Below are 57,671 nucleotides of genomic sequence, written 5' to 3'. Positions count from 1 at the left end.
TGCCGTTTCAACTGGATTACTTCATGAAATGGATGACGATGCAGTTGAGGGTGTTATTGCACATGAAGTAGCTCACGTTGCAAATGGAGACATGGTTACAATGACACTGTTGCAAGGGGTTGTTAATACCTTTGTCGTATTCCTGGCACGAATTGCCGCATTTGCTGTAACGCGTTTTGTTAAGGAAGAACTGGCACCAATTGTCCACTTCCTTGCCATTATCTTCTTCCAAATTATCTTTTCCATACTGGGTAGCCTTGTTGTTTACGCGTACTCACGACACCGGGAATACCATGCCGATCGCGGGGGCGCTGACCTTGCAGGTAAAGATAAAATGAAACATGCGCTGGAATCATTGAAAACATATGCTGACCGTGTACGCGGTGATGACACCTCTGTCTCGACATTAAAAATTAATGGAAAACGTAAAATGAGCATTTTCTCTACACATCCAGATCTTAATGAACGAATTCGCCGTCTAAGTTAATTTCAAATCAGCTAAAGCCTTCTCTTTCCAAGAGGAGGCTTTTTCTAGTTTGCATTATTTGCTCAAAACCAGCCTTGTTCCCTAAACTTGGAGATTGCTTCTATCCGGTTACTTACGCCTAATTTATCTAGGATCACGGATACATAGTTTCGTACGGTACCATTCGTAAGGTATAACTCCTTGGCTATTTCTTTCGTTGTTTTCCCATCAGCAATAAGCTTAATTACCTGTTCCTCTCTATCCGTTAAAGGGCTTTCATCACGATACACCATATCAATTAATTCTGGTGCATAAATCCTCCTGCCGTCCATGATGGTACGTACAGCATCTACCAACTCCTCACTAGGGCTATCTTTTAATAAGTAACCTCTTACATTTGCAGAACGCGCACGCTGAAAATATCCACTACGAGCAAAAGTGGTAAGGATGATTACATGACAAGGCTCGCCCTTCAACTGTTCCGCTGCATCAAGTCCGCTTTTTACAGGCATCTCAATATCCATTATGCAAATATCTGGCTGTAGACTTTTCACCATTTTGATTGCTTCTTCCCCATTCTTGGCTTTCCCGATTACTTCCATATCCTCTTCCAAGTTTAGCAGGGAACCAAGTGCACTGAGCAGCATGCCTTGATCCTCTGCAATAACAATTCGTATCATTCAAGCCCTTCCTTTCCCTTTTGCTGGATCGCCTTAGGAATCCGTATGGTGAGGGTTGTGCCACCCAGTGTATCAACGGCTAAGTATCCATTTACGAAATCCAACCTTTCTTTTATGCCTTGGAGGCCATTTCCCTTTCGCAGTTCACCCGTTCCTACAGCCCCAACCCCATTATCACGAACAATGAGCACCTGTTCATTTTGGGTATTGCTAATGTCAACATGGCACATCGTCGCCTTACTATGTTTAACTACATTCGTAACTGCTTCTTTTAAACACATACCAAGCACATTTTCCACTAAAAGCGGTAGATCATTGCTTGTATTTTCTTCATTAAAATGAAATGTAATTTCTGCAGCTTCAAGAATGTGCTTTGCATGAATGATCTCATCTTTGAGTTTTGCATGCTTCATATCTGAAACCATTTCTCGCACTTCTTTTAAAGCCATACGCGCAGTGTGGTTGATATCATCCACTTCTTTTTTTGCTGTTTCAGGATCACGTTCTATAATTTTTTTTGCCAAGTCACTCTTCAACCCAATAAGGGAGAGCTTCTGGCCGAGTGTATCATGAAGATCCCTCGCGATCCGTTGTCGCTCTTCGATTACCATTAGTCTGGATATCTTCTGGTTGGCATCTTCCAGTTTCCTCTCTAACTTTTCCCGTTTGTTCCGGCTATTTAGCGTAAGAGGAAGAAGAATTACACCAACGATACTAACTACGATAAAAGGGGTTTGAGCAATAAACTGTGGACTATCCATTATAAAGCCAACACTGACTGCTGAGACTGTGGTGACCAGATTAACAATGTATAGAACGATAAAACCTGCTTTACTCTCTATATTCCCTATATAAAACGCAAGGAATAACGAGAAATAGACATATGCAAAATAGAGAATCATCCCAATACTGATCACTATTTCAATAGAAATCGAAACATATACGGTCCAACCTTTCTTTATAAAGGAAAGACGGTAGGTTGTGAAAAAGAGCACGATCAGCACAACTCCGAGCAATGTTTCCACGAGTGAGGTAGAGCGAAAGATAAAATAAAAAGGAAGCAGACAAAAAACAAGCCATGCGAACGCACTTAGCCCTGTACTCTTCGGAAAAATATGATACCAATTTTGCATATATGCCACCTCCGTACCTTCTTTCTATAAGCCGTTTATGTTTAAGCGCTTCTCACCTATTAGCAAAAATGTATGTTTCATAAAATTTTATACCTTTTTCCCATACAAAGCAAAACCCTTCAAGATATCTTGAAGGGCTTTGCTTGTTTACTCTTCCTGAAAGCTTGTCTTACCTGTGTTTATATTTAAATTGGTTTTTGGATTTTTAAGTAGAGCCTTTACTTCTTTGAAACTAACGAATGTCCTGGTCGCCTCATCATACAGACGAAAGCGGATGGACTGCAAGCTAGTTTTCAGCGTAATAGTCGTTGCCTTTTGAAGCGGTGGTGTGGATTCATGCGCTTGCTCAAGACGGTAATTTGGTACTCTCGGGCTTAGATGATGAACATGGTGATAACCAATGTTGCCTGTTAGCCACTGCATAACTTTTGGTAATTTGTAATAAGAACTACCATCAACTGCAGCTTTCACATAATCCCACTCTTCTTCATTTTCAAAATAGGAATCCTCAAACTGATGCTGTACATAAAACAGCCAAATACCGAGAGAACCAGAAATGAAAAGGATAGGAAGCTGAATGATTAGGAATGCCTGCCAGCCAATCGCCCAAATTAACAACCCATATATCAACACGATTGAAGTATTTATTAAATACGTATTCATTTTTTCCTTTTTCCTCGCACCTTTTCGGTTAAAGCGATTGGAAATAAGAAATAGGTAAATAGGTCCTAAACCAAACAGTACAAACGGATTACGGTATAAGCGGTATGCGAGTCTTCCCCAAACGGAAGCCGCTTTGTACTCTTCTACAGTCATGACCCATACATCACCTGTGCCACGTTTATCCAGATTACTACTTGTAGCATGATGTATCGCATGGTCTCTTTTCCACTTCTCAAAAGCAAACAGGGTGATAATGCCAGTAATGGTTCCCACTATCCGATTAGCTTTACTTCCATCAAAGAACGAACCGTGTGTACAGTCGTGAAAAATAATAAAGATCCGTATGACAAATCCTGATGCGATAACAGCAAGTGCTAGCGTAAGCCATATGGAAACAGCTAGGCTTTGATAAGCAAGAAACCACAACAATAAGAAAGGAAGAACGGTGTTCAACAGCTGTATAATACTTGCCTTACGATCCGAGCCTGTAAAAGGTTTTACACTGTTTCTTAATTGTGCTTGTTTTTGTTTACTCATATATACCCTCCAACGTTTTTATGACGAATTTTATCTATTACTATTATAAGAATTTCTTACAGTTAATATAAGTCATAAACGTCAAGAGGCATACATGACAAGTGTCATGTATATTTAGGATGCATTTCGCTTTTTCTCTATTTCTACATCATCCATAAAGGTAAAGTAAGGTAACATAATTCCAAGTATTGCTACCATACAAATGACACCACCAATTAATACATATAACGGCCTCACTCCCCATAATGTACTGCCAATACCTCCTAAAAATACACCAAGAGGCATCGCCCCTCTAATAATGAGCAAACGGACTGAAAACACTTTTCCCATTAGGTTGTTTGGCACTAATTTTTGACACAATGTTGTATTATGTACATTGAAAATAGCCATGGAAATTCCACCGATGACTTCGGTCGTGAACGCCATAAGAAAAGATGTGGTAAAACCTAAAACAACAAACGTCATTCCTCCTATAATTAAGGATCCCAGCATTACCTTTCTTCTACTTCCTTTTTTAATCCTACCGACGAGTATGGAACCGAGAACATAACCTAAAGGGAAACCTGCCATAAAGTAACCATATTCCGCAACAGTCCCATTTAACTCAGTGGTTATGTAAGGTAAATTGATCACCATTGTCACACCAACCCCAAACTGTACAAACGCTAAAAAAACACCGAGCCAGACAATAATCCTCTGCCGGAAAAAGTAGTGTATTCCTTCTGAAAATTGTTGCAGCCAGGTGCTCCGTGTCGTTTGCGGCACCCTCTTTTCATGAATTGGTAACAGTAATGCACCACTGATTCCTAATAAAGACCAGACTAAAAATAAGGTTGACTGTACACCAATATATTCTATGACCATCCCTGCCGTAAGAGGTGCCATAAACATCATGAGGCGGTTCGTTCCATCAACATATCCATTGGCTTTCATTAATTGTTCCTTCGGGATAATGGATGGTAAAATAGCCTGATTTGCAGGCACATAAAGTGGTGTAAGAAGACCTACTGCCAATTGAACACCATATATGTGCCAAACCTGAAGTATATCCGTTACAAAAAAGAGAAGAAGCAAGGCAAACAAAAAACTTCTGCTCCATAATGCAATGATCATAATCCACTTTCTACTCCACCGATCAATATAAGGACCAATAAATAACTGCAATAATAGGGATGGTAAAAAATAAAGCAGCCACATACTACCTAAAGCCATTGTAGAATAAGTCAGCGTGTAGATGAGCAGGCTATTGCAAAACGTTCCAAAAGCTCCCCCAAGCTCAGAGACCGCATTACCTAGCCATATTCGTGTAAAAGATGTGTTTTTAAATATATTCATCTAGTTATCAACCCTTCATATAAAGTGAAACTGCAATCAATGAGAGCTTTCTTTCCCCCACTGATTGTTAGTTGAACGAATCGGGGTGTTAGCGTCCGTTCCCCCCCCTCTTAAGCATCGCTGTTTCACTTCATGTTTTGAAGTGGGTGTATTATGGACGGTTTCGCCGGGATAAACCTATATGCCTAATCTTGATGAATGTATAAATCCAGTTCGTTTGCGAGAGATAAAAGTGCCTGCTTTTTCAGCACATACCTCGAATCCTTGACCTCTACTAACTGAGCTGAGCGAAGTAGCTTGAGATGATGGTGAATGGTCGATTTCCCTAAATCCAGTAGTTCAGTTAATTCATTTAAGCTACGACTCCCTTCAGAGAGGAGCTTGATCATACGCAATCTCATTTCATCACCTAATGCCTTATGCCGCAGTACAAGAAAGTTGTTTGGCATATACTTATCTTCAGGAGCGATACTTTCATTCGAGACTGGGTAGTAGAACACCTTTGTATCCTCCAAATCAGCAACAATGCTCCATGGTCGATAAACCATATGTGGGATCAAAAGCACATGATGAACATCCGGTTCAGGGACATAATGAACACCCGAAGTCGCCCATTCTACTAACGCTTCAGGCTTCATTTTCTCTTTTGCTGACAGCTTGGCCAGCATATCTGTATGAAGGATTGTTTTAACTCTTTCTTCATCTGACAAAATGACCGCTAGATACCAGCCCGTCATGACGTCAATTAGATGGCTTTTGAGAACATCTACTTCTTCTTTACAAACATACTCGATATACTGAGGAAAAAATGGATTGTCCTTCGTCTTCTCTTTTAATTTTTCCAATGCTTTCTCGTCCCCGTTTGCTGTATGTCTCCTCTCTTCCTGCACCTCGCTCCCCACGAAAGGAATACAAATGTATCGAAATTCCTCTTTATTTAGATCATGTATAAAAGCCGTAAATTCCTCTAGAGACGAAAAGTCCTGCTGGTGTAACAATTGAAGTAATGCCTTCCAGGTGTTATGCTTTTCCACCCAATTTAACTGCTGTTTCATGTTATCGGAAAGAGATGACCTCGTCTTTTTCCAATACTGTTCGGGTTGTTCCAAGGAATCCAGCAACGGTGTGTTGGTGATGGCCGCAATTCCCAGTGCACTTTCCCATAATAACGAGTATTTTATGTTCACTTGATAGGTTTGCCTCTTCCTGCTTGTTGCATTAATCAAATCCATATTCGCCGACCTCCTTTTCATTAATTCTACATTTATAGAACATATTATTCAATACATTTAGAATAGATAAATAAAAAAACCCGCTACATGTTACAGCAGGTTTTTCAGGATTTAGTAGGCTCAACTTTTATTATTAGTCAGATACTTTGAAGCTTCCAAGAGATTATTAAAAACCATGTCTGCTTCTATCTTGTGCTTATCACGCGTACCAACAAGGATGGTTTTCGTTCCTGCTTGTCTTCCAGCAACAATATCCGGCTCGCGGTCCCCAATCATGTAACTCTTCTCCAAATCAATGTCCCACTCCTCAGCCAAATCATGGATCATTTTAGGCATGGGCTTTCTGCAAGGGCAATTTTCATGTGGTTTGTGGGGACAGTAGGCAATTGCATCAACTTGTGCATCGTAGACTTCTAGCTGCTCTTGCATATGATCATGCACATTATGTAGCATACTTTCCTTCATAAACCCGAGTCCAATTCCACCTTGATTGGTAACGACGAAAACTTTATAGCCTGCCTCTTTTAGCAATTTTATTCCTTCCCCTACACCTTCTAGCAAATAAAAGTCTTCTGGCTTATTCACAAATTTCACTCTATCTGTTAGTACTTCATTAATTACACCATCACGATCCAAAAATACAGCTTGATTCATTTCTATAGACGCACTCCTTTTTTGTTAGTTTGATCTGAAGCAGGGTTTACATACGTGGAAAAGTGTTTGGATGGAGTGGTGGATGTTTCACTTTTGGGGTCAGTCTTGTCACTTTGGCCGCTTGTCTTGTCACTCTCTGGCTCTGTCTTGTCAACTTGGGTCCTTGTCTTGTCTATCTCCATCTCTGTCTTGTCAGTTTGAGTGCTTGTCTTGTCACTCACTTCTATCATCTATTCTTATTGCCCAATACAAAAGCCACGCAATGAAGCGTGGCTTAATAAAATCATGTTATCTTAACAGGCATTACCTTTTGTATCGCAGCAAAGTATTTCTGTTTATCTTCTTCTGTCATCCAAATATGAATCTTCCCGTGATCGGTGCTTGTCCGAATAAGTCGTCCAATTCCTTGGCGTAAACGAAGCAGCATATACGGCACGTCCACATCAGCTTCAGGACTCTCCACATGCTTACGTTTAGCTTGGAAAACAGGGTCCTTCGGTGGAAATGGCAAGGAGGCAATAATAACTTGAGTTAGTGCCTCTCCTGGTACGTCAAGTCCTTCCCACAGATGGTAGGCACAGAGCACAGCAGATTCATCAACTTGGAATCCCTTGACTGTCTCGCTAATCTCCCTATCCCCTTCATACAACACAGGGAAGTCCCATGCCTGACTGTCTGCCCATTTACGGAAAGCCTTCATTTCTTGAGCTGTAGCAAAAAGAACCAAGGATTTCCCGTTATTTTCGATAATATCTTTATAGATGGATTCATATTTCTCTTGCACATCCACCTCAACATGGCTAACTAATTGCATTTGTTCTTCATAATCAAATGGCGAGTTTACAGAGAAGGAATCATAAGACCTAATTCCAAGGCTATCAGCGAGATAGCTGAAATCTTCTCCTTGTGACAAGGTTGCGGAAGAGAAGACGAAAGGAATATCTTGTGAAAACACTTCTTTCCTTAACACTTCTTCCACCAGTCGTGGCATGATAACTAAACTCGTTTCACTGTCCGTTTTTTCCAGCCAATAGATTCCTTCATCGTCCCTTAACAGAATTGATAATCCATAGGAGAAAAACTCCAGATACTCTTCGATGATTTTAATGTGGTAATCATCAATGGTAAAGAGTTCAGCATCAAAAACAAGCTGCTCCAGCAACTCTTGTACATTAGTATGCAGCTTTTCAGCAAGTTCTTTCAACTTAGGAGTGAAGGTTATCTCATGACGTTCAGAACCTTCTACAGCAACTGCACTCTCTTCAAGCAAATCAAACCAATCATCATTTAAGGCTAGTATATCCTCAATTAAAAGCAGGGACTCTTCCCTCACATCTTGGCCCATATAACCTGTCAACACCCTGCTTAATGCGTGAAAATTGAAGCGATAGGTAAGACCCTTTTGAGCAGAAAACTCTAGCAGATGCCCTTCATCAAACACAACACAGCTTGATTCTGGAAGAAGAGGCATTTGGCCTTCTCTTTTACGGGAGTCCTTCGTCCAAATATGCTCCATATAAAAATCATGTGAACAAATAATTAAATCTGTAGCATGACGATAATAATCCCTATTCAGTGTTTGACCACTCCGATGGCGCCATTCACAGGTCGAGCATTGTTGTAACTGATCCCAACCGATCTCTTCCCACTTCTCATTAGGTACCCAAGGATATTCCTTGCGATCCCCATATCTTTCAAAGGACTGCATGGATGCCCCTGTATCAAATACGAAATCAGGGATCTCATCATGTACTCGGAGAATGTCCTCGTCATCCGTTTTATTTGCGATAGGATCAAGCTTTTTCATACATACGTAATTCTCTCTTGCTTTGGCAAGACGGACATCAACGTTAAGGCCTAATGCTTCTTCTAACTTTTCAATGTCGCCGCCCTTTTTAACGAGCTGTTCAATTAATGTCTCATCAGCGCAGGAAATGATTGCTGGCTTTCTTTTGTATCTCGCATAGCATATAGCGTATAGCAAGTACACAAAGGTTTTTCCGGTCCCAACACCCGCTTCAGCGAATATAGAATTTTTATTTTTAAAAGCCTGTTCAAGCTGAAAGGCCATATATATTTGTTCATCTCGTAGCTCATAGCCTTGTTCCGGCAAGATATCATAAAACACATCTCCAACATAATCTCCAAGCCGGTCAAAGAAATTTTCTGTCTTTGCAACAGTGAACGGAAGTGCATTTGGTTTCGTCATGGAAAACTCCTCTTTTAACATGGTTTAAAAGAGTAATTATACGTGATTTAGACGCTTCTGTCACTTGCTATACCTTTTTCCGCCACGCGGGAAAGCTCCATGCGAATTTGCAGGATTGACTCTCTTGAAAGCCAGTCCGTGTTAAATTGAAATTCTTCTCCATCGTCCAGTTTTAATATAATGAGCGTACTGACTGGAATATAACGTTTTATATCCTGTAGCATAATTTTTCTTCTTGGCATTAGAAATCCTTGATATACGGATATAAAGCCGTCCTCTATAATGATATAGTCTCTCATGGGCATCCTACTATAATGGATATACTGGATTAATCCAATAATTGCCGGCAAAAAGCTTATGAGTATAAGTCCAAAACCTGGGCTATAATGTTGTTGGGAACTAAAATACACCTGTATACATACTACGACTACTCCTGCGAACGCTGCACCAAGACCATTCCTACTCTTTTTCCTCCATATGGAACTATCCTCATAAGGAAAACGCACCTAAACATCCTTTCTATATATATATCGTTAATCATCAGACTTCATAAAGGTTTTAGGCATGACTGCTGCAATTACTTCTCCTTTTGCACAACATGTATCCTCCGCATACAATCCAACAGTAACACGCCATTTTTTCGGATGAATCTCCTCAATGGTACCTATTACAGTAAGGGGGACGTTCTGTGGAGTCGGCTTCAGGTAGTCAATGTGGAGCGATGCTGTAACAAACCGTGGAGGTTCTGGGCCTTCCCCTGGTTCAAATCCGTTCTTCCGATGTAAGGCCATTGCCGCAGAGGCAGTGCCATGGCAATCAATAATGGAAGCAATCAACCCACCATAAACAAAGCCAGGAATTGCCATATGCTCGTTACGAGGGAGGTAGCTCGTTACCGTCTTATCTCCATCCCACCTCGTCTTGATTTGCAATCCTTGTTCATTCAATCTGCCACAACCATAACACCAAGAATATCTTTCATCATATGTATCCTGAATTGCTATGCCCATTTGTTCTTCCATCATAACCCCTCCTTTTTTCAGTAGTATAGCACAAAGCACTTGTCGTTTTGTGTAGAATTCAGTCTTATGGTGACAGACGCTTTCATATTCGCTAAAATAGAAATATACATAATTATTCTTTAACAATGATGGGGGTTTGTTATGAAGCGATTGGTCGTATTAGGCGGGGGATATGGCGGACTGAAAGTAGTTCTTGGATTATTGGAGCATCAGTTGCCAGAATCAGTTGAAATTACATTGGTAGATCGAAATCCATACCATTCTATTAAAACAGAATTCTATACAATAGCTGCAGGTACATCTGCAGAAAAGGACGTGCGATTAAGTTTTCCAGAGGATGACCGTGTTCAATATGTTTATGGGGAAATTTTAAAAATTGATACGGAAAACGAGCAAATTTTATTCAAGGATTCTAGTAAAATTCTATCCTATGATTATTTAGTTATTGGATTAGGTTGTGAAGATAACTATCATGGCATCGAAGGGGCAGAAAAATTCACACAAAGTGTTCAGACCTTTGAAAAGGCTAGAAGAGCAGGTCTTGCGGTCTGTAATCTAAAAGCCTACGGAAAAGTTTCTGTAGTAGGGGCTGGACTTAGTGGTATTGAAGTCGCCTCAGAAATAAGGGAGAGCAGGCCAGATCTAAACATCCGTTTGCTTGATCGCGGAGCCTCTGTTTTGAAAGCATTCGACACTAAAATTCAAGAATACGTGGCAGATTGGTTTGTAAAAAATGATGTAGATGTTTTGCATCATGCCAGTGTAGAATATGTGGAAAAAGACGGTGTTTGTAATAACGGTGTTTGCTATGTAAACGATGTGACCATTTGGACAGCCGGAGTACAACCTAACTATCTAGTAAGGGAGCTACCATTTGCGAAGGATTCCCAAGATAAAATTATCCTGAATGACTATTACCAGGTTCCTGATCAGCCAAATGTGTATGTAGTTGGTGATTGTGCAGCTTCTGAATACTCACCAAGTGCTCAGCTGGCTGGACAGCAAGGTGAACATATTGCAGAGGTTTTGCTTGCAATATTACGGGATAAAGAACCGAGTAAACCGAAGGAAATTAAATTAAAAGGAACACTGGGATCACTAGGGAAGTCTGATGGTTTCGGCAATATGATGCAGAAACCAATGACAGGTCTCCTGCCAAGGCTAGCTAAATCCGGTGTATTATGGCTTAACAAACGCCACTAATTTAGAAGCTTGCTCGGCATAATACAGTGCTTCGTTCCTCTTGTCTTCATACATAAAACCCAAGCCGATTAGTGGCTTGGGTTTTCATTATAATAGTAAAAATATGAGAGCAGGTGCAATTACAGATACCACGACCGCACTAATTACCATGGCCACTGTACTAACTGATCCTGCCAATTGGCTATCCTCCATTAAGGTTGCTGTACCGATGGCATGAGAAGCACTTCCCATACCTACACCCCTTCCAAGATAGTGATCCAATCGAAACAGACGAAAGACAAGATTATGAATTAAGACACCACCTATACCCGCAAACATGACAAACACAGCAGCTAACGGGATAATCCCCCCTAAGTTTTCTGTCACTGCCATGGCGACAGGAGTCGTAACAGACTTTGGTGTTAATGCATAAATAATCGATTCCTCAAACCCTGCCCATTTGGCCATTAAAACGCCAGAGGAAATGCCTACCACCGCTCCTAGTGAAGTCCCAACCAGCAAGGGAATCAATAATTCCCTTAGTGTATGGCGTTGCATGTACAAAGGATATGCTAACGCAACAACAGCTGGGCCAAGTAGATGGTCAATCCATTGTCCTCCAAGCATATATGTTTCATAAGGTATTTGGAAAATGAGAAGTACACAAATAATGAGAACGGTAGAGATAATGACTGGAGCTGTAATGGTAACATTCCATCTTTTATGGACATAAAGTGAAAAAACATACGTGATACAAGTACCGAGAATAGCGGTTAAACCAATTAAAAAATCAATCATGTTCTTCAGCCCTCCGTTTAATCAGTAACTGACTTGTAGCTCCTGATATTCCCATCACAAGCATTGTACTAATGAGGGCAATTAAAATTAGAAGGGAGCCTATTCCTGCAAATACTTCATAATAATCTAATACTCCTACAGTGACTGGAATAAAAAAGAGTGCTAGATTGTCTACAATAAAGCGGGCTCCATTTTCTATCCATGTGATCTTTACCACCTTTAGAGATAAGAAGATAAAAAGCAATATCATCCCAATTACACTTCCAGGCACGAACAGGTTAAACGTGTTCTGGATTAACATGCCAACCTGATAAAATACAATCAACACAATGGTGTGAAGAATTATCTTTCCGATATTTAACATGATGACTGACACTCCATTTTTAAGAAATACATTCATTATAGCATTATAAAAGGTGAGCAGTGTGTATAACTGCTCACCTTTCCATTCTGTTAACCCAATAATTATTTCTTAAGGGTGTACACAACTTTTTTCAGTATTTCCATTAGTATTACGGCTGCTAGCGATAATCCTGCTGCAATTGCCCAATCCTGCAAGCCGAACGTTGCAGGGATAGAAAAGACGTCTCGCGCAAATGGTAGGACAGTAATTCCATAAAGCACCAAACAAAGGGCTACAGCACCAATTACATACTTATTACGGAAGAAACCAGCTTCAAAGGCAGTTTGGGTATTGGATCTAGCTGCAAACGTTTGGAGTGACCTTGCAAGAATTAGTGTCGTAAAGGCCATCGCTACACCCATTTCATCGGAATGCTGTAGTCCGATATAGTGCGAAATGATGACGGCGATTCCAATCAAAATACCTCGTGTCAGCACAGCACGCGTTGTTCCACCAGAAAAAATGCCTTCATCAATATTTCGTGGTTTCCGTTTCATTACCTCTGGCTCAGACTTCTCCATTCCAAGGGCAATGGCCGGCAAGGAGTCATTAACCAGGTTAATAAATAACAGTTGCAATGCTGTGAACGGGTTTGCCCAATTAAAAATCACAGCAAACAAAATAGCTATAATAGCACCGAGGTTTCCGGCAAACAAATAGCCAATTGCTTTCTTAATATTATCAAATACTGTTCTTCCAACCCCAACAGCATTAACAATCGAAACAAAATTATCATCTGTCAAAATCATAGCAGAAGAGTCTTTCGCAACATCCGTTCCGCTCCCCATTGCAATTCCAATATCTGCTTGTTTTAATGCAGGAGCATCATTTACCCCGTCTCCAGTCATTGCTGTAATGCTGTTTCGCTTTTGCCAAGCTCGAACGATACGAATTTTATTTTCTGGCGAAACCCTTGCATATACGGATATGCTCTCCAGCTTTTCCTCTAGCTCTTCCTCTGACATGGCATCAAGTTCCTGCCCTGTTACGGCAATATCATCTTGATCCATTAAACCAACATCGCGACCTATAGCTTGTGCTGTTGTTTTATGGTCACCTGTAATCATCACAGTACGAATGCCAGCCTTTTTGGATTCCTCAATCGAGCCATATACCGCCTCACGTGGTGGGTCCATCATGGCTGTCAAACCAATGAGAACAAAATCCTTCTCGTCTTCTTGCCCAATAGGTGCGTGGCCTTCTTGCAGACGTTTGTAACCATAGGCCAAAACGCGGAGTGCCTGTTTCGAGAAATCTTCATTTGCCTCATGAAAACTCTTTAGTAGTTCGTCTGTTATTGGCTTTTCCTCACCATCAAGAAGCACATAGGCTGCCCGCTCAAACATTACATCAGGTCCGCCCTTTACTAGCATCCGCTTTGTTCCATCAATGGTATAGACAGTAGACATGAGTTTACGATCTGAATCGAAAGGAAGCTCTTCTTCCCGGTCATACGTTTTACGTAATGCTTCATAATCCCCATATACTTTATTGCCAAAATGGATGAGCGCTACTTCTGTAGGGTCGCCTATTTCCTGACCTTCTTCATTAATATAGGAATCATTACATAGTACAGCAGTGTAAACGAGCAATTTCTGCGGTTCATCCCACTCCTTAGGGGAAGTGGGCAGCTCGGTTTTTTCCTTTCCAGGTAAGTAATGGTCCATCACCGTCATCTTGTTTTGTGTCAACGTTCCGGTCTTATCTGTACAGATGACACTTGTGGAACCAAGGGTTTCGACAGCAGGGAGTTTACGAATAATAGCATGCTGTCTTGCCATTTTGTTTGTCCCAACAGAAAGAACGATCGTTACAATGGAAGATAGTGCTTCAGGTATTGCTGCTACCGCGATGGCTACAGAGAACATTAGTGCATTTAAAATTGCTGTTGTCGTGTCTGCATCACTATCTCCGAACCATATTCGTCCAACCTGTACCGCAAAAATAATAATACAAAGAAGCAAAATACCTATACCGAGCTTTTTACTAAAGCTATCTAATTTACGCTGGAGTGGTGTCTGCTTTTCTTCCGCTGTCTCAATCATCCCAGCGATTTTCCCAATCTCTGTTTCCTTTCCTGTTCCCGTAACGACTAATGTACCACGGCCATATACAATCAGGGAGCTACTGAAGACCATGTTCTTCCGATCACCTAAAGCTACTTCTTCATCAATAACCTTTGTCTCTTTTTCGACAGCTTCCGATTCTCCTGTTAGCATCCCTTCATCGACTTTCAATGAGCCGCTTTCTAATACCCTTCCATCAGCAGGAACATAGTCCCCTGCCTCTAAAAACACAACATCTCCTGGTACTAGCTCCCGGGCAGCAATGGTCTGCTTCGTACCATCTCGAATTACTTGAGCAACAGGGGCAGACATACTCCGTAAAGCTTCCAAGGAACCTTCTGCTTTTCGTGTCTGTATCACACTAATAACCGAATTGATTAAAAGTACAAGGAAAATAATGAGGGATTCAATTACTTCGCCTAACAAGAGTTGTATACCAGCTGCGATTAATAGAACAATAACCATGGAGTCCTTAAATGTTTCAAGGAATAACTTCCAAATAGGTTCTCTCTCTTTTTCTTCTATCTCGTTATATCCCGTTTTTTCTAACCTATGTTTTACATCTGTACTAGTTAATCCATTTTCAGATGTGTTTAAATGATCCAGTACATCTTCAGATTTTTGCTGATAAAATTTCATATTCTCTTCCTTCCTACCACTAGTATTTACGTGTTACGAAAAAAAATGACTGTTAATTTTGTATCGCTAAGTTGTAGCTTCCTCTGCTAAAAAAGCTTATAAAAAAAGCGAGACCTTTGCCTATATATAAGTAGGCAAAGGTCTCGCTGAACATTAACTGTCAATAAAGCCGATGGCAATAGCCATGTAATGACGACTTTATTATGGAAAAGGTTGCCCTATTCCACCCGCTACTCCCCTTTGAGAGTCCGTAATTTAATTTCTTTAATTTTAGCACATACCCTTTTATAAAACAAAGCAGAACCTAATTGATTTTTTTCCAATGGCTCTGCTAGCTTTTAGATTATGAATATATTGATCGATTTATTTTTCTCTCACCATGTAGAAAAAAACAGACCGGTTTTTGTATATAACCGATCCTTTGGTATGGAGAATACCTAATTAATTTGTTCAGCCCATTCCGCAAGGCGATTCTCTGTTTCTTTTAAATTCTTTTCCGCTTTCGAGATCTGTTCTTCCACACGATTTTTTGCTGTACCACCAGCTACATTTCGAGCGTTAACCACTGCCTCTGGTGTCAGGAAATCAAATACATCCTCTTCTATAATCGAAGAGAATCCTATAATCTCCTCCAACTTCATATCCAGCAAGTACTTATTATGCTGAATACAATGAAGCACAATCTCCCCTACCACCGCATGAGATTCCCGGAAGGCCATTCCTTTACCAACAAGATAATCAGCTAAATCTGTTGCATTGGAAAAGTCATTTCGAACGGCTTCATACATGTTTTCTTTTTTTACATGCATTGTTTCCATCATAGGAGCAAACAGAGCAAGGGCTCCTTTTAACGTCTCCACCGTATCAAACATGCCCTCTTTATCCTCCTGCATATCTTTATTGTAGGCTAATGGGAGTCCTTTAAGTGTCGTCAGCATGCCAATTAAATTTCCGTAAATACGGCCTGTCTTCCCTCTTACAAGTTCAGCTACATCTGGGTTTTTCTTCTGTGGCATCATACTGCTGCCTGTACAAAAAGCATCATCTAGCTCAATAAAATTGAATTCTGCACTGGACCATTGGACAAGCTCTTCACAAAGCCTTGATAAGTGTGTAGAAATAAGTGCTGCATTTCCGAGGAATTCCACAACAAAGTCTCTGTCACTAACTGCATCCAGACTATTTTCGCATATTCCATCAAATCCTAATTGATCTGCTACAAACTCCCGATCGATCCCAAAGGTTGTGCCAGCAAGGGCACCTGCCCCTAGTGGCGATTTATTAACACGTTTCCAGCTATCACCAAGCCGCTCAACATCACGCTGGAGCATAAAGACATATGCCAGCATATGATGCGAAAACAAGACAGGTTGGGCGCGTTGGAGGTGAGTATAGCCAGGTAATACGGTATCGATATTTTTCTTCGCCTGCTCAAGCAACGCCCCTTGCAAGTTAGCCACTAACTGACTGATATCCATCAGAGCATCACGTAAGTAGAGCCGCATATCTAATGCTACCTGATCATTTCTGCTTCTGCCTGTGTGTAGTTTTCCGCCAACAGGACCAATCTCATCTATTAGTAGTTTTTCTACATTCATATGGATGTCTTCCTGCTCTTCACTTAACACAGCTTCTCCATTGTTGATCTTCTCTAAAACAATCTTGAGCCCGGCAGTTATCTCTTTTGCATCGCCCTCACTAAGGATTGCGCATTTTTCCAGCATTGCTACATGAGCTAAACTTCCTTTAATATCATAAGTGGCAAGCTTTTTATCAAAATGAATGGAAGCTGTATATTCATCAACTAACTGATTGGTTGGTTTCGTGAATCTTCCTCCCCATAGTTTCATGGTTTCACAGCTTCTTTTACATCTAAGATTGCCTTTTCTATCGCTTCATCCTTGTTTGCAAAGGTATGATTAACAGTAGAGTGTACCTTTGTTGGCAGCCCCCAAAGTTTTATAAACCCAAGTGCCGCATCATGATCGAATGCGTCATCAGCATTGTATGTTGCTAGGTCCAAGTCATAAAGTGACTGTGCTGACTCACGCCCCACCACTTGTGCATGGCCTTTATATAGCTTCACCTTAACTGTACCTGAGACATGTGCCTGCGTCTCTTCAATAAATGCTGTCAAAGCGTTTGTCAAAGGAGAATACCATAGTCCATCATAGACAGTTTGTGCTAGCTTTTGCTCAATTATTGGTTTAAACTGTGCTACTTCACGTGGTAATGTTAGTGCCTCAAGCTCCTGATGTGCAGCAATCAGGGTAAGTGCTGCTGGTGCCTCATAAATTTCTCTTGATTTAATTCCTACAAGACGATTCTCTACATGATCGATACGACCGACACCATGTTTTCCAGCTATTTCATTTAACTTTAAAATAAGTTTGTCTAATGATAATGCTTCCCCATCAAGTGACACAGGGGTACCTTCCTTAAACGTTATTTGAATGGTCTCGGGATCATTTGGAGCATTGACAGGGTTAACTGTTAAATCGTAAGCTTCCTCAGGTGCTTCTGCCCATGGATCTTCGAGTACCCCACATTCGTTACTGCGTCCCCATAGATTCTGGTCAATGCTAAACGGGTTATCAACATCAACTGGTACAGGAATACCATTTTCCTTTGCGTACTTCATTTCTTCCTCTCTTGACATTGCCCACTCACGAACAGGGGCTACTATTTTCAAATCTGGGTTTAGTGCAGTAAACGCAACATCAAATCGCACTTGATCATTCCCCTTACCTGTACAACCATGTGCTACAGCTACCGCTCCTTCTTTTTCCGCAATGTTTACAAGGACCTTAGCAATTAACGGACGGGATAGTGCTGAAATTAAAGGGTATTTTCCTTCGTAAAGCAAATTCGACTTCAAAGCAGGTAATACGAACTGGTTAGCAAATAGCTCCTTGGCATCAATAACATAAGACTTAATGGCACCTACTTTTAATGCCTTTTCTTTAACAAAGTCCAAATCCTTTCCTTCCCCAACATCTAACGCAACAGCAATCACATCATAATTATATTTATCCTGTAGCCATTTCACAGCTACTGAAGTATCCAATCCACCTGAATATGCTAAAACTATTTTTTCCTTACCCATTTATTCAACACTCCTTCAACTTTGCTTATCTTATGAATTATTATGCAACATTATGGATAATTATTCAATAGTAATCTGGTGTTTTTTTTAAAATAGTCAAAATGGATTAAATGGTTACTGTATTTAAAGCGCATAGTCAGTAATAAATTGCTTGTCCATGAATATAAATAAAGATGCCTGCTTTTTGAGGGATGAATCAAAATACAAGGCTAGATAGACAGGGGGATAACGATGAAAGAGACCGTAAAAGAAGTTCTGCTCTCTATCCTGCCTATTACGATAGTCATTACACTATTGCAAGTCACGATAATCCAGCTTCCTTTTGAGCAATTTACGCCCTTTCTTCTAGGCGTCGTGATGGTAAGTGTGGGGTTAATCTTATTTTTAATCGGCGTTAATATGAGCCTGCTTCCTCTTGGAGAAATGATTGGCTCTGCCTTGCCTAAAACGAATAAAGTGTGGGTTGTTGTGTGGGTTGGCTTTTTATTAGGGGTTGTCGTAACGATCGCCGAGCCTGATGTGCGGATCCTATCATCACAGGTCGAAATTGTTTCAGAAGGAGCAATACCGAAGCCGGTATTACTTTTGTCTGTTTCACTTGGGGTTGGCATCTTTATTAGTCTTGCGATGCTCCGCATTATCTTTCAGATGAACTTGGCCTATCTTTTATTAGCCGGTTATGGGATAGTTTTTCTACTTGCCAGCATCACTCCACCTTCCTACGTCCCAATTTCTTTTGATTCCGGTGGGGTAACCACAGGGCCACTGACTGTTCCGTTTATTATGGCACTTGGCGTAGGAGTAGCATCTGTTATGAAAAGAAATACTGCTTCCAAAGATGCGTTTGGGCTTGTTGCACTCGCTTCCATTGGTCCCATTATTGCCGTCCTTTTATTAGGAGTGGTGTACGGATGAATTCACATCTATTTCAAGGATTCGGGCAAACGATGCTGGAGGTTGGAGCAGCGTTAGCTCCATTGCTTTTCTTATTCTTAATTTTCCAAGTCCAACTTTTCCAGCTTTCGATTAAAAAAATTTTACCTATTATGACTGGTTTCCTCTTCACCTTTTTAGGTCTCTCCTTGTTTCTCCAGGGTGTGTACCTTGGATTTTTACCTATCGGGAGGCTTATCGGAGCAGAATTTGGGACTTATGACTTTATTTGGTTGCTCCTTCCGATTGGCTTTCTGTTGGGATTCGTAGCCACTTATGCAGAGCCAGCAGTCAATGTATTAATCCATCAGGTGGAACGGGCTTCGAGGGGATATATCCCGCAAAAATGGCTTCTGTATACAATTTCTATTGGGGTAGGACTTTCTGTCGCACTAGCCATGTTTCGCCTTATTATCGGCATCTCTTTATGGGTCTTCATTCTACCAGGCTACATAGCAGCCTTCCTAATGATGCGCTACTCACCCAAGGCCTTTATTTCCATAGCATTTGATGCAGGAGGAGTTGCAACTGGGCCGATGACCGCTACATTTATTCTGTCTATGTTTGTTGGGATTGCGGGAGAAATCGGCGAAACAAATCCTTTGCTTGATGGATTTGGGATGGTAGCGCTGGTAGCACTCGCACCCATCTTATCTGTACTAACTTTAGGTATTCTATTTGGCAGAAAGGAAAGAGCACAGTAAAGAGCACATAGAAAAAGGACAACCCATCATTCGGTTGTCCCCTCTACTCTCTTATAATGATTCCATTGCTTGTTCAATAGATTGTTCACCCGAAGCTAAGTCGAAGGAACGGTTGTAGGTTTTCTCGTTATCCACAGCCATTATAACAAGCTTAGCAACATCCTCACGTGGAATAGATCCTTGTCCTAGGTTTTCCGCAATACTTACTTTACCGGTACCCGCCTCATTTAATAAAAGACCGGGACGTACAATGGTATAATTTAATTTACTGTTGCGTAGCATTCTATCTGCATAATGCTTGGCAACATAATAAGTTCTTAAATCTTTATGCCAGTTTTCTCTATTATGGGCCTGCATGGCACTTACCATGACAAAACGATTCACACCACTTTGTTCTGCCGCTTCGATTGCTTTTACAGCACCATCTAAATCAATGAGTAAGGTTTTATCATCACCTGTATTGCCACCAGATCCAGCAGTAAATATGACAGCATCAGACCCTTCCATCGCCTTAGCTAAATCATCTACGCTTCCTTCAAGGTCAGCCAATACGGCATCAACTCCGGCGTCTTGATATTTTTCCACCTGTTCTTGTTTTCTTACCATCGCTTTAACCGTATGTTCCTCATTGGCTTTTAATTGCTCCAATACGTGATTGCCAATTTGCCCATTTGCTCCAATTAAAAATAGCTTCATCATCAAACCCCTTTCCGTTATAATAACTTCATATTTATTAGTATTTCATAAAAAGAATGGGCTACACAATCAATCTGCTGCCGATAGACTAATATGGGGCAAACCCATCCTGACTAATTAGGACATGTTCTTTATCAAAAACTTCATACATTCTGTTTTCCACGATCCTGTATGCCGTGTCTACTGTCCAATTCTTCTTATTTATACCATCAAATAAGTCAAAGACCCCTAATCTTTCTGTCCGTTTGCCACCACTACCATCTCCCATGTAAAAATCATCAATACATACTCGGTCCGCTATACCATTTAACAGGGAGGGGAATTTTTCTGTACTTGGCAGAACAGGGGCAATTGCTGCTTGGGTCCGTATACCGTGTTTCTTCAGGTCTTCCAATGCTTTTAACCGGGAGGATATGCTAGGGGCTCGAGGGGTGAAATGTTGTCGGACAGCTTCGTCATCTGTCTCGATTGTCATACTGACTCGTACTTTGTCTCCAAATTGTTTTAATAGATCTATATCGCGCCGAACCAACGGACTTCTCGTTTGCACGAAGAGGAAATCTGGCGGGTTCTCTACCATTGTCTCAAGTAAAAATCTTGTAACTCGCTCTTTACGTTCCACTGGCTGATATGGGTCTGTACTAGAGGACATAAAAATGGTTACTTCTCCTTTTTTCTTTTCCCTTATCAGTTCCTTTGTTAAAACCTTCTCTGCTTCTTGTTTCACATCTACCCAAGTTCCCCACTCTTTTCCTTTAAATAAAGAAACAGGTAGCTTGCGAACATAGCAAAATGAACAGCCAAAGGTACATCCCGCATATGGGTTAAGCGAATGGGTATAGCCAGAGAGATATCCATTCCCTTTATTCAAAATAGATTTCGGCTGCCTGTACTCAATATCCGGTTTCATCCTATCACCCTTTCATGAATGGATCTTTAGTTACCGCTCCGGAAAAACACTTCGCTTTCCACGGGCGGCTGGTGAGCCCCCAGTGCTACGCACTTCGGGGTCTCACCTAGGCCTTTCTTCCCGTTGGAGTCTTCGTATTTTTCCTACGCTGATTAGAATGCCATTTCTTCAAGCAACAGAAAATCCGAACTAAATGATTAAAAATCATCGTTCGGATTTTCTTTTCACTAAAACACTTTCGTCTCAGGCCATCCCTTTTTACAGTTATTCAGATGGTCTATCTTTTACTTCTTCCCCATTTTTCCCTTCGTAACGCAGTCCCCAACCAGTTAAAGCAGCGACTAGCATAACGATCACAAGGAACCAACCCTGAAAGACAAACGGGAAAACCTCTGTTGGAGAAACGACTGGTAACCATTCATATGTTTCCTTCATCGTCCGTATCGTTCCCCAGCCTAATAAGACAGGCGCTCCCCATGGGAAGATATATCCCAATGCTGAGGTAACAGCATCCAGCATATTTGCTCTGCGGTATCTATGAATGCGATATTTTTCGCCAAGTTCTTTAACAAATGGTGCTGCAGCTATTTCGGCAGCTGTATTAATGGTAATGGCACTATTCATTAACGCAACAATTCCCCACATGGAAACCTCAGCTTTACGAATAGATTTCCCAATCCATTTTACCAACCCTTTTGTGATCACCTTCATCGTTCCTCCAAGCTTCAGTAAGTGGGCTGCTGCAACAATGAGTAGGATGAGTATGGCCATGTTTACATAGCCGGAAATACCTTCTATTAAAGCACCTTCTACAATACTATCAGAATCTGGATTGAACCAGATAATATCTTGTATCGTTCCAAGTTTTAATAGTAAAATCACCGGGATAGCTAGAATAATTCCCCATGTTAAGGATGTAATCAAGTGTTGACCAGAAAGGGCCAGTATTAATACAAGTGCGAACGGAATAAGCATGAATAGTCCACTTGGATTCGTTTGATCCATCATTGCTCCAATAGCAGCCTGATCTGCCACTGCGCTCTCTCCTCCGCCAAAAAGAGCAAACAATATTACGGTAGGAATCGCTGCACCAATCGCATATTTGAAACGGCTACGAACAACCCCTGGAACATCTGCCTCCTGTGTCGTTGCAGAAACAATCGTCGTATCCGATACTGGTGCTAAGTTATCTCCAAATACTGCCCCAGCAAGAATTGCCGCAAACAGCATAACTGGATCTGCTTCCATAGCTACACCAGCAGGGAACATAAGTGTACAAAATGCTACGGTTGTTCCATAGCCTGTCCCAACTGCCGTAGAAAAGGTTGCTGCGAGCAAAAAGGTTAATGCAACGAACAAGCCACCCGTTACACCGGTAACCGCTCCGATCCAGACAAGCCCCTCCACAAGTCCTCCAACCTGGAGAACTTGTGCGAACATACCTGCATAAAACCATGCCACCATGGCAATAACACCAATAGGTTGGGCAAGTCCATCAAACATGCCTTGTGCATAATCTTCCCATTTACTTTTTGATAATAATAATCCTAATGTTAATCCTATTACCGCACCGAGAACAAGACCAATTTCTGAGGAAAGCTGAAGTACGCTTGTCGCAATCGCCCATATTACGAAAAACAGTAACGGTACTGCTGCTCCAAATGCCCCCAATCGAAATTCTAACCTCTTTACTTTTGTACTTCCTGTAGCCCTGTCTAATGCTTCTTGGTCAGCCATCTCTATCCCCTTCTCCTTTTTTTATTTCTACCAGTCTACCATATGTGCTGGGTGTTGAATAGAAGACTTTAGCCACCTTTTTAACGCACTAAATATCACATTTTTCCTTATCCAACGTAATCCCTTTTGCATGGTGGGCTGCAGCAAACCTCTCGAGTCCTTGGAAAATATTCCCGCACAGTTGCTTTGTGACTTTTATTGTTGGTTCCAGCCGGAGTTGTCGGATATGTAACTGATTCGAGCTACGGTCAAGACCAGGATCCATTCTACCTACCAGCTGATCCCCAATCAGAATGGGCATAGCATAGTAACCATATTGCCGCTTCTCCCTTGGGGTATAAATCTCCCATTTATACGTGAAATCAAACAAGTCCACAAGTCGTTCACGACGCCAGAGTAAATTATCTAAAGGGGGCAAAAAACGTACATTATCATGTTCGAGGGAAAACTTACCCGGAATACTTTCATATCTTTTAAGGCGGTCCAAATCCTCGGCCATTATATAATAGGTTGTTTTTATTCCTTCTATTGTAAGGCGAATAGCATCTCCGCTGGTCACCATTCTCTCCATGATCTCTTTTCTTTCTTTTGCTTTAAGCTTTTGCCAACCAAATCGAGGGTCACGTGGATCAACTACTCGATATGCACGAATATATTTGGCTAGCAATGCACGCTTTGCCTCTTCTACCTCTATCTTATCTGCCTGGTTCAATAAGGATTGCGGAAGACTCTCCTCTGTAAGATGGAAAAATCTTTCTGATCCTTCTCTTTTGACGACGCGAATTATTCCTGCATCAAGTAATAAATTTAAGGCACGTGATGTAACTTTCGTCTTTGGTTGAATGGTATCCCAGGCGCCATGAACCCGTTCCGCTGATTGAAAGGCACGTGAAGGTAGCTCTCCCTCTAACTTAAACCTTTCTAGTACTTGGTTGACAATAGGGGATAGTTTATCAAGCTCAGGCTGAACCATTTTTTGAAAACGCCCACGGGTTGATTTAAACACAGGGAAATCTTCCACAGGTATCGCACATGCTGCGTTCGCCCAGTATTCAAAAAGCTCTCCTTCAGCCAGTAATTGCTGAAGCATCTCTGGCTGGTAATTAGGGATACGTGCCATGAGAACGAGATGTTGATTCCTTTCTACAGATGCTACAGGATCAAGTTGTACACATTCCAAGTCTCGAATCATTTGCATAACAGACATTTCCTCATTGGATTCGGGAGAAAGATGCTGGGTTTCAAGGAGAAACCTTCTTAAAGCTTCTTTACTCGTTACATAAGATGGTTGCACTGATCACCACACCTCTTTTCCTTCAAACTTATCTTCTTTACATCTCTTTTAACATTTCTTCAATAGCGTGGGCCACACCGTTATCTTCATTCGTTTTCGTAGTGTACTTACATAATGCCTTAATTTCCTCTACTGCATTTCCCATCGCTACGCCACGACCAGCCATTGTAAGCATGCTGACATCATTAAAGTTATCACCTAGTGTCATGACATCCTTCATATCAATTTCCATATTTTTAGCTAACTCTTCCAAAGCTATACCTTTTTGTGCATCCGGATGGTTAAATTCAAGGTTAACTGCTCCTGAAGAAGTAATTGCCAGACCAGGGTTTAAATTAAATTTTATAAACAAGTCTTTCAGCTTTTTATCATCAAGTGAAAAGGCAAGTATCTTATTTATCTCTATATCCTCCCGAATGAACAGTGACGCATGACTATCAATAAAATGAACTTCCTCACTTTGGAACCGTTGCTGCGCATCCTTGCGAATTTCTTCCTCGGACATATCAGGGTTTGCTGTTTTTAAAATGTCGATCATTACTTGAATAAATTGCTCTCTGCTTGTTGAATAGACTCCTTCGTTTGTAAATAGCTCAATATAAATTCCTTCTTGTTCACAATGCTGTTGGACCTCTCTTGCTGTTGTTCTATCTAATGGAGCTTTTCTTATCAGTTCTTTCTTTTCCGAGTATGTATTGGCACCATTTAGGCAAATCATCGGCGCTGTTAACCCGACTTCCTTTAAAGGCTTACTTGCTGCCTCGTATGACCTACCTGTTGCCATCACAACTTTAATATCAAGATCTAAGGCCTTTCTAATTGCCCTGACATTCTCCGAGCTAATCTTACCTTCTTCATTTAATAATGTTCCATCCATGTCTGTTGCAATTAGTTTCATTATTAACTCCCCTATCCAATGTGCTATCAAACTAGCACGTTCGTAATTGATTTTAGTAGCAACCCCATTATACACACTGTGCCTCATTTTGTTCTTTTGATTCCCTTATAATCCTATAAGTATTTTAATCTACCGAGGACTAATTACCTAATTTACAAAACATTTACATTATAACCATACTCACTTAACATTCCACTACTATACTAGCAGTTGAGAGAGGAAATCTTTCAAAAATATAAATTAGCTCATAAAGGGGAGGACAATTCGAATGAATTTCAAAAGATTATTAATGGTTCTACTTATCGCAGGTCTGGCTGTATTTGTAGCAGCTTGTGGATCAGACGCAGAGGGAGAAGGCGATTCTGAAAACACTGATTCTGGAAACGAATCTTCAGAAGAGACAAACGCAGAAGGTGGAGAAGAAACTGCATCTGGTGAATCTGATGAGCTAGAAGGAAATGTCGTAATTGACGGTTCAGGTACGGTTTTCCCTCTAATGTCAAGACTTGCTGAAGAATATATGACAACTGAGCAAGAAGGCATATCTGTTGAAGTAAGCCGTGCAGGTACAAGCGCTGGGTTTGAAAAATTCCTTGCTGAAAATGGAACAGACTTTAATGATGCATCCCGCTTCATCAAAGATGAAGAACAAGCAAAAGCAGACGAGCTTGGCATTGAAGTAAAAGAACTTAAAGTTGCATTAGATGGCTTAACAATTGCTATCCACCCTGATAACGACTGGGCTACTGAAATGACTCCAGAAGAAATCAAAAGCATCTTCCTTGCTGATGGCGGAGTAGAAACTTGGTCCGATATTAACCCTGATTGGCCTGAAGAAGAAATTGTTCCTGTAGGTCCTAACGAAAACCATGGAACTTATGAATTTATGTATGAATCTATTCTAGAAGAAAAAGATCTAGTTGATGATATCAACTTACAACAAGAATACTCGACACTCGTTCAATTAGTATCAGAGGATCCAAACGCTATCGGCTTCTTCGGATTTGGCTACTATGTAAGTAACGAAGATAAACTTCAAGCAGTAAGTGTTGACTTCGGTGACGGTCCTGTAGAGCCTTCATTAGACACAATTGCTGAAGATGGTGACTATGCAGACTTTACTCGTCCAGTATTCACTTACTTAAATGTAAATCATGCTAAAGAAAAGCCGCAAGTTCTTGATTACGCGCTTTATGTAATGAATAACGTGAATGAATTTGCTGGCGAAACTGGCTTTGCTCCTATTCCTGAGGAAGAAGCTACAAGCCTAGTTGAAGACTTAGAAGCACTAAAATAAAAATGTTCATTAAAAATTAAACAACCACAATAAGATGAGAGCTAAACAGGCTCTCATCTTATTGTGACTTTTAAATAATTTTATAAAAAGAAAGTAACACCATAACGTATCTGGAATGTGAAAGGGTGATCGTCTTCCCATGGCACCTAATGGAAATCTAAATAAAGAAAGCTCTATCCGGGATTTAATAGACCAAAAGAAGCAAAAACGAAGTATCTCTAATTTTTCAGAGAGGTCTATTCCTGTAGTTCTTTTTCTTTTTGCTGCAGTCTCGATATTAACCACAATTGGTATTTTATATACCCTTTTATCTGAAACTATTTCGTTCTTTCAAGAAATATCGATAGTAGACTTTTTTACTGGGACCGTTTTAAAACCGTTAAGTCAAAACCCTGAATTCGGGGTGCTGCCGTTAATAAATGGAACCATTATTTCATCCTTAATCGCCATGCTCGTAGCAGGCCCAATCGGCATCATGACTGCTGTTTATTTAAGTGAGTATGCGACAGATAAAGTTAGAAGGATACTAAAACCTATACTAGAAGTGTTGGCAGGAATACCAACTATCGTCTATGGTTTCTTTGCTTTCACCTTTGTTACCCCTGTGCTAGAAAATATTATCCCTTCACTAGGAGCAACCAATATTCTAAGCCCAGGAATTGTGATGGGAGTGATGATTATACCAATGATCGCTTCCCTTTCAGAAGATGCTATGACCTCTGTTCCTAATGCAATGCGCGAAGGTGCTTTAGCACTTGGTGCAACAAAGTTGGAAACTACCTTCCGTGTTGTTATTCCCGCAGCACTGTCAGGAATTATTGCATCTTTCGTTCTTGGTATTTCTCGAGCAATTGGGGAAACGATGATCGTCACCATTGCAAGTGGTAGCTCCAAGAACTTTACTTTTGACGTTACACAATCTATGCAGACAATGACTGCGTACATTGTTGAAGTGTCTGGTGGGGAAGCACCTGCCGGATCGACTATATACTACAGCCTTTACGCTGTCGCCATGACACTCTTTGTCTTCACCCTAATCATGAACTTACTGGCAAGATACATCTCTCGTAAGTTTAGGGAGGAATATTAAATGAAATATATAGACCAGGAACAAGTACAGAATAAAATGAGTAGTAGACTCATTAAAAACAACATATTAAAAACGTTGTTTGCTCTTGCTACAATGTTTGGAATCGTAGTACTTGTCATCTTGATTGTTCGTGTATTAACACAAGGTCTTGCTTGGATAGACATGGATTTCATTACAGGCAAACTTTCAACCAACGCTGACAGAGCCGGTATCATGGGCGCTATTTTAGGAACACTGTGGCTAATGGCTGTTGTTATCCCCGTTACACTAGTCCTTGGAGTTGCCACTGCCATTTATTTAGAGTTATATGCACCAAAAGGGAAATTGCAAGCTATTATCCAAACAAACATTGCAAACTTAGCCGGTGTTCCGTCTATCGTTTACGGCTTACTTGGACTAACCGTCTTTGTTAGGGCCATGGAATTTGGAAATGTAGTCCTTGCAGGAGGATTGACCTTGTCACTCCTTGTACTCCCTATTGTCATTGTAGCTGCACAAGAAGCTATACGTGCTGTACCACAACATTTAAGTGAGGCTTCTTTCGGAATGGGTGCTACGAAATGGCAAACTGTTAAGAATATTGTGTTGCCTGCTGCACTTCCTGGGATCCTTACGGGGGCAATTCTTGCACTATCTCGTGCAATCGGAGAAACAGCTCCTTTAACGGTCATAGGAATTCCGGCATTGTTAATACCATTCCCAGAAGGTATTTTTGACTCCTTCACTGTAATGCCAATGCAAATTTATTACTGGACCATTGATTCGGTACTTGTGGAAGAATACGCATACCTAGCTGCAGCAACCATCATTGTATTATTGCTCATGCTATTTATCCTCAACTCGATTGCCGTCATTATCCGCAATAAATTTCAGCGAAGATACTAGTCATTTTTAAAATATTGTTCTGGTGTAAATATAAAGGAGGTAATGTAATGAGTCTTAAAACAGAAAGTAAGCCATCTTTCACACCTATTGCTCAAGAGACTTTTTTAGATAAAAAAGTAGTCTATGATACGAAGGATTTGAATCTTTGGTATGGTGACACGCACGCATTAAAGGATATAAACTTATCGATTTATGAAAAAGAAGTTACAGCTATTATAGGACCTTCCGGCTGTGGAAAATCAACCTATATCAAAACACTTAATCGCATGGTAGAGCTTGTACCAACCGTACGTACTACTGGCACCATCACTTATAATGGTATGAGCATTCTAGACAAAAAGTTTAGAGTAGAAGATTTGCGCACACGTGTGGGAATGGTATTCCAAAAACCAAATCCATTTCCTAAATCCATTTATGATAATGTTGCTTACGGTCCTAAAATTCATGGAATACGCAACAAAAAAATTCTAGATGAAATTGTAGAAAAAAGCCTTCGTGGCGCCTCTATTTGGGATGAAGTAAAAGACCGCTTAAAAGAAAATGCCTATGGATTATCAGGCGGACAGCAACAACGCCTATGTATAGCACGCTGTCTTGCAATCGAGCCTGATGTCATCTTAATGGATGAACCTACATCAGCTCTTGATCCAAAATCAACACTTCGAATAGAAGAACTTGTACAGGAACTAAAGAAAGATTACTCTATCATCATTGTTACACATAATATGCAACAAGCAGCACGTATTTCTGATCGAACTGCTTTCTTTTTAAATGGTGAAGTAATCGAATTTGACCAAACAGATAACATTTTCACAAAACCTGCCGACAGCAGAACGGAAGATTATATTTCCGGACGCTTTGGCTAGAGTTTTCAATATCCTGTTCTCCCCCTTTGAACGATATAAATTAACCCTCTGTCTAAACTAGGCAGAGGGTTATTTTTAATTTACAGAGGAGCAGATAGTAACACCCCGCTTGTAAGTCAAAACGAGCGATTTGTACTTCTTTATTCCGACATGTTTAGTAGTTCTAGTAACTCTCTAGAAGCTTCCTCATAAGACGAATCCAGTATATGTTTTTTAATTCCTTCAATTAGATTTGCTGCTTCGGGATTGGTTACAGTCAAGATCTTAACGTCCCCATTAAACATCTCGTCCATTTTTTTCTTCGCTTGATTTAAATTATCATAGTTTTGATCTTCTCCATCCACTCCATCAGGCTCTCCCTTTCCTGACATTCCTTCCGTATTACTTAATAGATCACGCTGCATCGTGTCATATTCGTGGCTTGTGTTTTCCGCATTGTTTCTTGCTAGAATTACCGAATCATCTACCACAAAGACTTTAACCCCCGTAACGCCTTCCCCTTCAAGAATTGATTCAAAAAAGGAAGATACACCACCTTCATGCACACCAGACGTCCCAATTGTGCTGTATAGATTTTGTCCCATTCCACTATAAGTAGTGCCATTATTGTTAGTAGTTTCTTTTTTGTCACGTGACACGCCTGGGATGATATCTGGATTATTTAAATTCTCATGTGAATGGCTAACTTCCTCCATATTCGGTTGTTCCGTACTTTCTTCTGCATTATTTTCTTCCGTACAAGCTGTCAAAACCCATGTAATCATCAAAAGCAACAAACCTATTTTTACCATTTTCATTATTATAACCCTCCATTCCTTATTCACGGGATAGTATACCCAATTAAAAAAAATGCATGAATGGTTATTTATGGTGACATAATAATGCCTAGTAATATGCAGGGAGGTAAAATAATGTCAGAAGAAAAGAATAATGATCAAGTTGAAAAGGAGAACCTTTCCAGAAGAAGGTTTCTACGTAATTCAGGTATAGCAGTTGGAGGTCTTGCTGTTGGTGGAGTAATTGGTAGTGTCATTCCCTGGAATGCGGACACTGCCGAAAATAGTGAACAACAACAGAAAGAAACGAAGAATTATAATCATGCATTAATGTACTTCAACCAATCAGAGTTTCGCACGATTGAAGCTGCCACAGAGCGTATTTTCCCTCAGGATGACAACGGGCCAGGCGCACGAGAGCTTGGAGTGGCGTTTTACATTGATCACCAATTGGCTGGCTCGTATGGCTTTAATGCCAGAGATTATATGCAGCCACCATTCTTTCATGGTGAAAAAGAACAGGGTTATCAAGGGAGACTAAATCGCCGAGAGATTTACAGAATTGGGATTAGAGAATTGCAGAACTATAGCCACCAAAATTATGATAGCGGATTTACTGAACTGTCCGAGGAAGATCAAGATAAAGTATTAACAGATTTCGCCGAAGAAAAAGTAAACATTACCACCATTTCCCCAAGTAACTTCTTTCTATTAATGCGCTCGATGACATTAGAAGGCGTATATAGTGATCCGCTTTATGGCGGCAACAAAGATATGGATGGGTGGAAAATGCGGGATTATCCAGGTAACCAAATGAATTATACGGAGATTATTGAAGGAGATTTTAAAGAAATTCCACCAAACAGTCTTCGTGATCATATGTAATGAAAATTTCTGTTTATGTATTACATGCAATGCAATCCTGTGCATCATGCTCAAAATGTAGAAATCTATGAACAAGAAAGGAAGTATGTTAGAACATGGTAAAAAAACTACCAAAAACAGATGTCGTAATTGTTGGAGTTGGTTGGGCTGGCGGCATCATCGCTTCAGAGCTAACCAAGCAGGGATTAAACGTAGTTGGCCTAGAGAAAGGCCAGGAGCGTGCTACTGAGGACTACTATATGGTCCATGATGAGCTCCGTTACGCTCTCCGTTATGAGTTAATGCAGGATTTATCCAAAGACACGCTTACATTTAGGGGGAATGAAAAGATGCGAGCCCTCCCAATGAGGCAATACGGTTCTTTCTTATTAGGTGACGGACTAGGTGGAGCCGGTGTTCACTGGAATGGCCAAACATTTCGTTTTCTTCCATATGATTTTGAAATACGCAGCAAAACCATTGAGCGCTACGGAAAAAATAAAATCCCTGCTGATATGACCATTCAAGACTGGGGAATTACGTATGATGAATTAGAGCCTTACTTTGATAAATTTGAAAAAATGGCAGGCATCTCTGGAGAGGAAAATCCGCTTGGCGGCAAACGTTCAGCTAAGTATCCAACAGCTCCAATGAAGCATTCTCCACAGATGAGAATGTTTAAAGAAGCCACAGAGAAGTTAAACTACCATCCATACACGATGCCATCTGCTAACCTTTCTGAGCCTTATGAAAACCCGGATGGTATATCTCGGGCAGCATGCCAGTACTGTGCTTTTTGTGAACGTTTCGGTTGTGAATATGGTGCAAAGGCTGACCCTGTCGTAACTGTAATCCCTGTGGCAAAACAGACAGGAAAATTTGATTTACGTACACATTCGTGGGTTAGAAGAATCCTACATAAGGATGGCAAGGCGACAGGGGTTCGCTACACGGATGTTACAACAGGTGAAGAGATAGAACAACCGGCAGATACTGTTGTTGTCACGAGCTATGTGTTTAATAATGTGAAACTATTGCTTAATTCTAAAATTGGCAGACCTTATGATTCTTCTACAGGAAAAGGCGTGATAGGGAAAAATTATGCCTATCAGGTGGTTAAAGGTTCTGCAGTTGGCTATTTTGAAGACGAGAAGTTTAACAATTTTGCAGGTGCAGGAGCGTTAGGAATGGTGATAGACGATTTTAACGGAGACAACTTTGACCACTCTGACGTTGATTTCATTCATGGTGGTTACTTATCCTTAACCCAAACCGGACAGCGACCGATCCAAAATAACCCTATTCCAAAGGAATCACCGACATGGGGTAAGAAATTTAAAGAAAACTCCTTAAGATACATTAACAAGACCTTATCCGTTAGTGCAATGGGCGCCAGTATGCCGTATAAACAGCATTATTTGGATCTCGATCCTGTATATAAAGATACTTTTGGAGATCCTTTAATCCGAATGACCTATGACTTTAAAGACCAAGATCGTAATCTTGCAAAATTCACTGCTAAAAAGGCAGAAGGAATATTAAAAGAAATGGGTGCAGATAAAATTGATACAATGGAAGAGCTTGGCCCGTACAATATTACGACCTACCAATCCACTCATAATACAGGTGGGGTAATTATGGGAGAGGATCCAGAGACCTCTGCAATTAATAATTACTCACAGATGTGGGATATGGACAATCTTTTTGTAGTAGGAGCTTCCTCTTTCCCGCATAACAGCGGATACAACCCAACTGATACTGTTGGTGCGCTAGCTTACCGGGCTGCAGAGGGGATTGTTAAATATCATAAGAACGGTGGATTATTAGTCTAGATCTGTTTGTTTATGCCAATATAAGAAGGTAGGGAGAACAATGTTATCCAATATAGGAATACCTGGATTGATTATAATTCTGGTTATCACCCTTATCATTTTTGGTCCGAAAAAACTTCCAGAGATCGGTGCGGCTTTCGGAAAAACACTGTCCGAATTTAAACGGTCAACAAATGAACTTTTAGAAGATGATGAACAGGAAGCTACACAACCAAAGAAATAGATGGAAAAAGAGGCTAGGACATAATTAAATTATTAAGGATTAAATACGGATAATACTTTTTAGCGTCGCTTCGACAGAACACTTCGCTTTCCACGGGCACGGCCTCAGCCTCGGGCCAACAGGATGTTGGTCACGAAGGCGTTGCCACAGGACGTGGCGATCTTAGCCTTTGTTCCTTCGCTTCTTGTGGGGTCTTCGGACTCGTGCTGTTCCCGTTGGACAAGAAAGACTACGTCAGCGACGCATCGCACGCAGAAAATGTTATAGCATTTTCAAGGAGTCTCCGCGTTCTGCCTACGCTAAATAAGAAAACCCGAACTAGGCAAACCTTTATTCAAGGTGTTGCATGATAGTTCGGGTTTTCAAGTGTTAAGAGAACTTTTGTCCCAGTTTCTTGTTTATAGCTATCCTATTTTAAACCGCTGTGTTTTGGCTGATAGTGATTCAGAGGTAGTTGACAGCTTTAATCCTATTTTATGGGTAGCTTTAACCGATTCCAACTGTAGCTCACTACTCCCCAACATCTGCTCTGCACTGGCCAGTGTTTCCTGAGAAACAGAAGAAAATTCGGCAGCAATTTGCTCCATTGATGGTAATTGTTGTTTGAGTCCACTTAATTCAACCTGCATTCCCCGCAATTTACTGCCGACGTCATGTACTTCATTCAGCAACTTATCAAGAGATGCTTGGGATCCGTTTGACATTTCCAATGTACGATGCGTTTTTTGTAGCATTTGTTCAAACTCGTCTGAAGCATGATTGGTTATACTTTCCATGTTAAAAATTGAATTGGTAATCTTCGAAGCTGCATGGGAGGATTGTTCTGCCAGCTTTCCGACTTCCTCTGCCACAACCGCAAATCCCCTCCCTGCATCGCCTGCCCGTGCAGCTTCAATGGAAGCATTTAGGGACAATAATTTTGTCTGCTCTGTTATCCCTTGAATTAAGCCAACTAAATCACCAATTGATCTCGCATCGGATTGTAATTGTCTTACTGTTTCCGTCAATTGAGTAAAGTCTTTCTCGAAAGTTTGTACGGTTTGAATAAGCTGGGTCATCGACTGGTTTCCTGCCTCTGCGGAATCATGCATGTCATCAGAACTGGAAAAGACAGAGTCCATATTGACTAGCATTTTTTCCATTTGCTGCTTCATCTCCCTGAAGTTTTCAGCGCTGACCTCCGAACTTCCAGCAGTTTGCTCTGCCCCTTCCTTCACAACTTGTATTGCTTGATTTAACTCTTGATTAGAAACAAGCGTACCCTCTGAGGAGGCCTGTAGTTCCTTCCCGTGATCTTGTAGCTGTAACGTTGTTTTCCTAATATCTCGTAGTAACTGAACCATTTGTTCCAACATGGCATCATAGCTTTTTTTAAGTGAAATAAATTCTGGAAGCGTGGTATGTAGCACCACCTGCTGCTTTAAATCCCCTTCCCTTACCTCTTTCATTGCTTTTCTAAAGACCATTAATGGTTTAGTTAGACTGCTAACGAAAAGTACAATCAACAGAATACTAATAATTACACTTATTGCTATGACAAGAAGTGTAGAATAAGCCATTTCTTGTACAGGGTCCATATAGGAGGACACTGGGACTACAATAACGTATGTGCCATCAATCTCATCCATCTCCTGGAACGTAAACGTATAACTTTCCCCATTCACTTCTCCATTTAAAATACCATTTTTTCGCCCCGTAATTTTAGAAATCACCTGTTCCGGGATAGCATCTAACCCTTGATTCCCTGTTTCAAAATGCGACGATTCCCCATCAGTTATGTAAAAATAGTCAGATTGAATTCCTTCATTAGAAAGCTTTTCTTGTTGTGTTCTAATATTGGCCACTAGTTGTTGTTGGAAATATGCTTCATCACTTACATACAGAAACTTCAAATTATCCGCGATATATCCCATTAGCTCCGCTTCCCTTAATAAGCGGTTCTCAATCGATTTCGTTGTCATATCTTTCGCTTTCACGTAAGAAACGGTCCCTACAACCGTAATCGAAATAATGAAAATAGCTATAAAAAGGATGAGCAGTCTGCCACGTAGACTTAGTTTTGTCATAGCTTGCCTAATTTTCGAATAGATAGTATGCTTTATTTTACTCAATGGTGCTCCCCGCCCCCCCCAATACTCTATTGTAAAAAGTATATCAAGCGGGTATTAAGCTAATGTAAATTATATATAAAGAATAGTTAATTTGAACTAGATACATTCAATTCTGCTAGTAATGGTAGAAGATTATCAAAAATATGTGTGTTTTGTTTGTAAACCGAATAGCCACCATAGTATGGATCTCTTACTTCCATATTACGAAACTCAACCATACGATTATATAGCTCATCTGCTACCTTCTTTTCCCCTACCTCTAAGCAATAGAGAATAAGGAGACTGTATACAGCAGGGGATTCGTAATTGACTGTCGGAACCTTTGTCTCCCGATTATATTTACCAAAAATTTTTCCATTCTCTGAAAGCTCATTCTCAATAAATTCTAAGAACACGCTAGAATTAACTTCCTCCAACGATAGCTGGTATGCTGTCAGGGCCTGGTCAATCATGTGCACTTCCTTTTCATAAATATACTGCTCACTTGAAACATGATAGGATTTTGGAAAAAAGCCATGTATTACAGGTGCTTGCAATAGTACTTCCATGGTGGTTTCATAGATTTTAATTGGTATGAGACCACTTTCCTTTAATTTCCTCAATGCCAAAGTATCGACATATGATAAGGTAAGATAATCACTATTATACCGCATACCTTTATCATAAAAATCTGTCAGCACATCTCCACTTTTGTTATAGGTACTTAAAAATCCGGCAATTTGCTTTGCCGTTTTATTGTATGGATAGCTGTTCTTCGGCCACATCTCGTCGGCATCCAATAAAGCTGAAACAATGCGTAGATCGTCTACCAACGCATTTGTAGACACATCACTCTTCCCTTTCTCTGTAAGCTTCCAATAAACCATACCATCCTGCTTCAAAAAACGATTAATCAGCTGTATATATGCATGATCAAACATCTTTTTATCCTCTTTCTCAATAGCATAGCGCATCCATAACCCAAGAGATTCCGAAAGAGCCTCTCTACCTGAAACAAGATCTTCGTCAAGACGCTTATCTGGTTTAATATATGTTGCCAACGTACCATTTTCATTCTTTAACCATTTGACGATAAACTGCTCCGTTATTTCGCTGTGCTCTTTATGTTTTTCGCTTTTAAGATTAATCAGTACATTTATAACGATAAGAACGATAATCATGGCAATAAAGATTTGGATTAGCAATGGTTTCACCTCATATCTTCTCCTAGTTTTGACTTACCAAATACTATGCAGATCGATCCTTCCTTATTAAATCTTCTTGTTGGAATCGTTTTGTTTTATACCAGGTGACCTCTTGCTTGAACAGGATTCGTTTTAATTCTAGGAAGGAAGCATACACTACGAGACATATCCACATTTGAGAGTAAGTAAAATACATAAACACGACGACTAAAAAATTTTTAAGGGTCAACTGCCTCTTTTCCATACTGAGCGCAAGCAGTTCCTCTGTGACAAATAGAAGAAAGCCCATAATTAGAAGGGCGTAGGAGACGATTCCAATAGAAAGTTTTAAATCGACAAATAAGTTCACGATAAAAATAGCATGGGATAGCAGGACACCACCAAAGAAGAGAAGGTAAGTAAATAAGAAATAAAGGAGATCAACACCCACCTTTTTATTTTTCAACTTGAAGAATTGAAATAGAAACTTCCCAATAACATAGATATTTCCCCTCGCCCAGCGAGTGCGTTGCCTCCACCATACCTTTAAATTTTCAGGTTCTTGCTCCCACGTAATAGCAGAGGGGAAAAATCTAATATAATAGCCTAAATTGTAAACTCGGAAACTAAGTTCCGTGTCCTCCGATAAAGCTTTTTGGTCCCAGCCGCCAAGCTCTTCTAAAATGGACCTACGAATAGCAAAATTTGTACCTGGAATTGTTGACATTTTAAACCAAAACCATCTCCCAGCCTGGGCAAGCCATTGAAAGGTTATCGTCTCTACATTAATTAATCGCGTTAGCAGGTTTTTATTCGCATTAATCACACGAAATTTACCAACGATTGCACCCGCCTTCGGATCATTTTGCAGTCCCATTACCAGCCAATATATAGCATCAGGTTCAGGAGTGTTATCAGCATCGTAAACACAGATCACTTCTCCTGTTGATTGACCGAAGCCAATATTTAATGCCCCGGACTTCCCTTTACCGCCATATGGAGGTTTCGTATGAATCACGGATATATACGGAAAGCGTTTAGCATATGACTCAACAATCTCTCCTGTTCGGTCATTTGAATTGTCATTAATAACGATAATCTCTAACAGGTTTGTCGGGTACTGCAGCTGACACATCGCATCAAGTGTCTTGCCAATCACCACTTCTTCATTATGGGCAGGGATTAAAACACTCACCTTTGGAAAGGGGATCTTATTTTGCTGCCATTCCTTTTCGGACTTTTTATAATGGAGGAAATGCAAATACCCTCCCTGCATTAAAAACATATGATAAAAAAGCATTAACCAAATGAGGAACAAAGATATATACATGAATAAATCAGCCAATTCGACCCCTCCTATAACGAAGAGTAGTTCTTAGCGCATAGAACAAAAACAAGCAAATTGCCAGGCTTCCAGCGCCAACTATTCCCCAGATTGATTTCGTGACGAACGTTTTCACATGATACAAAGGGAAATCCCAGGAGGTAGAAACCAGACCCCTTTTATCAATTGCAGCTAAAACTTCACCCTTTTCAGATGCGATCTCAACATTTTCCGCCTGGATAACATTCTCTCTTTCTTTTAAATCAATCCATTCAATAGGTGGTAGTTTCTCTAATTCATCCAGCAATTCCATTAGCTTTTCCGTCCCTAGAAAGGGATGATAAAACCCTGCTACCATGCCATCTCGAACTAGTAAATGCTCCTTGGCCCGCTTTATCATCTTTTCAATTGCATTGGGATCGTCCGGGTCAACATAGCCAATTGTTTCTGGCAGAAGTTCCATCCCTTTAAAAAAAGTTGGCTTGGTAACGTATGGCACACCACTCATCGTCTCCCAGTCTTCATCACTTAATTGGACCTGCCCCACATAAGTAGAAAAATAGTCCGATGTCACCGCATAACCGTTCTGTGACATCGTGTAATGCGGTGCCTCAAAAGCTAAAGGGTACAACCCATAGTTAGCAAGCTCCTGTATGCCTCTTGTTAGCTTTTCATCTATATAATCCTTTTCAAACGCTTTTTGATCTTCCCTATAGTCGTTGTATGCTTTAGCATCTGGAAAATCTGCTTTCGTTTTCTTAACCACCTCATCTGTTGGCCCATGATAGATTGGCATATTGTTTTCTACATCCCAGAATTCAAATCCTTCTCCAGTTTCATCATCACGGAATTGGTGAGTATAGCCATGCATGACGATACTTCCCCCGTTATCTTGCATGTAGCTTAATGCCTCTAGTACTTCCGGATAATCTGATAGAAAATGCTGCTCTTTCGTATCCTCATTTGTATACACTGGTATAACAGCGATCATATAAGGTATATTTCGTTCCATGAGAATATCTGCAATCTCCCGTAACTTCTTGGGGTCGGCCAATGGGTGGACATCCTCGAGTCTCAAATATCCAGTTGTTTCATATGGACCATTCGTTTGAAATATGTCATGCAATGTATCAGCAAGTATAAGGGAAACAGGTTCCTCCAAAGAGGGTACTGCCAAATAATAATTTTGTTCCTTTTTTATAAGAAGCGGATATTGATGCTCTTCTCCATGTGAAGCTTTTACCAATACAGAAGTCTCCTCAGGCTCCTCAACTTGAAGTAAGCTTTGTCGTCTAACGCGCAACGTTTTGTCCTCATCACCGTCTGACCATGTAACCTTGGAATAAACGCCCTTTCCAGCCTGTTTAACAAAGGACATTCTCTTAAACTGGGCTGCATTGTGTCCGATCACGGTAAATACCCCATTAAACTTCTGTAAGACCCTAGTTGTATATTCCGGTAGTCGTTCCCTAACCTGTCCGAAATAAAATACATGGGTGACCCCTACTAGATCAGCCTCTTGTAAGCTATGACTATGTTTAAATATGATCTCGTCTGTAAAATGGCCTAGGAGCATATCGAGCATGCGTTGATGTTCATCTATATCTTCACTGCTTGACGAGTAGACTACTAAAACGCTAGGCTTGTCCACTCCTTTTTTTGCATACACAGAGCTTTCATTTAATAAGCAATAACTTGTTAGGATTACCATTAAAAGCAGGCAGACTCTTTTTTGCATTACCTATCCTCCCTTCATTTGTTCTCAATACAGAACATCACACCCAAAAAAAAATTACATTGTTCTTACACGCCTCCTTGCCATATATAGGGATAGGAAAGCAACTAGTCCTGTTATCGTTAGTCCAACACCTACCCAACCAAAATGAGAACTTAGAAGACGTAAAAAGTGATTTAATCCAGATTCACCTGACGTTTCCTCATCTGTTTTCTTATTGGTTGGAATGAGTTCAGCTTTTTGATCAACCATTTGAATGGTGTAATCTTCCATGTGTACAGAATGTTCGCCTTCTTTAACGTCAAGCCACGTGATCCCAGGAATGTCTTTCATTTCGTAGACGAGTTTTTGGAGCTGTTCCATCCCCATAAATGGATGATAAAAACCGCCAATAACGCCATCACGGACAATAAGCATCTCATCTATTTTATTTTGTATTTCTTTAAAGGACTCCGGCTCATCATAACGCACATAACGGATTGTTTCCGGCAATAATGTCATGCCATGTAAAAAGCTAGGGTTCGTCATAACAGGAGATTCTGTCATCATTCTCCAATCATTGTCTGTGAGTTGCACTTGACCTACATAGGTAGAAAAATACTCGGATATGGTTTTGTATCCTTGTTGAGACATTGCATAGTGTGGCGCTTCAAAAGCAATAGGGTAGATCCCATAATCGACAAGCTCTTGAATTCCAGCTTCTAGCTTTTCCCGCAGCGTTGCATGCTTAATGAATTGAACAGTATCAGTGTATGTCCCTCTCTCACGTATATCGAGCGGTTTGTTTTCTTCTTTATCCCAAAACTCGAACCCACTTCCAGTTTCCAAATCGCCGTATTGATCCGAATAACCATGAAGTACAAAGCTAGCGCCATCATCCTGCATATCATTTAACACTTTCACTACATCTTCGGTATCAGAGAGCTTATAGAGTTCTTCTGTTTTCGAATTAATATATACCGGGCTAATGGAAACCATATAGGGGATTTTTTCCTTCTTTAAGAACGCTGCGACACGTTCTAATTCTTTTGCATTTATTCCAGGGTGTATGTCCTCAAGTCTAAGGTAAGCTTGTCTCGAAGTCTTGTGGTCTTCTTCAAATACTTCATGTAGAACTTCAGTAAAAATATTGGAGCTTGGTGCAAATAAATTAGTAGATGAGTAATACCATTTATTACCCTTTTGGGTGAAAAGCGGAACTTTTCCTTGTTCAGTAACCGCTTCTACTATTACGTTTGTGTTTTTATTATCATCGATCATTAAGAGTTCCTGCTTTACTACGTCGTATTCCTTTTGTTTATAAAGAATACTTGTATAGTTCTCTGTCCCTTCTTTAAGTTCAAAATCCTTTAACAACTGGTCAACATTATAGCCAATGACTAACACTTCTTGTTGATAATTTTCCATGATTTCAATAAAAGAATTTGGTAGTTCTTCTTTTACATATCCATAATAAATGACATGTGAGACGCCTTTAACATCCTTCGATTGTACCTCTCCGCTGTTTCTAAAGGTAACATTTGTAGTGAAATGGCCTACCAGCATATCAAGAAGATGCTGGTGAACCTCTGTTTCTGTTTGTTCATTATTGGTTGGCAGAACAACTAATACATCAAGTCTCTCGTCATCAGCCCTGACGGTAAGTGGGTTCAAAATGAAGAGCACACATACTAATACAATGGTTAATTTAACTATTGTTGCCACTATATATCGAACTTTGCCCATTGCACTCCCCCTCGATTGTTCTATATAAAGAACTTACATCAACTTTATATAGAATGCAACCCTTTTTAATTCTAATGGGATTGTATTTAGAATTTCAGATCTTTTTCCAGCTAAAAAAGGTAATCTCCTCCTGCTCTCTCCGGATGAGATCACCTAATATAAAGAAACGTTAATTGGTCGGGGACTTACTACAAGTTAAAGGCATGATAAAGTGAAACTTCAATCAGTTGGGGTTTTCAATATCCCCCACTGATTGTTAGTTGAACGAATCGGGGTGTTAGCGTCCGTTTATTCCCACAAAAACTAACGGTTTCACTTCATGTTTTGAAAGGGGAGTCTTACGGACGGTTGCTCCGGGATAAAATGTATTACTTCTTTGATAAAAACTGATTTGGTTCTTCTCCGCCCTTTGAGTTGCTATTTTTGTACTGACTTTTTCGTCCATTACGATGTTCACCATGATTTTTATTCTCTTTAAATTGGTTATTTTTTTCGTCCATCTGCAAGTCTCCTCTTTCAGTTTCTACTAGTTTTTCACTCTTAGATATATTTATACCCCAATATAAATATAATGAATTGAAAGCATTATGTTTTGTTTTTTCTGAATAAAAGTTTAAAATATAATATAGGTATGTATGTTTTTTACATCGGAGGGATGTTCATATAATGTCAATAGAAACAATGATTTTCTTATTTACTGCCATGTTGCTCATGGGAGTATTAGCCACAAAATTCTCTACTCGTCTTGGATTGCCCTCACTTGTTTTATTCCTTCTTGTTGGTATGGGTATGAATCAATTTGTCTTCTTTGAAAATGTGGAAATTACACAATTGATTGGAATAATGGCACTTATTATTATCCTATTTGAAGGTGGTACACAAACGAAATGGACACAAATAAAGCCGATTGTTGGTTCAGCAAGTATCCTGGCTACCCTCGGTGTCCTCATCACTTCACTTATCGCTGGTTTAGCGGCTATGTACATCCTCAACTTTTCTTTACTAGAAGGATTGCTATTCGGAGCTATCGTTGGTTCAACTGATGCTGCAGCTGTTTTTTCTGTGTTGGGGAACAAAAATATAAAACGCAAGCTAACATCTACTCTTGAAGCAGAATCAGGTTCAAATGACCCGATGGCTGTTTTTTTAACTGTAGCTTTTATTGAAATGATTCAAATTCCTGATGCATCTATCTGGACAGCCATTGGTAGCTTTTTTGTACAAATGGGACTCGGTTTACTTCTCGGGTTGGCGCTTGGGAAATTAACCGTACTAACAATTAATCATATTAAATTAGATACGGCAGGGCTTTATCCTGTTCTTGCCCTTGGGATGGCTACATTAACTTATATTACAACCGATTCAATTGGCGGTAGCGGGCTACTTGCTGTGTATGTGATGGCAGTGGTTGTAGGAAACAATGACCTCCTGTACCGCTTTACTATTCTACGTTTTAACGAAGGTTTTGCATGGATGATGCAAATTCTTATGTTTATTTTACTTGGTTTATTAGTATTTCCAAGCCAGTTGTTAAATGTTTTTTGGCAAGGTATCGCCCTATCCATTATTTTAATGTTCGTGGCTAGACCTATTGCTGTATTTATTTCAATGTTATTCCTAAAGTACAATATAAAAGAACAACTATTTATTTCTTGGGCAGGCTTGAAAGGTGCCGTACCTATCGTATTGGCTACTTACCCTATTATTGCTGGTATAGAAAGTAGTGAACTCATATTTAATGTTGTTTTCTTCGTAGTCTTAATATCCGCTCTCGTGCAAGGTAGCAGCCTATCCTGGCTGGCAGAGAAGCTTCATTTGACTGGTAGAGATAAGGAAAACCTGCTGCCAAGCCTTGAGATCATTAATCTTGGCAAAACCGATTCAGAGATTATTGAGGTATCGGTTACAGATAGCTCACCAGCCGTGGATACCTCACTCATTGATTTGGTGCTACCTGATAACACATTAATAATTGGCATCATACGAGAAGGAGAGCTTATCACACCTATAGGGAACTCTGTGATTCATGAGAACGATACTCTCTACGTTCTTAGTCACAAAAAGAGCAGAGAAAAGGCCAAGGCTGCTATAATCGGCAAAAAGAAAGAAAAAAAGTTACCTGAATCTTGATTTCAAGAAAAAGAGGCATGCAATGGAGATATGTACCATTGCAATGCCTCTTTCTCATTTTGATCTATATTCCTCTTGAAGCAAGCTATAAACCACCGTATCATGGTACCGCATACCATCGTAGTCTGTCTGTCGTAGGACACCTTCCTTCTGAAAGCCAAACCTCTCCAATAACTTCCGTGAACCTTCATTTCCAGCAAATATATCTCCAACAATACGGTTGAGCTTTAGGGTGTGGAAGCCGAATTCTAACACAGCCTCAAGCACCTCGGTCATAACTCTTTTACTTTGATATGCTTTGCGGATTACCGCTCCCATTTCTGCCTTTCTATGCCAAGGATGAAGTTTATGAAAGCGAAACTGGCCAACCACTTCCTTCGTCCCTTTATCTATAATGATCCACGGAACTTCCTTCTTCTCGGAAAAGTTTCTTAAATAACCTATGATGGCCTCTTGCATGGCCGTTTCAGTCTCTACAGGGTGTGGCGTTATATATTGCATCGTCTCACGATCACCCATAAAGAGAAACAGCTCTTTTGCATCACGCACCTCTATACCTCTTAGTATGTAATGCTCTGTTTCCAGGACTGGTATTTCCTTAAGATCTACTAATTCTGTCATTTATTCCCCTCATCTCACTTGCTTTTATATCATTTTAACAGGTATTTATCTTTACATGCCCCAAAGATCACACTATTTTTCGATAATAGATAGGAAAGGGGCGCTGGCAGACATGGAATTTTGCCGTTTCTATGGTGTTTGTCCAATGGTAATGCTGGCATATTTCATAAGCTGTTAGTGAGCTACAATAATTGATAGGAGGCGTTCTTAGTGAAACTATATTTAGATCCAGGCCATGGAGGAAGCGACCCTGGTGCACAGGGAAATGGCTTGAGTGAAAAGAATATTACACTAGATATTGCCCAACGAATTCGGAGTATTTTAATAGGGGATTATCGTAGTGTTGATGTCCGAATGAGTCGTACTTCGGATAGTAGCAAAAGTCTACAACAACGAACAAATGAAGCAAACGCATGGGGAGCGGATTATTTTCTTTCTATCCATTGTAATGCATTTAACGGAAACGCTAGAGGATATGAAGATTTTATTCACAACACTTTATCTGATTCATCCCAAACTGCCAGATATCGTAACGTGTTACACACTGAAATAATGAAAGTCAATCAGCTGAGCAATCGTGGCAAGAAGAAAGCAAACTTTCACGTACTAAGAGAATCTAATATGTCGGCATTACTTACGGAAAATGGGTTCATTGACAATCAACGGGATGCTGCCTTGATGCGAACAGCTTCATGGAGACAGCGGGTAGCCCAAGGTCATGTTAATGGCCTAGCCAAAGCATTTAATCTTAAACGGAAAGAGGAAGACAACGATAATGGTTCTGGTCAGCTTTATAAAGTGATCGCTGGTTCTTTTAAGTCTAAAGCAAATGCAGAGCAACGGATTGAAGCGTTGAATAAAAAGGGAATTAGCTGCTATTTAGATAGTTTAATGATATCTGGCGAGTTGTGGTTCCGTGTCCAAGCTGGTGCATTTTCCAATCGAACCAACGCAGAAAGCCAACTAACTAGAGTTCGAAATGCTGGTATACGGGATGCGTATATTATTAGTGATTAAAAATGAAAAAGAGGATAGCAAGTTATGCTGTCCTCCTTTTCCTTATTGTTCGTTTAGTACATACTTCTTTAGTGCTTCAGCGACGCCATCTTCATTGTGATTTCCAGTTACATATGTACTTTGCTGCTTCACTTCTGCTTCTGCATTCCCCATTGCAATACTTATTCCGGCCTTTTCAAACATAGAAAGATCATTGAAGTTGTCTCCAATTGCTACGGTGTATTCCATAGGCACAGAAAAATATTGAGCAATTAGCTCTAATGCATGTCCCTTACTCGCTTCTGGAGGGCCAATCTCTAGCTTTTGTTTACTAGAAGTTGTAATCGAAATATCCGTCCGTTCAGCAATGCGATCACGGAGTTTTTCTAGTTCCTCTTTATGAAAGGACATGACAAACAACTTATAGACTTGCTTACCAGTAAAATCAATATCATCATATTGTGAGACAAATTGTAATCCATGCTGCTGGTATTGTATTTCTATAATTTCTTCGGCCCAGCTTGAATCCTCTTCACCAAGCTCCCTTACCTCTTTTTCAAGCTGTTCTCTCCCGTTTTCCTCTACCAAAACACCATCTTTGGTATAGATCTCATAGTAGAGCCCACTGTGATTTAACACATCCATCATAAGTTTTAGAACCTGGTCGGTAAAGTATAGGTTATGAATATATTCTTCTGCATGAAATGACTTAGCCCCATTACCCGTAATAATTGGACATGTAATGCCAGCGCGATGCATTATTTCCCTCGTGTCATGCAGGGACCTTCCAGAGGATATTGCCACAATATGGCCCTCTTCCTGTGCAGACTTGATAGCTTCTACATTCCCTTCACTGATCGTACTGTTACTGGAAAGAAGCGTTCCATCCAAGTCGATTGCGATAAGCTTCATTGTTGCCCCTCCCTTTAAAAATGGCCTTCCCCCTGATAGAGGAAGACCTATTACCTTTGTTTTTATATTATCATTCAGAAAATACAAGGACAAATTTACCTTCGCAGTGGTACTAAAATGTATATTGGGGGAGGAGTTAAAAAAACAGCAGTAACAATGACAAATAATGGACAATAACAAAGGCGGAACAACCCATAAAAGCTATACCTCTCTCAACACCTCAACTAATTCCGGCAATCCATCTGTAAACAAATGAGCATCTCCCTCCAATTCATGGACTATGGCTTGGTGTATGTGTTCTGTGAAGCGATGCATATGTTCAAGCGGAACAATGGGGTCAAGCTTACTGTGGAAAAAGATAATCTTTGGGATTTTAGAAAGGTTCTCTGAGAAATTGGGGGTGAGGATGAAATCTTTTCTTTGCCATTCTCCATTAATGCCCCAATAAGGTGTGGCAATGGATATCAGTTTGTTAATTGGAATGTTAACCCTTTCTTCAGCTAAATATTTCAGTAATACAGATCCTCCTAATGAGTGGCCAATTAAAGTAACTTCTCCCTCCATTAAATCTAGTGTTCTTCGAATCTCTTCCTTCCATTCTGCATAAAAAGGATCCATGGGTGTTGGCATAGTAGGATGAATGACACTGTGGCTATTAATACATTCCTTTTTCAAGTAGTCGATCAACGGCCCACTACCTTCACGCCCCTCCTGTGGCCCTGCACTGTGAACAAAAATGATTGTCTCCATATATCCCCCTATTCTATCTCTATTAAATAGGCTGTGATTTCTTTTATTTTTCCATCTTTATGCTTATTAAGTTTATAAATATCGCAAAAAGCGTACTTCTTATTTCCCCCATTTTCATCCATTGTCATCGTTCCTTCAATAACTGCCATATTTCCATGTGTAATGACCTCTTTTATCTGATGTTCTGTTTCAAACCCTCTCATTGGCTCCATTTCTTTGATAACGGCTTCTTTACCTTCAATTACAGTATTACCGACCATATTCCAGGTGATATCCTCTGTCATATTTTCATAGATTGTATCTACGTCACCTGTCATGAAAGCATGGTTAATTTTCCTGAAAAACTCCTGATTTTTTGTCATCATATACAGTCCTCCTCTATTTTTAATACTATACTTCATTATCTACTACTTTATTCTTTCCGCTTTCATTTATTATATAATGAAATTGCAGGAAAATAGTAATAAATAAAGAATATTTTTATAATGATCCAAAAAGGTGTTTTAATTTCATTTAGGAGCGTGATTTAATGGAAAGTCCGATTAAAAATCAAATGAATACGGTATTTGTCCATGTAAGTGAATTACCTTTGTCTGTGGAGTGGTATTGCCGCCTGCTAGGTCAGACGTATGTAGCTGAAAAGGTATCTGACCCAATTTATAACATGGAAATTAATGATTATACCGGACTCCTCTTGGACGCAGGGCCACCCGGAGAGAAACAACAGGTTCACCCATCAAAACATCCGATATTCAACTTCCACACAGATAATATTGAGAAGGCCTATTCATATGTACAAGAGATAGGTTATCAGATTGAGTCACCAATAGAGCGATATGAGGACCTGGCTTTTTTTAATATAAAAGACCCTGATGGCAATATAATCATGATATGTAATGGATAAATAAACAAACAAAAAGAACCCGCTGGCATAAAGTTGCACCAGGGGGTTCTTTCACCTTACTCTTTTTCAAAATCCTTTGTACTTCTAACAGTATCGATCGGGCGTACCATTTTTTCGATTTCTTCTCGTTGTGGCTCAAGGAATGGTGGGAGTGATAGCTTTTCTCCTAATGTTTCGTATGGCTCATCTCCCATAAAACCAGGACCATCTGTAGCGAATTCAAAGAGAATTTGTGGTGCTACTCTTGCGTATAATGACTCGAAAAAGTGTCTGTTCACATAACCGGAAGTTTGGAAACCAAAATCACCCATGCGTTTAATCCATTCTTCCAATACATTACGATCTTCTACACGGAAAGCTGCATGATGGACTGTTCCAAACCCTTGAATGGCATTTGGTAATACAGGGTTGTACTCTACAACTACCTGTGCACCATTGCCTCCTTCACCAACTTCAAACAAATGAAAGGCCCCTTCACTAGCAACTTCTTTAAATTGCAATACCTTTTCAAGTACTTCTTTAAAGTAATCCAAGTTGGCAATTCGTACAAATATAGGGCCAAGACCAGTAATAGCATGCTCCAGTGGTACTGGTCCATTTTGCCACGGTGTACCCGAAGCCACTCCCTCATTGTGTTCATCGGAGATCAGCTGGTATTGCTGGTCATCGAAATCAACAAAAGAAAGTGTTTTCTTACCGAATTGTTCTTTAATCCCTGTATGCTTTACTTCCAGGCGATCAAACCGCTTTACCCAATAATCTAATGCGGCATCATCTGGAACACGGAAGGACGTTTTAAATATTTCATTTGTGCCATGGCTCCCTTTAGGAATACCAGGAAAGTCAAAGAAGGTCATGTCCGTCCCTGCGCTTCCCTTATCGTCTGCAAAGAATAAATGATAGGTTTGAATATCATCCTGGTTCACTGTCTTTTTAACAAGTCGCATTCCAAGTACATAGGTGAAAAATTCATAGTTCTTTTCTGCACTGCTCGTAATTGCTGTAACATGGTGGATTCCTTTTAATTCGTTCACCATCCATACCTCCTATATGTTAATTACATTGAATTAATATATCCTTAATTAAATATAATATAGCATGAATATAGAAGGAAGTCCACTATTAGGTTTCCGTAATACCTTCTCTATCTCCACTTTTTCACGTGGCTTAATATTATACTGTCCTAAGGCAAAATAAAAAATCTATTCTACTCGAATAGATTTTTTATAACTCTGATTCCCGTATTAGTTGGTCCATAAATTCGTCGTAGTTTTTCGCCTTGATTAATCTTTCTACAAGCGGCCTGCTGGCTACAATTCTTCCCAAAGCTTCATACATAAATTGGAGGTCCTCCTGGCTATTCTTTTTAACGCAAAGTACACAAACAAATTGGACCGGTTTATCCTTCCACATTATCGGTTCTTGTAATGTACATACTGTTAAAAACGTTTGGGATGATTGCGGTGTTATTGGATGAGGAATGGCTACCAGATTCCCGTACGAAGTTGGTGCTACTTCCTCTCTTTTGTAAATAGATGAAAGGAATGGCTCTTCTACAAGAGACTGCTGCATTAGTTGTTCGGCGATATATGACATTGTTTCTTCTCTCGATTTGAAGTTCATGTTCAGAAACATCAGGTCTCGTTTGAACAACCTAGATGTATTGTTTTGCTCTTTTGCCAAAAAACGATCAACCTTTTCCATATCGTTGCTGCTCAATACTGCGTTTACCTCTAAAATTGGAACTGGAAATTTCTCTTTGATTGGTATGGAACTAATAATAAAATCAATCCCTTCTAGAGACCGCTTTTTTAATTTGTAATACTCTGTAGTGCCTACAACATCCAAACTCTCCCCAAATCGATTTTTTAACCGGTAATAAATTAATTGTGCTGTCCCCAGACCTGATGCACAAACTACCAGGCACCTTAATGGACCTGAGGTGATTTTTCTCCTTTCAATAGCGGCCCCAATATGAAGTGCTAGATAGCCTATTTCATTTTCATTTATTTTCGTTTCGGTATGTTGTTCGATCACTAATCCTGCTAATATCCCTGCTTCAAAAGCAAGTGGGTAATTCCTTTTTATATCGGCAAGCATAGGGTTGCGAATATTCATGCCATATTTATAGCGATTAATCGCTGGCTTTAAATGAAGGCATAATGCCATGACCAATTCCTGATCATCCTTCACACCAAGGCTTAATTCATGTTCTACTTTTTCAAGCATCTTGGTCACAGTTTGGAGAATCTCCGCTTCCATTACACCCTCTAGCTTATCTCCCTTCGCATCAAAGGTAAGCATCTTAGTACCTAACAAGTGGATGGCAATATACGCTGTTTCCTCTTCCGGAAAGGTGACTTGGAATTTCTTTTGAATACTATCCACAATATTGTGAGCAACAACGTATTCCGTTTGTTCCTCAATTTGTTGTGTATCCATTCTGTACAATGTAACATGGTTACCGCTCTTAATTCGTTCATAAGCAATAGCGATATGTACTACGAGGTTTTGTATGGCGATATCAGATAACGTAATAGCATGTGCTTTAATCTGTGCTAAAATAATGTCTTGAATTGTGTCTAATTCTGCCTTCGTCAAAAAGGAAAATAGAGGGTCCAGGTAGTTAAACCCATCCCCTTGCGTACGATTAAACATAATTTCTGCAATACAAAACCGGACCTTTACTTCATCACCATTTATCATCAATCCATGGTTTGGTCGGGAAACAAGGCTGATGTCATAAGTACTCAAAATTCTTTTAACATCCTTCAGATCATTCTGAACGGTTGATTTGCTGACAAACAACTCTTCTGCCAAATCTTCAAGTTTAATATAAATTTCCTCAAGCAGTAATCGGACCATAATAAAGTGTACACGCTCTTTCGGTGTCTGGGGGTGTACCTCATCCCCTGCATACAAATACTCTGACATCTCCGACAGGAAATGCCGAAAGAGCTGCTCATCTTTTATAACTAATTTATACCCCTTGCTCATAATAGATTCTACCAAAGCACCGTAATCTGCCAGCTCTAAATTAAGGTTTCGTATATCGTCCCTGTTGGTTCGAGTGCTTACTTTATTTATATTTGCAAGATACTTACCAGTTACATACGTTTCCGACTGCATAAGCTCCTTTAATAACGCTTTCATTCTGGAGTTCATGATCATGACTCTCCTCTATACTCTTCTTCATGTATACCTAAAAAACAACGGCCCTTTTAGAGCCCAAGCGTGCCGCAAATGTGGCAGTAAACACCTTTAAAACCCGTTATCTCTAGATACGTCCTTGAACCACCTTGCACTCTTTTTAGGCGTTCTTTCCATCGTTTTAAGATTTACTGAGAAGAAACCATATCTGTTTTTGTATGCATTCATCCAAGACCAGTTATCCATAAAAGTCCATAGATGGTACCCCTTGGTATTACAGCCTTCTTCCACAGCCTTATGCAACCATTTCAGGTGTTCTCGAATAAATTCAATGCGGTAATCATCTTGGATCTCTCCGCTCTCGATAAAGCGATTCTCATTCTGGACCCCCATGCCATTTTCCGAAATAAACGACTCAATATTCCCGTAATTTTCCTTTAAATTTATCATAATATCATAGATACCTTTTTCATAGATCTCCCATCCACGATATTTATTCATTTTCCTTCCAGGCATCTCGTATAGATCAAAGAACCAATCTGGCATAAACGGAGCCTCTTTATTTGGTTCATGCTCTTTCGCTTTGACGCGTCGTGGTTGATAATAATTAACACCTAACAGATCTACTATATTGGCGCTTATTAACTCTTTATCTCCTGGTAGGGTTTGAGGCAATTGCCCATATTCTCTTAAAATCTCAATTAATTCATCAGGATATTCCCCCAATACAGCAGGATCTAAAAAACTACGATTAAAAAACAAGTCGGCAATCCGAGACGCCTTTAAGTCTGCAGGATGTTGGCTTCTTGGATAAGAAGGTGTTAAGTTCAAAATGATACCTATCTTTCCCTTATGTCCTGGTAAACTATGAAATACTTCTACAGCTTTAGCATGGGCAACAATCGTATGGTATGCAACCTGGACAGCCTTTTTAGCATCAACAATATTCGGGTAGTGAAAATCATATAGATAGCCACCTTCAACTGGCACAATTGGTTCATTAAATGTGAACCAAGTATTCACACGGTCGCCAAACAGCTGGAAACATTCCGTAGCATACTTCACATATGCTTCCACCACATCGCGGCTTTCCCAACCACCCTCGGCTTGCAATTCATAAGGCATGTCAAAATGATAGAGATTTATAAACGGTTCAATACCATTATCCAACAATTCATTAATTACCGCATTATAAAACTCCACCGCCTCTCTATTGACCTCTCCCCGGCCACCGGGAATGAGACGGGACCACGATATGGAAAAGCGAAACGTGTTATGGCCAATTTCTTTCATCAAGGCAATATCCTCTTTGTAACGATGGTAAAAATCAGATGTTTTCTCTGGCCCTACGCCTTCAAAGAAACGATTTTCTTCTGTTTCGAACCAATGGTCCCAAATATTCTTACCTCTTCCGCCTTCATTTGCTGCTCCTTCTATCTGGGTAGCAGACGTTGCACTTCCCCACCAGAAATCCTTAGGGAATGAATAATTCGTTTGTTTTTCCATTTATTATTCCTCCTACTTCACAAGATGCATTATTACTTATTCCGGTATATCTCAATAATTTCAATCGCAAGATCTCGTACAGTCATTGCGGTCATTAAATGATCCTGCGAATGAATTAGCATGACGTTGATTAAGTTTTCTTCTCCATTTGCTTCTTTTTGTAGGAGTTGTGTTTGAAAAGAATGGGCTTTTCCTAACTCTTCACCCGCTTCTTCTACCAATCGATCTGCCTCTGCAAAATTTCCCTTTTTCGCTTCCTGAATCGCTTCCATAACATTGGACTTCCCGTTCCCTGCAAATAATATAATTTGAAAAGCAATTTCTGTTGTCTTCTCCACAAGCTATCCACCTCGAAAGTCTATTAGTATTCATGTTTACTTTTTTAAAAATAATCCAGAAGCCTACTTACTTCGCTTCATTTCTCTCTGTCTCATAATAATTCTTATCCAAAATCTTTAAGAACGGCCACCATATGACGATTACTACGAGTAGATTAAAGGCTTGTAGTACACCGCCTTGCCAAGCATTCCCTGTAGCTAGGAACCCATTTAATATAGGAGGTGTCGTCCATGGAACAATTACACCGGCTGGTGGTGGCACCATGCCTGTATACATAGCAAAGTACGTAATAAGCGTTATGACTACCGGAGCGACCAACCATGGAATTATGATTAAAGGATTCATAATGATTGGTAAACCAAAAATAATGGGTTCATTCACATTAAATAAACCTGCTGGTGCCCCTAGCTTTCCAAGTTCTTTAAGCTGTCTACTCTTCCCTATCATAAAGATTAAAATAATTACAGCAAGCGTCATACCAGATCCGCCCATCCCCACTAAAAACGAATCAATAAATTGCTTGGTTATGATATTCGGTAATTCCGTACCCGCCTGAAATGCTGAAAGATTTTGATCATTAAGCGCATACCAAATCGGGTCAAATACGGAGTTGATAATAATTTGACCATGCAATCCGAAAAACCAAAAGACCTGAATTAATAAAACCGCTACGATCGTTGCAGGTAAGCCGCTTCCAAGGACAGTCAAAGGCTGTTGAATAACACTATAAATAAAGTTCTGTACTGTCTCAAAGCCTGTATAACTAAATATGATACGGATTAACAAGAAAACCGTTAAGGTTAACGTGATCGGAATTAAGGCACTAAACGACCTGGACACCGCACCAGGGACCCCTGCCGGCATTTTAATGGTCCAATCTTTTTTCACAAAATAGCGATATAATTCTGCTGAAATAAACGCTGTAAAGATACCTAGAAACATTCCTTCTGCCCCAAGAACGGAGGTAGGAATAACACCCGATACCCCATCCAGAACCTGTGGTGTCATAATTAAGAATGCGGCTAATGCTACAACGCCACCATAGATGGCTTCTCCACCGTAGTGTTCCGTCAGTTTATAGCCAATACCTATCATTACAAAGACACCCATTATACTTAATGTCGCTGCAGATGCTGGTCCAAGCGCGTTTTGATATGCAGTAAATGCTTCCTCACTGATCATCTTATCCAGAAAAGGAAAGTTAGCAATTACAACAAAAATAGAACCAAAAATGATTAGTGGTAAGGCAACCATAAACCCATCTCTTAAGGCAGATAAATAACGATTATTGTTTAGCTTGTCTGCAATCGGCAATAACATGTTCTCCAAGAAATTCATGAACTTACTATTCATGATCGTTCCCCCTCTTCATCTGTTAATTTCCCATTAACTCTAAAGCTTTGTTTAATACTGCTTCACCATCCACTCTCCCATATGCAATTGGATCAATCACATCAAGAGGGATGCCATGTTCTTCTGCAACAACCGTGTATTTTTTCTTCATAAATCTCATTTGGGGTCCAATTAATAACACATCCGCGTTTTCGACTTCTTTCACCACTTTGTCCTGCGCAACTGCCCAAATGTTTACTTCTATTCCTTTCTCTGCAGCCTTCTCTTCCATTTTTGAAACGAGTAAGCTTGTAGACATTCCTGCTGAACATGCTAGCATTATATTTTTCATGCTACTTCCTCCTTGTTTTTCTACTACGTCAAGTATATTTTAAGAACGATTACAACTGAACACATTGATTTTCCGTCATAAAGCGGAAATGATTAAGCGTTTTCATTTTAAAAAACTACTTACCCATTATGATCTTATAAATTTTCACATAAAAACTGCAGAGTTTCTGACCTCTAGCAATTTGGATATTTCATTAATATTTTGAACTTTCGCCCAAGGTCCTGTGGTACTTTTTTCTTTGTTCAAAAGTAAAAAGGCACCCAACAGTGGGTGCCTCGAGGAATACTATTCATTAGGATATTTATTTTCAAGAAAAGTAATGGACTGTTTAATGAGCTCTTTTAAGACAGACTCATCGACATCATCCAGCTTGTTGATATACACACACGATTTTCCGGATTTATGCTTCCCAAACTTAGCCAATAATGCTTCTCTTTCCGTATCACCAGTTGTAAAATACAAACTAAAGTTTGCTTTGCGCGGTGAAAAGCCAACAAGCATCGCGTCGCCTTCATGGCCTGTTTCGTATTTATAATGATATGAACCAAACCCTATCATGCTCGGCCCCCACATTTTAGGTGGATACCCTGACGTTTCTGAAAAAATCTCCAACAGCCTGTAAGCATCTTTCCGCTTTTTCGGATTTTCTACCTGTTCAATAAACTCTTCTACACTAGCCTCGTTTTCCTTTGTTTTTTGTTCGTACATGTATACGACCTGCCCCTCTGTAGAATATAATCTTTCCAAGCGCCCGTTGTCTTTCCTGTTAGTTACTATTATAGTAGCACATCCCTCACCTCTTTATTAGGTACAAGTATAAAATATCCATTAAAAAACACCCGCTAGAATGCGGGTGTTTTCAAGCTTATTCGGTTACACTTTCAAGTACATCATCAATAATTTGGGAATTAGCAATTGGGCCTGTATAAAGCCAAGCAGAGTCACCCGAAAATTCATAGATGTTCCCCTTTTGCACAGCAGGGATATTTTGCCAAATTGGATCTTCTAGCATCTTTGATCCATTCGCTGCATCATCATTTGCTAGAAATATATGGTCTGCATCTAACTCAGCTAGTTTTTCCAGTGAAATTTCTGACCAGTTTGCTACAGTATCCTCCGAAATTTCTTCTACAACATTCGGTGTGGTTATACCTAAATCATTGTATAGCACATCACCACTTGATAAATTTTCATTCACGATGTAGAAAGTATCGCTAAACAACCAAAGGGCCACTGCAGATTCAGAACCAATAGCACTGTTAATCTCTTCCTTGGCGCTAACTGCCTTCTCTTCATAATCTGCTAGTATTTGTTCAGCCTCTTCTTCTTTTCCAAACACTTTTCCTATTTCTTCAAGCTCCGTTCTCCATTCAGTATTTTGAGCTGTACCAATTACATAGGTTGGCGCAATTTTAGAATACTGGTTATACTTATTTCCTTCCACCATCTCGGCAGAATCCATAATTAGTAAGTCTGGTTCAAAGCTTGCAACTGCCTCGAATGGAAGGTCACTCGGGATTGTCGGAATTTCTCCAAGGTCATCCTGTAAATATTCTTGTACGTCTTCACCATCCCGAACCGACCATTGGGCAACTGGTGTGATATCCAGTGCCACTAGATAATCCTCAAGATAAGAAGCGATTACATTTTGCGGGTTGGCAGGTACCTCTACCTCATTTCCTGCTGCATCTGTCAATGTGCGGGCTTCTTCTTGTGTATCTTCTTCTGTTGCATTTTCACTTTCTTCGTTCCCACCACAAGCTGCGAGCAAAAGAATGAAGAATAAGATACCAGTGAACATCAAGCTTTTATTTAGTTTCATTGTCTTTGTTCTCCTTTAAGTCATAAATTCTGTAACTTTTTTAATGATAGCAATTTTCATTCTCATTTACAATAATATTAGGAAATGATACGTAAAGAGTGTTTCTTATATTATTGTCGTAAGCTTTCCCTTATAATATAATGGCAACAGTTTTTAATTTTGTTCTACATGGGAGTATACTTTTATGGCTTTCTTAAATAAATTCTCTGCAGCAAAGGGGTACAAGCAATCTAGGCCCGTCCTTGCTACGATCATCCTAACGGTTGGATTGGCTTTCCTTATCCTCTGTATTGCCTCTTCCATTCTTTATGGGAGTGCTGATATAAAATTAAGTACCATCTGGCAAAGTTTAGTGCATTTTGACACACAACAGACATCTCATCAAATCATCCGCAATTTACGGATTCCTAGAGCTTTAGCTGCCGCTTTAATTGGTGCAGCCCTTGCAGTATCTGGTTCTATTATGCAAGGAATGACACGTAACCCACTTGCTTCTCCTTCTATTATGGGGGTAACTGCAGGAGCAACGTTCATGATGGCCATCGCTTTCGCCGTTATGCCAGGAGCTTCCAATGTAACCGTCATGGTTTGGGCTTTTCTTGGTGCTGGTATAGGTGCTGGCATTGTGTTTGGTGTGGGTTCACTATCGAAAACTGGCCTAACGCCTGTAAAACTGGCACTTGCGGGTACTGCCGTTACAGCTTTGCTCAGTTCCATTTCCTCTGCCATTGCAATTCATTTTAATATAGCGAAAGATTTAAGCTTTTGGTATGCAGGCGGTGTAGCTAGTGTGCAGTGGGTCCATGTCCAACTATTAGCACCAATCGTTATTGTTGGCTTAGTTGTTGGAATAGCTTTAAGCAGTGCGATTACGGTTCTCAATCTTGGAGAGGACCTTGCAAAGGGACTAGGCCAAAGAACCTTTCTTATTAAGATTGTTGGGACTCTTGTTGTATTAATGCTAACCGGTGCAGCTATATCTGTTGCGGGAACCATCGGATTTATCGGGTTGGTTATCCCTCATATCACACGGTTTCTTGTCGGGACAGATTACCGATGGATCATACCATGCTCAGCTATTCTTGGGGGAATCTTACTTGTAACTGCAGACACCGTTTCCCGGATGGTTAATCCGCCATTTGAAACACCTGTTGGTACAATTACGGCGTTAGTTGGCGTGCCTTTCTTCCTTTATCTTGCACGCCGTGAAGGGAGAACGAAGCAATGAATAAGCTAACCCATACAAAGCTAGCCTGGCTAGTTGCCATTAGTATAATGGTAGCTATCCTGCTTACACTTATCATTAGTCTTAACTTGGGAGTTATGCAAATTTCCCCTGTTGAAGTGTGGAAAACGCTAACCGGAGAGGGAACTCCGCAAAGTAGCTTAGTCCTATTCGATTTCCGTCTACCACGTATGGTAATTGCCCTTCTAATTGGTGCAGGCATGGCTGTCTCAGGGGCTATTCTTCAAAGTGTTACACAAAATGAACTCGCAGACCCTGGTATTATTGGCATAAATGCAGGGGCTGGCTTTGCCGTTGTCCTTTCTATTTACCTGTTTCAGTCTGGTAGTTTATCGGCTTCAACTACATCTGTATTTCTTTTGCCTGCAGCAGCCTTAATAGGATCTGCCATTGCAGCTACCTTGATCTATGCAATTTCTTGGA

At 40.1% G+C, this 57,671-nt stretch carries 55 protein-coding genes and 1 riboswitch (2 of these 56 running past the window's edge); of the genes, 16 read left to right on the top strand and 39 right to left on the bottom strand.

The window, feature by feature from the left end; genetic code table 11:
- Nucleotides 1-487 carry the 3' portion of a protease HtpX gene (gene htpX / locus BN985_RS03930; RefSeq protein ID WP_042221228.1) on the top strand. It extends 389 nt beyond the left edge of the window, so the window shows 487 of its 876 coding nt (coding positions 390-876); its start codon lies off the left edge, out of view; it ends in the stop codon at nucleotides 485-487.
- Nucleotides 488-549: 62 nt separating this feature from the next.
- Here the strand turns inward: htpX and BN985_RS03925 are convergent, their stop codons facing one another.
- From BN985_RS03925 to BN985_RS03880, 10 genes are all read right to left on the bottom strand, one after another.
- Nucleotides 550-1,146 (bottom strand): response regulator transcription factor, encoded by a 597-nt coding sequence (locus BN985_RS03925; RefSeq protein WP_042221226.1) that lies wholly within the window; start codon nucleotides 1,144-1,146, stop codon nucleotides 550-552.
- Nucleotides 1,143-2,279, bottom strand: a complete 1,137-nt coding sequence (locus BN985_RS03920) for a sensor histidine kinase (RefSeq protein WP_042221225.1) — start codon at nucleotides 2,277-2,279, stop codon at nucleotides 1,143-1,145. The genes BN985_RS03925 and BN985_RS03920 overlap by 4 nt, the downstream gene beginning before the upstream one ends.
- A gap of 147 nt (nucleotides 2,280-2,426) precedes the next feature.
- Nucleotides 2,427-3,479 carry a fatty acid desaturase gene (locus tag BN985_RS03915; RefSeq protein ID WP_042221224.1) on the bottom strand — a complete coding sequence of 351 codons (1,053 nt, stop codon included), beginning with the start codon at nucleotides 3,477-3,479 and terminating at the stop codon, nucleotides 2,427-2,429.
- 114 nt (nucleotides 3,480-3,593) lie between these two features.
- Nucleotides 3,594-4,814, bottom strand: a complete 1,221-nt coding sequence (locus BN985_RS03910; protein ID WP_042221223.1) for an MFS transporter — start codon at nucleotides 4,812-4,814, stop codon at nucleotides 3,594-3,596.
- Between the two features lie 185 nt (nucleotides 4,815-4,999).
- On the bottom strand, nucleotides 5,000-6,046 hold the full coding sequence (locus BN985_RS03905) for an ArsR/SmtB family transcription factor (protein WP_042221221.1): 1,047 nt from the start codon (nucleotides 6,044-6,046) through the stop codon (nucleotides 5,000-5,002).
- Between the two features lie 120 nt (nucleotides 6,047-6,166).
- Entirely contained in the window at nucleotides 6,167-6,700 is a 534-nt protein-coding gene (locus tag BN985_RS03900; RefSeq protein WP_042221220.1) for a D-glycero-alpha-D-manno-heptose-1,7-bisphosphate 7-phosphatase, read from the bottom strand.
- A gap of 2 nt (nucleotides 6,701-6,702) precedes the next feature.
- The gene (locus tag BN985_RS03895) at nucleotides 6,703-6,921 is read right to left on the bottom strand and encodes a hypothetical protein (RefSeq protein WP_198029964.1); all 219 of its coding nucleotides are present in this window, start codon (nucleotides 6,919-6,921) and stop codon (nucleotides 6,703-6,705) included.
- Between the two features lie 62 nt (nucleotides 6,922-6,983).
- Complete coding sequence (locus BN985_RS03890) at nucleotides 6,984-8,909, bottom strand: ATP-dependent DNA helicase (RefSeq protein ID WP_042221218.1); 1,926 nt, start codon at nucleotides 8,907-8,909, stop codon at nucleotides 6,984-6,986.
- A gap of 47 nt (nucleotides 8,910-8,956) precedes the next feature.
- A complete protein-coding gene (locus BN985_RS03885) occupies nucleotides 8,957-9,415 on the bottom strand; it encodes a hypothetical protein (protein ID WP_042221217.1) in 459 nt (152 codons plus the stop codon).
- A gap of 27 nt (nucleotides 9,416-9,442) precedes the next feature.
- The gene (locus BN985_RS03880; protein ID WP_042221215.1) at nucleotides 9,443-9,931 is read right to left on the bottom strand and encodes a PaaI family thioesterase; all 489 of its coding nucleotides are present in this window, start codon (nucleotides 9,929-9,931) and stop codon (nucleotides 9,443-9,445) included.
- A gap of 141 nt (nucleotides 9,932-10,072) precedes the next feature.
- Here BN985_RS03880 and BN985_RS03875 point away from each other — a divergent pair, with 141 nt between their 5' ends.
- On the top strand, nucleotides 10,073-11,134 hold the full coding sequence (locus tag BN985_RS03875) for an NAD(P)/FAD-dependent oxidoreductase (RefSeq protein WP_042221214.1): 1,062 nt from the start codon (nucleotides 10,073-10,075) through the stop codon (nucleotides 11,132-11,134).
- Between the two features lie 87 nt (nucleotides 11,135-11,221).
- Here the strand turns inward: BN985_RS03875 and BN985_RS03870 are convergent, their stop codons facing one another.
- From BN985_RS03870 to BN985_RS03850, 5 genes are all read right to left on the bottom strand, one after another.
- Entirely contained in the window at nucleotides 11,222-11,911 is a 690-nt protein-coding gene (locus BN985_RS03870; RefSeq protein WP_042221213.1) for an LrgB family protein, read from the bottom strand.
- Complete coding sequence (locus BN985_RS03865; protein ID WP_042221211.1) at nucleotides 11,904-12,275, bottom strand: CidA/LrgA family protein; 372 nt, start codon at nucleotides 12,273-12,275, stop codon at nucleotides 11,904-11,906. Before BN985_RS03865 ends, BN985_RS03870 begins: the two co-directional genes overlap by 8 nt.
- Nucleotides 12,276-12,376: 101 nt before the next feature.
- On the bottom strand, nucleotides 12,377-15,019 hold the full coding sequence (locus BN985_RS03860) for a cation-translocating P-type ATPase (RefSeq protein ID WP_042221210.1): 2,643 nt from the start codon (nucleotides 15,017-15,019) through the stop codon (nucleotides 12,377-12,379).
- Between the two features lie 148 nt (nucleotides 15,020-15,167).
- Nucleotides 15,168-15,270: riboswitch (yybP-ykoY riboswitch) on the bottom strand.
- Between the two features lie 186 nt (nucleotides 15,271-15,456).
- Complete coding sequence (gene argH / locus BN985_RS03855; RefSeq protein ID WP_042221209.1) at nucleotides 15,457-16,869, bottom strand: argininosuccinate lyase; 1,413 nt, start codon at nucleotides 16,867-16,869, stop codon at nucleotides 15,457-15,459.
- Entirely contained in the window at nucleotides 16,866-18,125 is a 1,260-nt protein-coding gene (locus tag BN985_RS03850; protein ID WP_042221208.1) for an argininosuccinate synthase, read from the bottom strand. Before BN985_RS03850 ends, argH begins: the two co-directional genes overlap by 4 nt.
- Nucleotides 18,126-18,356: 231 nt before the next feature.
- On the opposite strand from BN985_RS03850, the gene BN985_RS03845 reads away from it, so the two are divergent.
- The gene (locus tag BN985_RS03845) at nucleotides 18,357-19,040 is read left to right on the top strand and encodes a DUF1538 domain-containing protein (RefSeq protein ID WP_042221207.1); all 684 of its coding nucleotides are present in this window, start codon (nucleotides 18,357-18,359) and stop codon (nucleotides 19,038-19,040) included.
- Nucleotides 19,037-19,762: a DUF1538 domain-containing protein gene (locus tag BN985_RS03840; RefSeq protein ID WP_042221206.1), complete on the top strand. Its 726-nt coding sequence runs from the start codon at nucleotides 19,037-19,039 to the stop codon at nucleotides 19,760-19,762. The genes BN985_RS03845 and BN985_RS03840 overlap by 4 nt, the downstream gene beginning before the upstream one ends.
- Nucleotides 19,763-19,813: 51 nt before the next feature.
- Here BN985_RS03840 and BN985_RS03835 read toward each other — a convergent pair whose 3' ends face one another.
- From BN985_RS03835 to BN985_RS03815, 5 genes are all read right to left on the bottom strand, one after another.
- Nucleotides 19,814-20,458: an SDR family oxidoreductase gene (locus BN985_RS03835; RefSeq protein ID WP_042221204.1), complete on the bottom strand. Its 645-nt coding sequence runs from the start codon at nucleotides 20,456-20,458 to the stop codon at nucleotides 19,814-19,816.
- A gap of 88 nt (nucleotides 20,459-20,546) precedes the next feature.
- Nucleotides 20,547-21,368, bottom strand: a complete 822-nt coding sequence (locus tag BN985_RS03830) for an SPL family radical SAM protein (RefSeq protein WP_042221203.1) — start codon at nucleotides 21,366-21,368, stop codon at nucleotides 20,547-20,549.
- Nucleotides 21,369-21,632: 264 nt separating this feature from the next.
- Entirely contained in the window at nucleotides 21,633-23,105 is a 1,473-nt protein-coding gene (locus BN985_RS03825) for a Na+/H+ antiporter NhaC family protein (RefSeq protein WP_042221201.1), read from the bottom strand.
- Nucleotides 23,106-23,193: 88 nt separating this feature from the next.
- Nucleotides 23,194-24,399, bottom strand: a complete 1,206-nt coding sequence (locus BN985_RS03820; protein WP_042221200.1) for a winged helix-turn-helix domain-containing protein — start codon at nucleotides 24,397-24,399, stop codon at nucleotides 23,194-23,196.
- 37 nt (nucleotides 24,400-24,436) lie between these two features.
- A complete protein-coding gene (locus tag BN985_RS03815; RefSeq protein WP_042221199.1) occupies nucleotides 24,437-25,297 on the bottom strand; it encodes a Cof-type HAD-IIB family hydrolase in 861 nt (286 codons plus the stop codon).
- Nucleotides 25,298-25,565: 268 nt separating this feature from the next.
- Between BN985_RS03815 and BN985_RS03810 the strand changes: the two genes are divergently transcribed.
- The 4 genes from BN985_RS03810 (at nucleotide 25,566) to pstB (ending at nucleotide 29,435) form a co-directional block, all read left to right on the top strand.
- Nucleotides 25,566-26,594, top strand: a complete 1,029-nt coding sequence (locus BN985_RS03810) for a PstS family phosphate ABC transporter substrate-binding protein (protein WP_042221197.1) — start codon at nucleotides 25,566-25,568, stop codon at nucleotides 26,592-26,594.
- Between the two features lie 139 nt (nucleotides 26,595-26,733).
- A complete protein-coding gene (pstC, locus tag BN985_RS03805) occupies nucleotides 26,734-27,684 on the top strand; it encodes a phosphate ABC transporter permease subunit PstC (protein WP_042221196.1) in 951 nt (316 codons plus the stop codon).
- A complete protein-coding gene (gene pstA, locus BN985_RS03800) occupies nucleotides 27,685-28,569 on the top strand; it encodes a phosphate ABC transporter permease PstA (RefSeq protein WP_042221195.1) in 885 nt (294 codons plus the stop codon).
- A gap of 47 nt (nucleotides 28,570-28,616) precedes the next feature.
- Nucleotides 28,617-29,435, top strand: a complete 819-nt coding sequence (pstB, locus tag BN985_RS03795; RefSeq protein ID WP_042221194.1) for a phosphate ABC transporter ATP-binding protein PstB — start codon at nucleotides 28,617-28,619, stop codon at nucleotides 29,433-29,435.
- A gap of 140 nt (nucleotides 29,436-29,575) precedes the next feature.
- On the opposite strand, the gene BN985_RS03790 is transcribed toward pstB, so the two are convergent.
- A complete protein-coding gene (locus BN985_RS03790) occupies nucleotides 29,576-30,232 on the bottom strand; it encodes a hypothetical protein (protein WP_042221193.1) in 657 nt (218 codons plus the stop codon).
- Between the two features lie 114 nt (nucleotides 30,233-30,346).
- Between BN985_RS03790 and BN985_RS03785 the strand changes: the two genes are divergently transcribed.
- The 3 genes from BN985_RS03785 to tatA all read left to right on the top strand — a co-directional run bounded on the left by BN985_RS03785 (nucleotide 30,347) and on the right by tatA (nucleotide 33,130).
- Nucleotides 30,347-31,096 carry a gluconate 2-dehydrogenase subunit 3 family protein gene (locus BN985_RS03785; protein ID WP_042221192.1) on the top strand — a complete coding sequence of 250 codons (750 nt, stop codon included), beginning with the start codon at nucleotides 30,347-30,349 and terminating at the stop codon, nucleotides 31,094-31,096.
- 95 nt (nucleotides 31,097-31,191) lie between these two features.
- Entirely contained in the window at nucleotides 31,192-32,907 is a 1,716-nt protein-coding gene (locus BN985_RS03780; RefSeq protein WP_042221191.1) for a GMC family oxidoreductase, read from the top strand.
- Nucleotides 32,908-32,947: 40 nt separating this feature from the next.
- On the top strand, nucleotides 32,948-33,130 hold the full coding sequence (tatA, locus tag BN985_RS03775) for a twin-arginine translocase TatA/TatE family subunit (RefSeq protein ID WP_042221190.1): 183 nt from the start codon (nucleotides 32,948-32,950) through the stop codon (nucleotides 33,128-33,130).
- Between the two features lie 404 nt (nucleotides 33,131-33,534).
- Here the strand turns inward: tatA and BN985_RS03770 are convergent, their stop codons facing one another.
- The 6 genes from BN985_RS03770 to BN985_RS19455 all read right to left on the bottom strand — a co-directional run bounded on the left by BN985_RS03770 (nucleotide 33,535) and on the right by BN985_RS19455 (nucleotide 41,688).
- On the bottom strand, nucleotides 33,535-35,241 hold the full coding sequence (locus BN985_RS03770) for a methyl-accepting chemotaxis protein (protein ID WP_232225528.1): 1,707 nt from the start codon (nucleotides 35,239-35,241) through the stop codon (nucleotides 33,535-33,537).
- A gap of 86 nt (nucleotides 35,242-35,327) precedes the next feature.
- Nucleotides 35,328-36,434: a glycosyl hydrolase family 8 gene (locus BN985_RS03765; protein ID WP_052360601.1), complete on the bottom strand. Its 1,107-nt coding sequence runs from the start codon at nucleotides 36,432-36,434 to the stop codon at nucleotides 35,328-35,330.
- A gap of 34 nt (nucleotides 36,435-36,468) precedes the next feature.
- Nucleotides 36,469-37,749, bottom strand: coding sequence for a glycosyltransferase family 2 protein (locus BN985_RS03760; RefSeq protein ID WP_042221188.1), 1,281 nt, complete (start codon nucleotides 37,747-37,749; stop codon nucleotides 36,469-36,471).
- Nucleotides 37,742-39,466 (bottom strand): DUF2334 domain-containing protein, encoded by a 1,725-nt coding sequence (locus BN985_RS03755; RefSeq protein WP_052360600.1) that lies wholly within the window; start codon nucleotides 39,464-39,466, stop codon nucleotides 37,742-37,744. The genes BN985_RS03760 and BN985_RS03755 overlap by 8 nt, the downstream gene beginning before the upstream one ends.
- A gap of 54 nt (nucleotides 39,467-39,520) precedes the next feature.
- Nucleotides 39,521-41,188 carry a DUF2334 domain-containing protein gene (locus BN985_RS03750; RefSeq protein WP_042221186.1) on the bottom strand — a complete coding sequence of 556 codons (1,668 nt, stop codon included), beginning with the start codon at nucleotides 41,186-41,188 and terminating at the stop codon, nucleotides 39,521-39,523.
- Nucleotides 41,189-41,556: 368 nt separating this feature from the next.
- Nucleotides 41,557-41,688 (bottom strand): hypothetical protein, encoded by a 132-nt coding sequence (locus BN985_RS19455; RefSeq protein WP_269635255.1) that lies wholly within the window; start codon nucleotides 41,686-41,688, stop codon nucleotides 41,557-41,559.
- Nucleotides 41,689-41,854: 166 nt separating this feature from the next.
- Between BN985_RS19455 and BN985_RS03745 the strand changes: the two genes are divergently transcribed.
- Nucleotides 41,855-43,318 carry a potassium/proton antiporter gene (locus tag BN985_RS03745; protein ID WP_042221184.1) on the top strand — a complete coding sequence of 488 codons (1,464 nt, stop codon included), beginning with the start codon at nucleotides 41,855-41,857 and terminating at the stop codon, nucleotides 43,316-43,318.
- Nucleotides 43,319-43,372: 54 nt separating this feature from the next.
- Here the strand turns inward: BN985_RS03745 and BN985_RS03740 are convergent, their stop codons facing one another.
- The gene (locus BN985_RS03740) at nucleotides 43,373-43,939 is read right to left on the bottom strand and encodes a GNAT family N-acetyltransferase (RefSeq protein WP_042221183.1); all 567 of its coding nucleotides are present in this window, start codon (nucleotides 43,937-43,939) and stop codon (nucleotides 43,373-43,375) included.
- 210 nt (nucleotides 43,940-44,149) lie between these two features.
- Here BN985_RS03740 and BN985_RS03735 point away from each other — a divergent pair, with 210 nt between their 5' ends.
- Complete coding sequence (locus BN985_RS03735; protein WP_042221182.1) at nucleotides 44,150-44,956, top strand: N-acetylmuramoyl-L-alanine amidase; 807 nt, start codon at nucleotides 44,150-44,152, stop codon at nucleotides 44,954-44,956.
- Between the two features lie 42 nt (nucleotides 44,957-44,998).
- Here the strand turns inward: BN985_RS03735 and BN985_RS03730 are convergent, their stop codons facing one another.
- The 3 genes from BN985_RS03730 to BN985_RS03720 all read right to left on the bottom strand — a co-directional run bounded on the left by BN985_RS03730 (nucleotide 44,999) and on the right by BN985_RS03720 (nucleotide 46,962).
- Nucleotides 44,999-45,847: a Cof-type HAD-IIB family hydrolase gene (locus BN985_RS03730; RefSeq protein WP_042221181.1), complete on the bottom strand. Its 849-nt coding sequence runs from the start codon at nucleotides 45,845-45,847 to the stop codon at nucleotides 44,999-45,001.
- A gap of 201 nt (nucleotides 45,848-46,048) precedes the next feature.
- Entirely contained in the window at nucleotides 46,049-46,597 is a 549-nt protein-coding gene (locus BN985_RS03725; protein ID WP_042221180.1) for an alpha/beta hydrolase, read from the bottom strand.
- Between the two features lie 8 nt (nucleotides 46,598-46,605).
- Nucleotides 46,606-46,962, bottom strand: coding sequence for a nuclear transport factor 2 family protein (locus tag BN985_RS03720; RefSeq protein WP_042221178.1), 357 nt, complete (start codon nucleotides 46,960-46,962; stop codon nucleotides 46,606-46,608).
- Between the two features lie 164 nt (nucleotides 46,963-47,126).
- On the opposite strand from BN985_RS03720, the gene BN985_RS03715 reads away from it, so the two are divergent.
- Entirely contained in the window at nucleotides 47,127-47,501 is a 375-nt protein-coding gene (locus tag BN985_RS03715; RefSeq protein WP_042221176.1) for a VOC family protein, read from the top strand.
- Between the two features lie 56 nt (nucleotides 47,502-47,557).
- Here BN985_RS03715 and BN985_RS03710 read toward each other — a convergent pair whose 3' ends face one another.
- From BN985_RS03710 to BN985_RS03675, 8 genes are all read right to left on the bottom strand, one after another.
- Nucleotides 47,558-48,535, bottom strand: a complete 978-nt coding sequence (locus BN985_RS03710) for a ring-cleaving dioxygenase (protein WP_042222896.1) — start codon at nucleotides 48,533-48,535, stop codon at nucleotides 47,558-47,560.
- Between the two features lie 190 nt (nucleotides 48,536-48,725).
- Entirely contained in the window at nucleotides 48,726-50,666 is a 1,941-nt protein-coding gene (locus BN985_RS03705) for a BglG family transcription antiterminator (protein ID WP_052360599.1), read from the bottom strand.
- A gap of 96 nt (nucleotides 50,667-50,762) precedes the next feature.
- Nucleotides 50,763-52,157 carry a glycoside hydrolase family 1 protein gene (locus BN985_RS03700; protein WP_042221175.1) on the bottom strand — a complete coding sequence of 465 codons (1,395 nt, stop codon included), beginning with the start codon at nucleotides 52,155-52,157 and terminating at the stop codon, nucleotides 50,763-50,765.
- Nucleotides 52,158-52,189: 32 nt separating this feature from the next.
- A complete protein-coding gene (locus BN985_RS03695) occupies nucleotides 52,190-52,495 on the bottom strand; it encodes a PTS lactose/cellobiose transporter subunit IIA (RefSeq protein WP_042221174.1) in 306 nt (101 codons plus the stop codon).
- Nucleotides 52,496-52,562: 67 nt separating this feature from the next.
- A complete protein-coding gene (gene celB, locus BN985_RS03690) occupies nucleotides 52,563-53,849 on the bottom strand; it encodes a PTS cellobiose transporter subunit IIC (RefSeq protein ID WP_042221173.1) in 1,287 nt (428 codons plus the stop codon).
- A 22-nt stretch (nucleotides 53,850-53,871) separates the two neighbouring features.
- Complete coding sequence (locus BN985_RS03685) at nucleotides 53,872-54,180, bottom strand: PTS sugar transporter subunit IIB (protein ID WP_042221172.1); 309 nt, start codon at nucleotides 54,178-54,180, stop codon at nucleotides 53,872-53,874.
- A 285-nt stretch (nucleotides 54,181-54,465) separates the two neighbouring features.
- Complete coding sequence (locus tag BN985_RS03680; protein WP_042221171.1) at nucleotides 54,466-54,888, bottom strand: DUF1801 domain-containing protein; 423 nt, start codon at nucleotides 54,886-54,888, stop codon at nucleotides 54,466-54,468.
- 157 nt (nucleotides 54,889-55,045) lie between these two features.
- Nucleotides 55,046-56,002 (bottom strand): ABC transporter substrate-binding protein, encoded by a 957-nt coding sequence (locus tag BN985_RS03675; protein ID WP_042221170.1) that lies wholly within the window; start codon nucleotides 56,000-56,002, stop codon nucleotides 55,046-55,048.
- Nucleotides 56,003-56,186: 184 nt separating this feature from the next.
- Here BN985_RS03675 and BN985_RS03670 point away from each other — a divergent pair, with 184 nt between their 5' ends.
- Together BN985_RS03670 and BN985_RS03665 are read left to right on the top strand one after the other, a co-directional pair.
- Nucleotides 56,187-57,230, top strand: coding sequence for a FecCD family ABC transporter permease (locus tag BN985_RS03670; RefSeq protein ID WP_042221168.1), 1,044 nt, complete (start codon nucleotides 56,187-56,189; stop codon nucleotides 57,228-57,230).
- Nucleotides 57,227-57,671: the 5' portion of a FecCD family ABC transporter permease gene (locus BN985_RS03665; protein ID WP_042221167.1), read on the top strand. The gene runs 569 nt beyond the window's last position; the window shows 445 of its 1,014 coding nt (coding positions 1-445); its start codon is at nucleotides 57,227-57,229; its stop codon lies beyond the right edge, outside the window. The genes BN985_RS03670 and BN985_RS03665 overlap by 4 nt, the downstream gene beginning before the upstream one ends.

It is taken from the genome of Oceanobacillus manasiensis, assembly GCF_000724085.1.
Taxonomy (GTDB): Bacteria; Bacillota; Bacilli; order Bacillales; family Amphibacillaceae; genus Oceanobacillus_B; species Oceanobacillus_B manasiensis.
Note: the sequence above shows the minus strand (reverse complement) of the source record. Positions and strands in the feature narration are given on the sequence as shown.

Bases quoted from the DNA above. Each gene is read 5' to 3' on its own strand.
- BN985_RS03925 (WP_042221226.1), bottom strand. From the start codon at position 1,146: ATGATACGAATTGTTATTGCAGAGGATCAAGGCATGCTGCTCAGTGCA.
- BN985_RS03920 (WP_042221225.1), bottom strand. From the start codon at position 2,279: ATGCAAAATTGGTATCATATTTTTCCGAAGAGTACAGGGCTAAGTGCG.
- BN985_RS03915 (WP_042221224.1), bottom strand. From the start codon at position 3,479: ATGAGTAAACAAAAACAAGCACAATTAAGAAACAGTGTAAAACCTTTT.
- BN985_RS03910 (WP_042221223.1), bottom strand. From the start codon at position 4,814: ATGAATATATTTAAAAACACATCTTTTACACGAATATGGCTAGGTAAT.
- BN985_RS03905 (WP_042221221.1), bottom strand. From the start codon at position 6,046: ATGGATTTGATTAATGCAACAAGCAGGAAGAGGCAAACCTATCAAGTG.
- BN985_RS03900 (WP_042221220.1), bottom strand. From the start codon at position 6,700: ATGAATCAAGCTGTATTTTTGGATCGTGATGGTGTAATTAATGAAGTA.
- BN985_RS03890 (WP_042221218.1), bottom strand. From the start codon at position 8,909: ATGACGAAACCAAATGCACTTCCGTTCACTGTTGCAAAGACAGAAAAT.
- BN985_RS03880 (WP_042221215.1), bottom strand. From the start codon at position 9,931: ATGGAAGAACAAATGGGCATAGCAATTCAGGATACATATGATGAAAGA.
- BN985_RS03875 (WP_042221214.1), top strand. From the start codon at position 10,073: ATGAAGCGATTGGTCGTATTAGGCGGGGGATATGGCGGACTGAAAGTA.
- BN985_RS03870 (WP_042221213.1), bottom strand. From the start codon at position 11,911: ATGATTGATTTTTTAATTGGTTTAACCGCTATTCTCGGTACTTGTATC.
- BN985_RS03865 (WP_042221211.1), bottom strand. From the start codon at position 12,275: ATGTTAAATATCGGAAAGATAATTCTTCACACCATTGTGTTGATTGTA.
- BN985_RS03860 (WP_042221210.1), bottom strand. From the start codon at position 15,019: ATGAAATTTTATCAGCAAAAATCTGAAGATGTACTGGATCATTTAAAC.
- argH (WP_042221209.1), bottom strand. From the start codon at position 16,869: ATGAAACTATGGGGAGGAAGATTCACGAAACCAACCAATCAGTTAGTT.
- BN985_RS03850 (WP_042221208.1), bottom strand. From the start codon at position 18,125: ATGGGTAAGGAAAAAATAGTTTTAGCATATTCAGGTGGATTGGATACT.
- BN985_RS03845 (WP_042221207.1), top strand. From the start codon at position 18,357: ATGAAAGAGACCGTAAAAGAAGTTCTGCTCTCTATCCTGCCTATTACG.
- BN985_RS03840 (WP_042221206.1), top strand. From the start codon at position 19,037: ATGAATTCACATCTATTTCAAGGATTCGGGCAAACGATGCTGGAGGTT.
- BN985_RS03835 (WP_042221204.1), bottom strand. From the start codon at position 20,458: ATGAAGCTATTTTTAATTGGAGCAAATGGGCAAATTGGCAATCACGTA.
- BN985_RS03830 (WP_042221203.1), bottom strand. From the start codon at position 21,368: ATGAAACCGGATATTGAGTACAGGCAGCCGAAATCTATTTTGAATAAA.
- BN985_RS03825 (WP_042221201.1), bottom strand. From the start codon at position 23,105: ATGGCTGACCAAGAAGCATTAGACAGGGCTACAGGAAGTACAAAAGTA.
- BN985_RS03815 (WP_042221199.1), bottom strand. From the start codon at position 25,297: ATGAAACTAATTGCAACAGACATGGATGGAACATTATTAAATGAAGAA.
- BN985_RS03810 (WP_042221197.1), top strand. From the start codon at position 25,566: ATGAATTTCAAAAGATTATTAATGGTTCTACTTATCGCAGGTCTGGCT.
- pstC (WP_042221196.1), top strand. From the start codon at position 26,734: ATGGCACCTAATGGAAATCTAAATAAAGAAAGCTCTATCCGGGATTTA.
- pstA (WP_042221195.1), top strand. From the start codon at position 27,685: ATGAAATATATAGACCAGGAACAAGTACAGAATAAAATGAGTAGTAGA.
- pstB (WP_042221194.1), top strand. From the start codon at position 28,617: ATGAGTCTTAAAACAGAAAGTAAGCCATCTTTCACACCTATTGCTCAA.
- BN985_RS03790 (WP_042221193.1), bottom strand. From the start codon at position 30,232: ATGAAAATGGTAAAAATAGGTTTGTTGCTTTTGATGATTACATGGGTT.
- BN985_RS03785 (WP_042221192.1), top strand. From the start codon at position 30,347: ATGTCAGAAGAAAAGAATAATGATCAAGTTGAAAAGGAGAACCTTTCC.
- BN985_RS03780 (WP_042221191.1), top strand. From the start codon at position 31,192: ATGGTAAAAAAACTACCAAAAACAGATGTCGTAATTGTTGGAGTTGGT.
- tatA (WP_042221190.1), top strand. From the start codon at position 32,948: ATGTTATCCAATATAGGAATACCTGGATTGATTATAATTCTGGTTATC.
- BN985_RS03755 (WP_052360600.1), bottom strand. From the start codon at position 39,466: ATGCAAAAAAGAGTCTGCCTGCTTTTAATGGTAATCCTAACAAGTTAT.
- BN985_RS03750 (WP_042221186.1), bottom strand. From the start codon at position 41,188: ATGGGCAAAGTTCGATATATAGTGGCAACAATAGTTAAATTAACCATT.
- BN985_RS19455 (WP_269635255.1), bottom strand. From the start codon at position 41,688: ATGGACGAAAAAAATAACCAATTTAAAGAGAATAAAAATCATGGTGAA.
- BN985_RS03745 (WP_042221184.1), top strand. From the start codon at position 41,855: ATGTCAATAGAAACAATGATTTTCTTATTTACTGCCATGTTGCTCATG.
- BN985_RS03740 (WP_042221183.1), bottom strand. From the start codon at position 43,939: ATGACAGAATTAGTAGATCTTAAGGAAATACCAGTCCTGGAAACAGAG.
- BN985_RS03730 (WP_042221181.1), bottom strand. From the start codon at position 45,847: ATGAAGCTTATCGCAATCGACTTGGATGGAACGCTTCTTTCCAGTAAC.
- BN985_RS03725 (WP_042221180.1), bottom strand. From the start codon at position 46,597: ATGGAGACAATCATTTTTGTTCACAGTGCAGGGCCACAGGAGGGGCGT.
- BN985_RS03720 (WP_042221178.1), bottom strand. From the start codon at position 46,962: ATGATGACAAAAAATCAGGAGTTTTTCAGGAAAATTAACCATGCTTTC.
- BN985_RS03715 (WP_042221176.1), top strand. From the start codon at position 47,127: ATGGAAAGTCCGATTAAAAATCAAATGAATACGGTATTTGTCCATGTA.
- BN985_RS03705 (WP_052360599.1), bottom strand. From the start codon at position 50,666: ATGAACTCCAGAATGAAAGCGTTATTAAAGGAGCTTATGCAGTCGGAA.
- BN985_RS03700 (WP_042221175.1), bottom strand. From the start codon at position 52,157: ATGGAAAAACAAACGAATTATTCATTCCCTAAGGATTTCTGGTGGGGA.
- celB (WP_042221173.1), bottom strand. From the start codon at position 53,849: ATGAATAGTAAGTTCATGAATTTCTTGGAGAACATGTTATTGCCGATT.
- BN985_RS03685 (WP_042221172.1), bottom strand. From the start codon at position 54,180: ATGAAAAATATAATGCTAGCATGTTCAGCAGGAATGTCTACAAGCTTA.
- BN985_RS03680 (WP_042221171.1), bottom strand. From the start codon at position 54,888: ATGTACGAACAAAAAACAAAGGAAAACGAGGCTAGTGTAGAAGAGTTT.
- BN985_RS03675 (WP_042221170.1), bottom strand. From the start codon at position 56,002: ATGAAACTAAATAAAAGCTTGATGTTCACTGGTATCTTATTCTTCATT.
- BN985_RS03670 (WP_042221168.1), top strand. From the start codon at position 56,187: ATGGCTTTCTTAAATAAATTCTCTGCAGCAAAGGGGTACAAGCAATCT.